At 47.1% G+C, this 48,401-nt stretch carries 36 protein-coding genes and 6 pseudogenes; 17 read left to right on the top strand and 25 right to left on the bottom strand.

The window, feature by feature from the left end:
- The 3 genes from CMR00_08955 to CMR00_08945 form a co-directional block, all read left to right on the top strand.
- The coding region (locus CMR00_08955) for a hypothetical protein (GenBank protein ID PIO47723.1) at positions 1-244 on the top strand (244 nt) is incomplete at its 5' end.
- Positions 245-414: 170 nt separating this feature from the next.
- Positions 415-957, top strand: coding sequence for a peptide deformylase (locus CMR00_08950; GenBank protein PIO47722.1), 543 nt, complete (start codon positions 415-417; stop codon positions 955-957).
- A gap of 29 nt (positions 958-986) precedes the next feature.
- Complete coding sequence (locus CMR00_08945) at positions 987-1,919, top strand: methionyl-tRNA formyltransferase (GenBank protein PIO47721.1); 933 nt, start codon at positions 987-989, stop codon at positions 1,917-1,919.
- Positions 1,920-1,929: 10 nt separating this feature from the next.
- Here CMR00_08945 and CMR00_08940 read toward each other — a convergent pair whose 3' ends face one another.
- From CMR00_08940 to CMR00_08900, 9 genes are all read right to left on the bottom strand, one after another.
- A complete protein-coding gene (locus CMR00_08940; protein PIO47720.1) occupies positions 1,930-3,453 on the bottom strand; it encodes a hypothetical protein in 1,524 nt (507 codons plus the stop codon).
- Between the two features lie 11 nt (positions 3,454-3,464).
- Positions 3,465-4,709 (bottom strand): hypothetical protein, encoded by a 1,245-nt coding sequence (locus tag CMR00_08935; protein PIO47719.1) that lies wholly within the window; start codon positions 4,707-4,709, stop codon positions 3,465-3,467.
- 120 nt (positions 4,710-4,829) lie between these two features.
- Positions 4,830-5,840, bottom strand: a complete 1,011-nt coding sequence (locus tag CMR00_08930; protein ID PIO47718.1) for a hypothetical protein — start codon at positions 5,838-5,840, stop codon at positions 4,830-4,832.
- Positions 5,840-6,805, bottom strand: a complete 966-nt coding sequence (locus CMR00_08925; GenBank protein PIO47717.1) for a hypothetical protein — start codon at positions 6,803-6,805, stop codon at positions 5,840-5,842. Before CMR00_08925 ends, CMR00_08930 begins: the two co-directional genes overlap by 1 nt.
- 200 nt (positions 6,806-7,005) lie before the next feature.
- Positions 7,006-8,511: a hypothetical protein gene (locus CMR00_08920; GenBank protein ID PIO47716.1), complete on the bottom strand. Its 1,506-nt coding sequence runs from the start codon at positions 8,509-8,511 to the stop codon at positions 7,006-7,008.
- Positions 8,415-12,107, bottom strand: coding sequence for a hypothetical protein (locus tag CMR00_08915; GenBank protein ID PIO47715.1), 3,693 nt, complete (start codon positions 12,105-12,107; stop codon positions 8,415-8,417). Before CMR00_08915 ends, CMR00_08920 begins: the two co-directional genes overlap by 97 nt.
- The gene (locus CMR00_08910; GenBank protein PIO47714.1) at positions 12,077-12,679 is read right to left on the bottom strand and encodes a hypothetical protein; all 603 of its coding nucleotides are present in this window, start codon (positions 12,677-12,679) and stop codon (positions 12,077-12,079) included. The genes CMR00_08915 and CMR00_08910 overlap by 31 nt, the downstream gene beginning before the upstream one ends.
- A gap of 43 nt (positions 12,680-12,722) precedes the next feature.
- Entirely contained in the window at positions 12,723-15,158 is a 2,436-nt protein-coding gene (pbpC, locus tag CMR00_08905; protein PIO47713.1) for a penicillin-binding protein 1C, read from the bottom strand.
- A gap of 52 nt (positions 15,159-15,210) precedes the next feature.
- Positions 15,211-15,996 (bottom strand): hypothetical protein, encoded by a 786-nt coding sequence (locus CMR00_08900; protein PIO47712.1) that lies wholly within the window; start codon positions 15,994-15,996, stop codon positions 15,211-15,213.
- 241 nt (positions 15,997-16,237) lie between these two features.
- Between CMR00_08900 and CMR00_08895 the strand changes: the two genes are divergently transcribed.
- From CMR00_08895 to CMR00_08870, 6 genes are all read left to right on the top strand, one after another.
- Positions 16,238-16,783, top strand: a complete 546-nt coding sequence (locus CMR00_08895; GenBank protein PIO47711.1) for an HslU--HslV peptidase proteolytic subunit — start codon at positions 16,238-16,240, stop codon at positions 16,781-16,783.
- Between the two features lie 168 nt (positions 16,784-16,951).
- The gene (hslU, locus tag CMR00_08890; protein ID PIO47728.1) at positions 16,952-18,352 is read left to right on the top strand and encodes an HslU--HslV peptidase ATPase subunit; all 1,401 of its coding nucleotides are present in this window, start codon (positions 16,952-16,954) and stop codon (positions 18,350-18,352) included.
- Between the two features lie 215 nt (positions 18,353-18,567).
- Complete coding sequence (locus CMR00_08885; GenBank protein PIO47727.1) at positions 18,568-19,212, top strand: hypothetical protein; 645 nt, start codon at positions 18,568-18,570, stop codon at positions 19,210-19,212.
- 99 nt (positions 19,213-19,311) lie between these two features.
- Positions 19,312-19,788: a type II 3-dehydroquinate dehydratase gene (gene aroQ, locus CMR00_08880; GenBank protein ID PIO47726.1), complete on the top strand. Its 477-nt coding sequence runs from the start codon at positions 19,312-19,314 to the stop codon at positions 19,786-19,788.
- A complete protein-coding gene (locus CMR00_08875; protein ID PIO47710.1) occupies positions 19,785-20,219 on the top strand; it encodes a hypothetical protein in 435 nt (144 codons plus the stop codon). Before aroQ ends, CMR00_08875 begins: the two co-directional genes overlap by 4 nt.
- 8 nt (positions 20,220-20,227) lie before the next feature.
- A complete protein-coding gene (locus tag CMR00_08870) occupies positions 20,228-20,671 on the top strand; it encodes a hypothetical protein (protein PIO47709.1) in 444 nt (147 codons plus the stop codon).
- A gap of 5 nt (positions 20,672-20,676) precedes the next feature.
- Here CMR00_08870 and CMR00_08865 read toward each other — a convergent pair whose 3' ends face one another.
- The 7 genes and pseudogenes from CMR00_08865 to ppk1 form a co-directional block, all read right to left on the bottom strand.
- Positions 20,677-21,321 (bottom strand): hypothetical protein, encoded by a 645-nt coding sequence (locus CMR00_08865; protein PIO47708.1) that lies wholly within the window; start codon positions 21,319-21,321, stop codon positions 20,677-20,679.
- A 34-nt stretch (positions 21,322-21,355) separates the two neighbouring features.
- On the bottom strand, positions 21,356-22,324 hold the full coding sequence (locus tag CMR00_08860) for a quinolinate synthase (GenBank protein ID PIO47725.1): 969 nt from the start codon (positions 22,322-22,324) through the stop codon (positions 21,356-21,358).
- Positions 22,325-22,487: 163 nt separating this feature from the next.
- The gene (locus CMR00_08855; GenBank protein PIO47707.1) at positions 22,488-23,171 is read right to left on the bottom strand and encodes a hypothetical protein; all 684 of its coding nucleotides are present in this window, start codon (positions 23,169-23,171) and stop codon (positions 22,488-22,490) included.
- Between the two features lie 40 nt (positions 23,172-23,211).
- Positions 23,212-23,577 carry a chaperonin gene (locus CMR00_08850; GenBank protein PIO47706.1) on the bottom strand — a complete coding sequence of 122 codons (366 nt, stop codon included), beginning with the start codon at positions 23,575-23,577 and terminating at the stop codon, positions 23,212-23,214.
- Positions 23,578-23,681: 104 nt separating this feature from the next.
- On the bottom strand, positions 23,682-24,353 hold the full coding sequence (locus CMR00_08845; GenBank protein ID PIO47705.1) for a hypothetical protein: 672 nt from the start codon (positions 24,351-24,353) through the stop codon (positions 23,682-23,684).
- A gap of 90 nt (positions 24,354-24,443) precedes the next feature.
- Positions 24,444-24,904 (bottom strand): annotated as a pseudogene (rpiB, locus tag CMR00_08840) (ribose 5-phosphate isomerase B).
- Positions 24,905-24,907: 3 nt separating this feature from the next.
- A pseudogene (gene ppk1, locus CMR00_08835) lies at positions 24,908-27,013 on the bottom strand (polyphosphate kinase 1).
- A 196-nt stretch (positions 27,014-27,209) separates the two neighbouring features.
- Here ppk1 and CMR00_08830 point away from each other — a divergent pair.
- The 3 genes from CMR00_08830 to CMR00_08820 all read left to right on the top strand — a co-directional run bounded on the left by CMR00_08830 (position 27,210) and on the right by CMR00_08820 (position 30,003).
- Positions 27,210-28,301: a hypothetical protein gene (locus CMR00_08830; GenBank protein ID PIO47704.1), complete on the top strand. Its 1,092-nt coding sequence runs from the start codon at positions 27,210-27,212 to the stop codon at positions 28,299-28,301.
- Positions 28,298-29,191, top strand: coding sequence for a hypothetical protein (locus CMR00_08825; GenBank protein ID PIO47703.1), 894 nt, complete (start codon positions 28,298-28,300; stop codon positions 29,189-29,191). Before CMR00_08830 ends, CMR00_08825 begins: the two co-directional genes overlap by 4 nt.
- Before the next feature lie 68 nt (positions 29,192-29,259).
- Positions 29,260-30,003: a hypothetical protein gene (locus CMR00_08820; GenBank protein ID PIO47702.1), complete on the top strand. Its 744-nt coding sequence runs from the start codon at positions 29,260-29,262 to the stop codon at positions 30,001-30,003.
- Positions 30,004-30,108: 105 nt separating this feature from the next.
- On the opposite strand, the gene CMR00_08815 is transcribed toward CMR00_08820, so the two are convergent.
- The gene (locus CMR00_08815) at positions 30,109-30,498 is read right to left on the bottom strand and encodes a hypothetical protein (GenBank protein PIO47701.1); all 390 of its coding nucleotides are present in this window, start codon (positions 30,496-30,498) and stop codon (positions 30,109-30,111) included.
- 282 nt (positions 30,499-30,780) lie between these two features.
- On the opposite strand from CMR00_08815, the gene CMR00_08810 reads away from it, so the two are divergent.
- The 3 genes and pseudogenes from CMR00_08810 to CMR00_08800 all read left to right on the top strand — a co-directional run bounded on the left by CMR00_08810 (position 30,781) and on the right by CMR00_08800 (position 36,604).
- Positions 30,781-31,284, top strand: a complete 504-nt coding sequence (locus CMR00_08810) for an AsnC family transcriptional regulator (protein PIO47700.1) — start codon at positions 30,781-30,783, stop codon at positions 31,282-31,284.
- Between the two features lie 65 nt (positions 31,285-31,349).
- Positions 31,350-33,511, top strand: a pseudogene (locus tag CMR00_08805) (glutamine synthetase type III).
- A gap of 554 nt (positions 33,512-34,065) precedes the next feature.
- Positions 34,066-36,604 (top strand): annotated as a pseudogene (locus tag CMR00_08800) (Clp protease ClpC).
- Between the two features lie 90 nt (positions 36,605-36,694).
- On the opposite strand, the pseudogene CMR00_08795 reads toward CMR00_08800, so the two are convergent.
- The 8 genes and pseudogenes from CMR00_08795 to CMR00_08760 form a co-directional block, all read right to left on the bottom strand.
- A pseudogene (locus tag CMR00_08795) lies at positions 36,695-38,927 on the bottom strand (cell division protein FtsK).
- 69 nt (positions 38,928-38,996) lie between these two features.
- Positions 38,997-39,632, bottom strand: a pseudogene (locus CMR00_08790) (hypothetical protein).
- A gap of 93 nt (positions 39,633-39,725) precedes the next feature.
- Positions 39,726-40,445 (bottom strand): 2-phosphosulfolactate phosphatase, encoded by a 720-nt coding sequence (locus CMR00_08785; GenBank protein PIO47699.1) that lies wholly within the window; start codon positions 40,443-40,445, stop codon positions 39,726-39,728.
- A 57-nt stretch (positions 40,446-40,502) separates the two neighbouring features.
- Positions 40,503-41,651, bottom strand: a complete 1,149-nt coding sequence (gcvT, locus tag CMR00_08780; protein PIO47698.1) for a glycine cleavage system protein T — start codon at positions 41,649-41,651, stop codon at positions 40,503-40,505.
- Between the two features lie 169 nt (positions 41,652-41,820).
- Complete coding sequence (locus CMR00_08775) at positions 41,821-44,481, bottom strand: alanine--tRNA ligase (protein ID PIO47697.1); 2,661 nt, start codon at positions 44,479-44,481, stop codon at positions 41,821-41,823.
- Between the two features lie 54 nt (positions 44,482-44,535).
- The gene (locus CMR00_08770) at positions 44,536-45,414 is read right to left on the bottom strand and encodes a hypothetical protein (GenBank protein PIO47696.1); all 879 of its coding nucleotides are present in this window, start codon (positions 45,412-45,414) and stop codon (positions 44,536-44,538) included.
- 21 nt (positions 45,415-45,435) lie between these two features.
- Entirely contained in the window at positions 45,436-46,707 is a 1,272-nt protein-coding gene (gene hflX, locus CMR00_08765) for a GTPase HflX (GenBank protein ID PIO47695.1), read from the bottom strand.
- Between the two features lie 98 nt (positions 46,708-46,805).
- Positions 46,806-47,285 (bottom strand): 2-C-methyl-D-erythritol 2,4-cyclodiphosphate synthase, encoded by a 480-nt coding sequence (locus CMR00_08760; protein PIO47724.1) that lies wholly within the window; start codon positions 47,283-47,285, stop codon positions 46,806-46,808.
- Positions 47,286-47,357: 72 nt separating this feature from the next.
- On the opposite strand from CMR00_08760, the gene CMR00_08755 reads away from it, so the two are divergent.
- Positions 47,358-47,750 carry a hypothetical protein gene (locus CMR00_08755; protein ID PIO47694.1) on the top strand — a complete coding sequence of 131 codons (393 nt, stop codon included), beginning with the start codon at positions 47,358-47,360 and terminating at the stop codon, positions 47,748-47,750.
- A gap of 3 nt (positions 47,751-47,753) precedes the next feature.
- Positions 47,754-48,401 (top strand): cobalamin biosynthesis protein P47K (locus tag CMR00_08750; GenBank protein PIO47693.1); only part of this gene is annotated, 648 nt, incomplete at its 3' end.

The raw sequence follows: 48,401 nt of genomic DNA, 5'->3' as shown, positions 1-48,401 counted from the left end.
GAAAAATACGCCTGAAGACCTTGAAGATGATGTACGTGCACTGACAACCGTCGGCACATCGGTCATTGTCGGCATGCGCTACGAAGGCGTTTGGCGTTCTACCGATGGCACTAATTTCACCGATTTTAATCAAGGTATTCAAGATACAAGAAGCAATATAGGCGCGCTCGCCACAGTAGGCAATGTGGTGATTATGGCGACCTCAGGACCAAGCCCGCAAATCTGGATTCGTCGGGTGCAATAAGCGGATAGCAACAATTTAAGCAAGGCACATAAGCTGCAACAACATTCACTTGCGCTGCAAAGGGCGAGTGCTCTCACTTGCCCTTATTTGTTACTTCTCAAAACGAATTTGCCGTGCGTTTTTGTTATCTTTAATCTATATTATACAACACTTATCTGTGCATTACGAATATGGCAATTTTACCGATTTACACTTACGGGCATGAAGTCTTAAAGAAAGTCGCTAAACCGCTCAAAGGCGTAACTGAAGAGATTAGGACACTGATTGCAGATATGTTTGAGACCATGTACCAAGCTGAGGGCATTGGGCTTGCTGCGCCGCAGGTTGGCAAATCCATTCGTTTGCTTGTGGCAGATATTTCCATGATTGAAAAGTATAAGCATACCAAGCCCATGGTCATCATCAATCCACAAATTTTGCAGACAGAAGGTGAAATTGAGATGGAGGAAGGCTGTCTTTCTATGCCTGGTGTGCGTGAAGTGGTTGTGCGTCCTGAATTTATTACGATCAAATATCGAGATGAAAATTTTGCAGAACACATTGAGCGCATTGGCGGTCTGATGTCGCGTGTTATTCAGCATGAATTTGATCATCTCAATGGTGAGCTTTTTGTTGAGAAACTTGAGCCCAGTGTGCGCCGCGAGCACAGAGCTGAACTTGAAGCCATTCGGCGCGGTGAAGTGGAAGCAGAGTATTTGCTTGCGGCAAAGTAGCTTTTTGATGCCTTCTTCAATCAGCGTTTATGAGTCTGCGCACTGTGTTTATGGGCACGCCTGAATTTGCCGTGCCATCGCTTCGCAAAGTTAGAGCCTCTGGCTACAACATTACTCTTGTTGTTACAAGTCCTGACAAACCGCGGCGCAGTGCACACAGTGAGCTTGAGCCTACGCCAGTCAAGCATACAGCCACAGAACTTGGTCTACCTACGCTTGAAGTTGAAGACCTCAATAGCGCAGAGTTTGCCACTGCGCTGCGACGTGCTGAACCTGATGTGATTGTTGTCGTTGCTTTTCGCATTTTACCGCCGCACATTTTTTCCATTCCATGCAAAGGCGCCTTCAATCTGCATGCCTCACTGCTGCCAAAATATCGTGGTGCTGCGCCCATCAACTGGGCGATTATCAATGGCGAAAAAGAGACTGGCGTAACCACATTTTTCTTACAAGAAAAGGTCGATACGGGCGCAATGATTGTACAGAAGCGCTTGGAGATTTTTCCTGACGAAGTTGCCACAGAACTTGCGGCGCGTTTGTCTGTGCTTGGTGCAGAAGCCGTTGTAGAAACGCTGGATTTAATTGCCCACAACGCGGTGCAGCCAATTCCACAAGATGATAGGCTTGCTACCAAAGCGCCTAAACTCACGAAAGACAACACAAAAATCAATTGGCATTTGCCTGCGCGTGCCGTGCATCAATTCGTGTGCGGGCTCTCAGAGCGACCGGCTGCATGGACAACATTTGACGATAAACTTGTGCGCATCTATCGCTCACGCTTGGTTGACTCTCGCGCTCAAGGTGATGCTGGTCAATGGCATATCAGCAACGACTCGCTCTATGTCAGTTGCGCCGAAGGCTTGCTTGAAATTCTTTCTTTGCAATTTGAAGGCAAAAAACGCATGAGTGCCTCCGACTTTTTGCATGGCTATCACCTCAAAGGCAACGAGCGCTTCGTTTAAGGCGACTTACCTACCACTCTACGCTGCGCCGTGTGCCAAATCCAACTCCGTAGTAAATCGCATTTAGTAAAAGCCGCTCGGTAGCGTGGTAATAGGCGCGGAAATTTGGCTCACCTGCAAATAAAATGACTTGCCCGCGCCCTTTGGCTTCTCGCATCAAGTATGCTGATTTTGCCCAACCTGAGCGGGCTTCTTGCCAGAGCAGTCCTGATACACGCAGATTTTCTGCATCCGCAAACCGTCCTGCGGTTTCCACTGGCGATTTGGAGAGATAGATATGCGGTGTGAAGATTGTGGCAGCGACTTTTTCTCCTGCGCCAAACGCTAACCAATGTTCTTCATCGAGCTTGACCGCTAAAAGTGCCCCGCGCGGCATAAAGAGCTTGATACGCTCATCTTCGATTTTGAGCATCTCATCATCTTTTTTTGCTGCTGATTTTTCGTCCTTTGTGTCTGGCTTTTCTACTTCTTTCTTCCGAGGTTCCCATATTTCCAAACTATCTAACTTCTTGGTGATATTTTCTTCAAGTTTTAATGCTGTCTCATACGTGCTAAGCTCTTTGAGCGCCTGACTGCGAAGCCTGACAGTTGTGAAAGCACGCGCGGTATCGGCTAAAAATGCTGCAGCTTCCTCGATTGCAATGAGTGTGCCTCCTTGTTCGACCCAAGTTCGCAGCACACTTATGCCACGCGTGCCAAGCGTGCTTTGATAATTGCCACTTGGCAAGATGATGATATTGTAGCGCTGCAAGTCATACGCGCCGATGTTGCTTGCGTTGAGCAGTGAGACACGCTGCCTAAAGCGCGCATCCAAAAGATGCCAAATCGGTGCAAAGCTTGTGGGATCGACGCCATCGCCAAACACCAGCGCAATTCTTGGCATCGCTAGCAACACAAACTCGCCGCCGCCCAAATCGGGTCCTTTGCTTGCAAGCGCAGTGCTCACGCCGTACAGCGTCACGCCAGTTTCTTTTGCAATTTCTGAAAGTGTGGCGACAAGATTTTGGTCATTTTCATTTTTGCGCAGTAGCAAACTTCCTCTTGTATAAGCACGTCCTTCGATTTCAAATGGCTTCTTTGCTGCTACTACTTTGCAATTTCTCGACAGCATCAGTGAGAGTGCGTGCATTGCGCGTTCGTCCGTTGCATCAAGCAGGAATCCATATTTTGCATTAGGATTTTCGAGCTTGCCTTGTGGCCTCGTCGGCATCGTGGCAGGCGCCGTATTTACGCTGGGTAAGGTGCGACTCCAATACGCCTCTAAACCGTAGGCAATCGGCATTGACCAGCCTGTTACATCATAGATTTTGGATTCGCCATTTTTTTCTAACTCACGCCGCTCCTGTTGTAGAAATGAGAGTGGCATTCTCGGATCGAATTCCATCATTACCTTTGCTAATCGTCCGTTAGGCTGCGCAAGTTTTACAATCAGTGTGCCTTGTGGCAATTTGCGCAGCACTTCTTTGCCCGTCCAGTAATCGACCGCACTTATGGAAAACTCTTTTTGAGCAACTTCCACTTCAATCTTGTGCATCAGGAGCTTTTCTAAAAATCGCTCGAAGCGTGTGGTTTGTGCGTTTGGAGCAATAAAGAAAAAACTTTGGGGTCGCCGGCTTTGCCTAAGTCGCCTCCTTCTTTGCGCAGCGTATAGAAATCTTTGAGTAGGGCTTTACGATTGTTTGCGGCGGTTGTGAGATTTGCAATTGAACTTACAAAGTGATGATGCACTGCCTCACGATAGGTCAGAATTGAGCCATCAGGGCGTTTGATGATTGAGCCTTGCGTTGAGGCTTGTTCATAGAGAATGCCGACTGCACCAATGTAGAGCGGGTACGATGAGCCATAGCCAGCATACCATTCGTCAAAAGTTTCTCGTGTAAAGTAGCTCCAGCCATATTGATCAAAGGCCTTGGCTTGATCACTACCAAAGATTTTCCACCACTTTTTTGTAATCTCAGAAATGTTGCGGTTGATAGGTTCATCTGGCGGATTGAAGTAGTAAGTTTGATATGAACCCATTTCATGCGCATCGACAATGAGTTGCGGATGCCAGGCTTGAATGGCTTTGATGCGGGCTTGACTTTCAGGCGAGACAAGCGCCAGCCAATCACGATTCATATCAAAAAGATAATGATTGAAGCGCCCGCTTGGAGATGTCCCTGTATGATTCAGACTTTGCACATCAGGATTCGGCACGGCGCCCGACCACTGCACAAACTGCTGAATTGCCCGTTCCCTACCATCAGGATTTTCAACTGGCTCAATGATGACAATAAGTTCTCGGCGCAATTTTTCTGTGGCTTCATCTTTGCCTGCCGCAAGATGATACGCCACCTGCATGGCAGCCTCAGAGCCTGAGAGTTCATTGCCGTGCACCGTGTAAGCTAGCCATACAATTGCTGGCAAACGTTCAGCCAGTGCGTCTGCCTCGGCAGCAGAGAGTTTGCCAGAGGCAAGTTTTTCCATGTTAGTGCGAATTTCACTGAGTCGTGAGAGATTCTCGCGCGAAGAAATGACGGCGTAAATCATTTTTCGCTTCTCGAACGTCTCACCGAAGGGTTCTACTCTTAGCAGCGGCGATTTTTCAGCAAGCGACTGAAAATAACGCAGCACATCAGCATGTCTTGTGGCTTGCGAGCCTAGCGCGTAGCCCAGGACGCTGTCGGGCGCTGGAATCGTTGCATCATAATTCGCATTGGGATAAAATGGCAGTGGTGCAGTGCCTTGTGCATAAAGTCTTGAGACAAAGAACAGTAAGAGGGAAAGCAAGTAGAGTTGTTTTTTTTGCATAGCAATGAACAGGTTACTGTTAGCAAGAAGCGTCTGCAAAGATAGCTTGTCTATGAATTAGTGTTAGCACTTTTTTACTTTTTTCGTGCTGCAAGTGCCCGCGCCGTTAGTATTGTTTAGCTACTTTGCAAGAATCATTTTGCGTGTTTGTGAAAATCCATTTGCTTGGAGTGTATAGAAGTAAAGCCCGCTGCCTAGATTTGCGGCATTGAAGTAATAGCGATTTTCACCTGCTTGTGCTCTGAGTTGTATGGCATGCACTTTGCGTCCCAAGACATCGGTGATGGTTAGTGTCGCCACTCCCGGCTCTTTCATCGTAAAGCGAATGACGGTGCTTGGATTGAAAGGATTGGGATAGTTTTGCATCAGCGCATAATCATAAACTTTAGTCGGTTCTATTTCGCGCGCTTCTACCGTTACGATTTGCGCGTAGTCATGCTGCGAAGCGTTGTAATCGACTGAGCGCAATGCATATTGATAGACTTTGCCTGTCTCGATATTCGCATCAAGAAATGTGTAGGTGGTTGGATTTGCGGTTGTGCCTTGTCCGCGCAAGTTTGCAGAAAACTGATACGACGCAATGGTTTGCCAGTCTCCATGTTCTGCATGGTTTCTGCGCCGCACTTCAAAGCCAGCATTGTTTTTCTCTGATGCCGTTTGCCACATCAGTTCAATTCCACGTGCGGTTGCTTGTGCTGTAAATGCGCTGAGCTCAACGGGCAGTGGATTATCACCTGAGCCGAGCGCAAATTCACTGAAGGCGTTGATGGTTGCACGCAGATCGCCACCGACTGGCGAGAGCATTGACAGCCCAGCAAAGCTACCGTTGTCGGGCGTCGGACGGCGATATACCAGTACTGTCGCTTCATTGAAAATACCGCTATTTGGAATTTCACTGACTCGGAAACGCAGTGTCGCCGAGGAAAAACTAAATGACCCAAGGCTTGTAATAATCCATCGATATTGGCTAACGTTGCCAGCAATCCCTGTTGGACTGCGTGGCGAATTTGTAAAGCGCTGAACTTGCACTGTGCCCGACCCGCTTGCTCCCGTAAAATCAATTCGTACGCCAGTGGTATTGCCAACATCGTTGAAGTCAGCGGTAGTGGTGGTGTTATTGACGCTGCGCACTACGGTAGCCGCTGCGCCATTTGCACCAAAAGGCGATTCGCTTGTCCAAACTGGACCTGACGGAGTGCCGCCGACGTAATGACACCGTTGCTCAGCGAAGATATACTGTTCGTCAGTGTTGTGCCTGCCCCTTCATCAAAGTGATAGAGTCCAACCGTATTGGCATCGGGGGCGAAAGGCGCTGTAGGTGGTGTAAAGGCTGCAGTGTAGCGAACAATGTCCGAAATACGCAGTTCATCTAAAAAGCCACTGTATGAAAGATATTGCGGTGGGAAGTTATTGACATACTGGTCGTAGTCATGCTTTTCTGCTCCCAAGACGATATAAGGCTCATTATCCCATGTATTTGTTGGGAAAACAGGTGGGTTAGGCGTGCGTGTCGAGAGTGAGCGCGCCGGATTGTACGCAATGCTGCCTGCGGGCGCATCGGTAGCCGTTGCATCGATATTGCCATCTACAAAAATGCGAATTGTGCTGCCGCTCTTCGTTACAGCGATATGATGCCAGTTACCATCTGCGACGTTTGTTGTTCCAATAATTGTTCTGCCGACACTGCCAGTAGCACAACCAAATGCTACCACGCGCTCTGTGGAAGTTAGTGTAGGTCGCCCGATTGCCACACCAAAGTCGCCGTTGTTGGGGTTATCAATAATGTCGCGATCAAAAATGACATTGCCAGTAATCCAGCCATCGCCATCATTTGTGCTCTGGACAATGCCCGTGTTTTCAGACGCAAAGGCACGCATCCAAAATTCAATCGTGAAATTATTGCCTACATTGATTGGCAGCGATGAGCCATTGGGTGGCGGATTCAGCAGTGGAATTTTGACGCGGTCGATATCATTTGTGCCGTTACCAAAGAAGCGCAGTGCCGCCTGTCCTGAACCAATCGGCTGGGCAAACGCTGGTAACGCAAATGCGCTCAGTACTACAAGCAGCAGCAGAACGGTTTGACTTTGTTTCATCAGCGTATGGCTTTAAGCTTTAGGCAAAGTATGTGTGTAGCACTTGCAAATCTAACTTCTTTTGCTGCATCACAGCAAGGCGTCTCGTTCTTCGTTGCAACACTTTATTATCTGAAGTTATACTTCATCTCTTTTACTTTGCTACCACGCGCAGTCTGGATGTGCCCGTTCTGCCGTAGACTTCAGGCGCATACATTTCTTCACCGTAGCTGGGCGGCATCACAAAAATTGCCGTAAGTTGTAGCGCGTGCATAGTAAGTGTAAGTATGCACGCCTGCGCCCAAACGCTGTGCGAAAAGTGTAACGCGGTCGTCTCGTAGCTCAATGAAATCAAAGGTGTAAAGCGCTTCGGGGTCTATTTCTTCTTCATAACCGCTCTCTTCTCCTTCGTATCTGCCTGCTTCAGGTAAGCGTGGTGCAGTGTTCAGCGTCGGATTGATGGCTTCAAGTCCCGCTGCCAAGGGATCGTTGATAGCCACGAAATGGCGTTCTTCTGGCACAGCAATTTGCAACGTCACTTTTACAATATCGCCCGCAGCGACTTCACCTTTATTACGCTTTGCGCTTGAGAGCGGCTCAATTTTTTTGAAAATCGAAATACCGTTATCTCTTGATTTCAGCGCGTAGGTTGGATAATACGAGAGGCGCACACCATAGTAGAGTTTGCCTTGTCCTTCTTTGCTTATTGTCAGCGAAAGCGCATCACCTTTTGCGAATTTATCGAGGCTCTCTGTCGTTACTTTTGCTTTGAGGGAGCGACCTTTGAAGGTCTCATCAATCAGCGTCTGTGCAGCTAAGGTCACCTTTGCGCGGAAATCAGGCACATCGCTCTCATACTTGCGGAAATAGGTGTTTAGCGCTTGCAGCACAAAGATATTTTCTTGAGTTGTCTCCCAACGCCCGTTGCGCTGCGATTGCAAGAGCCAAGCCACCACTTTCTCTGCAAGGTCTTTACCTTGGTCAGATTCTAAGAGTGCTTGTAAGACCGTTGCTGTGGTTTTCACCGGAGAGTTGAAGGTCCATATCCAATCGCTTTTTGTGCCATCCTCAAAGTGTGCGGTGGCGTTTTGAATCTTTGCAAGGTTCATCATCTCACGCGCAAGTTCAGCGATGCGTGTCTGGAATCGGTTTGTACTTGAGCCGACATTGCCCACGCCTGCAAGTTGAGGTGAGCCTTGTAATGCCATTGCACGCAGCAGATATGCTTTGGATTGCAAGGGCAGTTTGCTGCGCTCTTGATAGAGTTTTTCGATTGCGGAGTTATCAAACTCACCATTTAGCGCCAGTGTGTAGAGTGCAAATGCTTTGAGTGTTTGCGTTGAGTAGTAGCCGAAGTAAGCCTCATCACTCTTACGCAAGACGCGACGCAGATACTCCACACCGTGTCGTTGCAAACTATTCTCGACACTGAAGCCATTGAGTTTGGCTAATGTCATAGCGTAAGTAGCATAGACAGAGACATAGTCGCTTGCCTGTCGTGGCTGTGGCCAGAAGTCAAATCCGCCAGAGGGCACGCGGTATTTTTCGAGGTCTGCAAGCGTTTTTTCTACAACGGTTTTGTAGCCCCCCTTTGCGGTATCAGCTTTGGTTTTGAGCTCAAAGGTCTCAATCAAATCAGTTGCCACGATGTAGGGCAAGATGCTCGACACGCGCTGCTCCAAGCAGCCATAGGGATAGTTAAAAAGATATGCTGTGGCTTCACGCAAGCCGACCAGTGCTGTAGAGGCAGTTTGCACAGAGACTTCACCAACGTTGGGATATACGCTTTCGGGATTTTGACAATTTCAGTTTGCGCCCCTTCTGTTGCACCAACCAGCGCCAGTGTTTCTTTGATGTAGGGAGTTTGCACGGGAATTGAGACTTTCAGCGCATCGCGCTGACCCGCATCGCTCTCTGCAGTAAAGCCAAAGGTCGCTGTGCCTTCTGCTTCGGCTTCGTAGCGGAAACGTGCTTCTTTGGAGGTGCGCGGTTCTAAAGAGAGTTTTTCTTTGCCTTCACCGACAAACTTCACGCCTTGTGCTGCTGCAGAAACCGTAACCGTGATTTTCTGGTCAGTGTTGTTCGTTACTACAACGCCTGCCTCAAACTTATCGCCAACGCGCACAAAGCGTGGCAAGGCTGCGGTCATCACCAGAGGTTGTGTTGTGAGAATCTGAGTTTGCGCATTGCCGAATTGATCAATTGTTTGTGCCGCTGCCATCAAGCTGAATGTGGTGAGGTTATCTGGCAGTTTGAAGCTAATTTTAGCTCTGCCGCTTTCATCGGTGAGAATAGTCGGATTCCAGTAGGGCGTTACTCGAAAATCCTTTCGGAATGAAAAGCCTCCTGTGCCATCGCCGCCTTTATCGCCACCGCGTGTTTCACCTTTCTCGCCGTAATTGCGCTGATCAATTAGGTGAATGACATTGATAGACGTCTCTACTTCCAGGAGCCGCTGCGCATAGAATCGCTCAAACATATTCGGGAATTTGTAACCGATGAGATTGAGCACCCCAGCATCGACAGCCGCCAGTGCAATTTCAGTTTGCAAGCCTTGTCCCTCCGCATCTTTAGCCTGCAACTCCACTTCGACCGTCTCACCTACACGATATTCTTTTTTGTTTGGCTTAATCTCTACACTAAGCCGCCTTGAGGACGCATCCACCGACATTCTCGTATAGCCAATTTTGAAAGATGGCTTACCCAAATCCCCTTCTTTGAACTTACCCGGCGGTGCGGTTCTACCTTTGAGCAGCATTACTGAGACAAACGCATTCGGCAAGTATTCAGGCTTAATTGGAATTTGTATGGAGGGCGCTGTGTTTTTGAGCTCAAATTGACGGTAATCCAAAACGCCTTCGCACTCAATCGTGAGCAATGCTGTTGCACTCTCGTAAGGCGATTGAATGAAGAGCGTAGCGGTTTCGCCCGGCTTGTATGTTTTTTTGTCTAGCAAAATCTCAATGCGATCATCGTCACGTCGTTCCCAAGCGGCATAGTCCATACCAGAAGCATAGATGGCTGTCTCGCTGCGTGCCACATTACCTTTTGCATCCTTGCCCATCGCTCGAACCACATAGAACCCTGACCCTTTGATAGGCAGTGAGAGCGTGACAGCTTCTTTTTCTTTCGTCGCCATCTCTTGCTTGAAGACCACAGAATCTACAGGCTCAGACGACCATTCCAAACGACCACTTACGCCCACACGCTTTACTGAAACCCACTGACGATGCACTAACTCTACGGTTACTTTCTCGCTGCGCGCTTTGCCATCGTGCAAGAGCGTAACGACTTCAATAGGCAACGCTTCATTTTCTTTGGCAAAGAGTGATTTTGGCTTCAAGCCAATGTAAAACTCTGCAGGGTGGAATCGTACGCTAACCCGCTCTGAAATGGCTTGACGTGAAGGCGAAGTTACTGTGCCTTCAATGGTGAGCACGGCGGGCTGTGAGGATTTTAGCGCAATTCTTTGCACAAGTTTGTATTGACCTAAGTTATCGACCGTACCTGATCCTGACGCAATGAAAAATTCTGTCTCATCCTCGTTGCGCTCATCATATCGCTTCATCTTGGTGAAGGCATAACCCTCGTAGCCTTCAAATGTGATGAACTCCAGTGGGCTACGCTGAATCGACCATGAGACCGCATCACCGGTCATCGGCGCTCCGAAAAGATAACGTCCTTCAATTGTCGCTTTAAGTTCATCACCGTTAAAGATGTGATTCTGCTCTGGCATAATTTTAACGCTGAAGGTTGCTGGACGATAGGCTTCCACACGAAATCTGGTACTTGCCACCGAGGGATACAAACTCTCGTCGTCATTTTCTTTGAGCACAATCGAGTAATAGCCCAGCGGCGCTGTTGCAGCTGTTTTCACCGAGTCAGCAAACGAGCCGAAGTTGTTCAGTGAAACTTTACGTTTGAGCAAGGTTTCATCGCGGCTATTTTTGACAAGCAGGTAGTAATTGCGCCGTGCTGGCAATTGCCATTTGCTATTCTTGTATTCGCGCATCGTGCCTTTGAAGTAAATGCTCTCACCTGCACGATACAGCCCGCGCTCCGTGAAAATTACGCCGCGTAGTGCATCGGCGGTGTTGTACTCATTTTCTTCATACTCTCTTGTTTCATATAGCCTGAAGCGATACGGCTCAATGCCTTCTCTAAACGCAGCAGTTGTGTAGGCGACATTTTCTCCTTGCTCAACAAAGAAGTAAAAAGGTGAGGTGTTAAAACTAGGAAGTTTCGCCACACCCTGTGCATTTGTAGTGCCGCTCCACAGCAGGGTGCGATTGTTATCATAGACTTTTACCGTCGCTCCTGCCACAGGGCTAGCATCTTTGAGCTGCGTAACCATTACAAGTGCGCCCTCTTTGGCGTGCTTAGCTGCAACTGCAAAAGGTGTAACTTGAATCAAAGCGCGCTGATAGGTATAGCGTGTTTTTTTTGCATAGCTATCGTAGTATGGCGACTTAACTTGCGCAAAAACGAAGCCCGAGGATTTGCCATCCAGTACAGTTCGCAAATCCACAGCCTCTATGCTTAATTGATTCTTTCGATTTTTGAATGAAATAGGAAAAGTGCGAAGTCCAGAGACGGCAGCAGCCTGCTCTGCCCCGTCATAATAATACCTTGTCGAATTACTCATCACATCGTTTGGTGAGAGTGATGCAAGTTCAAGTTCTACGCTGGTTTTGTTCATTGCACGCACTTCAAGAAACGGTGTATCATGCTCCATAACCACATCACCCGTTGGAATCGCTACGCTTTCCGGATAATCACTGACTTTGACCGTGATGACCACATCGTTTGCTAGCTTATTGCCATATTTATCCGTCAGATTCTTCGAGATGGTAATTTTCTCCGTCGTCGCTGGCTTGAAGCCAAGGGGCAAATAGTGTGAACTTGATGCGTAGTCCTCATCAGAGGCGTCCAGACGCAAGTAAGCTGAATCGACCTTAAAACTCAACGACAGATGCTTCATTAAATCGGCGCGATAGACAAGATTTGAAAACTCGAAGTTAATCCCTTCGTTTGGCGAAATCGTATTTTCGAGCTTGCCTGTAAACTTGAACTCGTTGTAGGTCGAAAAGTTAAAGGTTTGCAGTTCTGCTGGTGACTTCCTGAACTCCACCGTGTAAGTTTTGCCAACTTGCAAGCCTGTAGGCTTAAGCAACACTAGCTTATTGAGGCTGCTTGGGGAGAGCAAATACGCTTCACTATACTGGCGATTCTTGCGAAACTCTTCTTGCTTTTTTAACGCATCATTTGGCGACACCTGATAGGCAGTGAATTTTATCTCTGCTCCTTTTTCGTCTCGCAGCACAATTTTTTTGCAATCTCCATCGTTACAGGTTGATTAAACCTGACGATGATTTCCCCTTGCGGCGCCACCTGAAATACTGGCGCGATTTGTTCAATCCCTACACGCAAAGTGGTAAATTCGAAAGTATAGTCTTCTGCAAGTGCCTTGCCTGAGAGTGCTTTTATACCTTTCGGCACACTTACCTTGAAAGTGGTCGCAAGCGGCAGTGAATCGCTTGGCGTGAAAATGATGGTGCGTGCCCCAAGCCAGCGATAAGTGCCTTTGAGCGCCGGCTCAATTTTGAAGGGACCACTGGGCACTTCGTTCTGCGTCTCATCGCTGACTTCTACCATTGACTCATTGAAGACAACTGCTATGGTCTGTGCTTGCAAATAAGATTGCAGTTCTCCGATTGGGGTGGCTGAAAGCACAGTTAGCGCGTCGCTAGAGGGCGGGAGCGGTTTTTCTTCCGTTGTGAGCGCACCAAGTTGCCCTGCTTCAAATGGCGCAAAGCCTTCATCTTCTTTTTTGCATGAAAGTACAAGCAGCGAAAGCAAAAGAAGTCCCACTACAGAACGCATACCCTTCAGCATAACTTTGTTTTTTTGGATTAGTTGGATTAGACCGTGTCAGACCCTATTCGATTACAGTAAAGGCAACGGGCTTACTGCGCTGTCCGTCGACAACGGTTTGCAGTCGAAACGTCCCTGAGCGAATTTGCCAGAGCCACTGCGGTTGCATAGCACTGCTTTCGCCCAACTTTTCATCATTGAGAATCCACTCTACTTTTTTTGCATTTCTTGGCACAAGTGCCTTGAAGACAATTGCCTGAAAGTCTGTGCGCAAATCTTTATCGCACGCAAATATCATCTCTGAAATCGGGTAGGTGATTTTGGGTTCGTGCGGCGATTGCTCTTCTGCCAGACGTAGTGAATCGTCAAGCGTGGAAAATGCTTGCGGTGGCAGGGGCTTATGCTGTGCCAGTGCCCATTCTCGATATTCGGGCGGATAGTCTTCAAACAAAGTCTCTTGAACAAACTCTCGTGGCGTGTTTGCTGTCGCTAGTGTCCCTGTTCGCTGATCAATCTTAAAGCGTCGATGCACAGTGCATCGCTTTTTAGGTAAATGATTCAAGACAAACTTTTCTTCAATGGCGCTTGGACAGTGTTCGCACACAAGGTCGCCAGAGAGCGGGCACACCTTGCGCACTTTCATCGTAGCTGGCATATCAAACTCGCTTTTCTGAAAGCCTTGTTTGTCAGGGTAGGTCTTGAAGAGGTGCATGAAGACATCGCGTAGGATTGGACCTGCACCATCGACTCCAGAAATGTTCTGCATCGGTGTGCCATCAAAATTACCGACCCAAACGCCAACGGTGAAATCTTCTGTTGCGCCAAATGTCCAATTATCTCGGAAGTCTTTCGTGGTACCTGTTTTACAGAGTGTGGCAAAGGGAAATCGCAGGACAGAGTTTGCTCCGAACGCTGGTCGGCGTGCCGCATTATCGTTTAGAATATCTGCGATGAGATACGCAACCTCCGGCGAAAGATATCGCTTTTGGCTCGGCTTTGCAGGCGCTAAGTCTGTCGTATCGCCATTTGCTTCGATGCGACGCACGATCCATCGCTCTGGCAGCCACTGACCGCCACGCATGAAAATCGAATAGGCGCGCACCATTTCTAACAGCCGCACGTCGCTGCTGCCCAGCGTGAGTCCTAAACCGTAATGGCTGGCTTCTTTAGTGAGTGTTGTAAAACCAAGTGAGCGGAGCAAGTTGTAAAGATTTTCTACGCCAACATATTCCATAACTTTTACTGCGGTGATGTTGTAGGAACATGCCAGCGCTTGGCGCAGACGCACAGGTCCATGAAATTTCTTGTCAAAGTTTTGTGGGAAAAAGGTTTCAGATATGCCTTCACTGTTCGGGCGGTCGATGATGCGGAAAGACAGTGGCAAGTCGGGTAAAATTGTAGAGCCGCTCATGCCTTTCTCGAGTGCGAGTGCATAGGTAAAAGGTTTGAGCGCCGAACCGGGCTGACGCGCCGCAAGTGCAGCGTTATATGCCCCATCAATCTCTGCGTTAAAGTAATCAGCCGAGCCCACCATCGCTAAAATATCCCCCGTGCGATTTTCCATCACCACAACCGCAGCGTTCGTTACATGATGTCCTCGCAATTGCCGTAAATGCTCACGCACATACCGCTCACAGGCTTCTTGCAGTGGCAAGTCGAGTGTTGTGTAGAGTGCTTGCGGTTGTGTCTTAGAGCGTTGCACTTCACGCGCAAGCAGCGCATCGACGAAATGTGGCGCACGAAAGGCTTGTTTTGCAGGCAAAAGGTTAATTGGTTGTGCCAGCGCATCGAGCAACTCATGTTCTGTGATGAATCCTAAGGCTAACATCCGACGCAGCACTTCTTCTTGTCGCTTCTTTGCTTTTGCAAGTGAGTGAAATGGATTATAGCGTGAGGGCGATTGCGGCAAGCCTGCTAGTAGTGCAGCTTCTGCCAGCGTCAGGTGCGAGGGCGATTTCTGAAAATAGCGCTCTGATGCCGCTGCAATGCCGAAAGTTTGATTACCGAAGGGCACACGATTGAAATACTCTTCCAAGATTTCATCTTTGGAAAGATAGAGTTCCATGCGCAGTGCAAAGAGTATTGTCCAAACCTTTTGCAGAATGCCACGCTCGGCATGCAAAACCAATCGAGCTGTCTGCTGCGTGATAGTGCTTGCGCCAGAGACAACCTGCATGGCTTTGACGTTCTGCCACGCGGCGCGCAGCACTGCGCCAATATCAATGCCAATGTGTGAGTAAAAATTTTTGTCTTCAATGGCAAGCATGGCTTGGCGAACATAGAGCGGTAAGTCTTTTAATGAAACACGCTGCAAGAGCGCATATTCATCGCTTAGAACTTCGCGCAGTAGCAAGCCATTGCGGTCGTAGATGCGCAAGGAATGCTGACGTGTTTGCTCAATGTCAGATTTTGAGACTGGTAGCAAAATGTAAAGTGTAGGCAGTGCTGCTATCACAAGCATCACAAGTGCTTGTCGAGTTGTCAATGCTGCTGCCTTCATAAAAATTTGGAAGAACTATTATGGCAATGCTCTACAGTCAGCAGGGATGTAATTACGCGCCGCTGTATTGCACAAAATGGAACATGCCTAAGAACTTCATAATCATTTGACTGACATCTTGCTGTGAGAGCACAACATAGTCGCCACGATCAATGACTTCGGAAAATTCATGTTTGCGCTGTTCGTATTCAGAGCGATCGAGACATGTTTTGAAACCTACTGCCTTTTCCATCAGCAGTAGCCATTTGAGGTAGCCATGCGTTTTGAGGAAGTATTCACCTATTCGAATTTTTTGCACTTCAGGCAGTTTATCGCTCTCATGTCCAATGCGCTTGACGGTACTTTCACTCATCCGCCTGCGCGCTTCTTTTGAATTGATTTCAATGATTGCTACAAGCGCATAGATGTTGCGCTGCTCCAAAAACTTCTGGAAGTGTTTAGCTTGCTCGAGCGTGCGCGGGTAGCCTACCATAATAAACGGTCGGCTGTAGTATTCATCGTCGGTATGGCGTTTGTCGTAAAATTCGTGCAGTGCCCAGTCTGCAACTTTGTTGCGTAACGCATCAGGCAAATACACACTGTTGCGCAAGCACTCGGCAATGATCTGACGCTCTTCTTCATTTTCAGGTGGGTACTTTGTAACCCATTCGGAGAAGGCAAACTTTGGCAAGCCTAACTCTTCACTCATCACTTGGGCTTGTGTGTGTCGACCAGCATAGGTCATGCCTTCAATGATGATGCAGGTATTAGCGTTTGGTGGTAAATTTTTGAATTCTTCAGCGGAAAGAAAGTTAGGTAAATCAAGCCAGTCTTTTGGCGGAAAGCGGTAGGTATTCATGTTACAACTCCTCTGTTTTAAGGGTCAGCTAAACCTTAGCGATGGCTTTATGAATTTACAACTTCCTTTTGAGACTTCCGACACCAGTTGTTAAAAAAGTCCGTGGGTGTCTGTGGCGAGTTTGTTTACAATTTTTACAACAAATTAGCACTTCTCTATGCAGAGATTTGTGTAAATTTGCCGCCTTAATTGCAACAAAAATTTAACTTCACAGTTAAGCATAAAGGAGTAATTTCCACACGTGAGACAGTATTTTCAACTTCACGCCACGACCGTGATTGGCGTGCTGCGAGATGGCAAAGCCGCTCTGGGCAGCGATGGACAGATGACGCTGGGCAATACAATCCTCAAGCAGTCGACGTCCAAAGTTCGGCGCATGCTCGGCGGTAAAATTTTGGCAGGCTTTGCTGGGGCAACTGCCGATGCGCTCACACTCTTAGAGCGGTTCGATGAAAAACTTCAAGCTCATAGCGGTAAAGTTGAGCGCGCGGCTGTCGAACTTGCCAAAGATTGGCGCACCGACAAATACTTGCGCCGTCTGGAAGCCATGCTTGCCGTGCTCAGCAGCGATCGTGCGCTTATCATCTCTGGCACAGGTGATGTGATTGAGCCAGAAGATAGCATCGTTGCCATTGGCAGCGGCGGCATGTATGCACTTGCAGCGGCGCGCGCTATGCTTCGTTCAACCGATAAAGATGCTCGCAGCATTGTCGAAGAGTCGCTTAAAATTGCATCGGAAATTTGCATTTATACTAACGCAAACATCAAAGTCGAGGAAATTTGCTGAACCTATAAAGAAATCACTCAACTCACGAAATACACTTTAACTAACATCTAAGGAAAAGTTGCACAAAACATGGCAAGAAAGTCCGTAACCACCGACACTTCTTCTGAAGAAAGCAAGGAGAAATCCTTGCAAAATGGCAAGCACAATGAGCCTTCTAAGCCTTCTAGTATGGCACAGCATTTAGAGCAACTGACACCACACCAAATTGTCCGAGAACTCGACAAGTATATTGTCGGACAACACGAAGCCAAACGCTCGGTGGCAATTGCACTGCGCAATCGCTACCGGCGCCAGAAGGTAACTGGACCGCTGCGCGATGAAATCATGCCCAACAACATTATCATGATTGGTCCTACAGGCGTTGGCAAAACTGAAATCTCACGTCGCTTAGCCAAACTTGCAGGCGCACCGTTCATCAAAGTCGAAGCCTCGAAATTTACTGAGGTCGGCTACGTCGGGCGCGACGTCGAATCCATGATTCGTGATTTGACTGACCTTGCCGTCAATATGGTACGACAAGAAAAGTCGATTGAGGTCAAAGAAAAAGCAGTTCAGCTTGTCGAAGAGCGTTTGCTCGACATTCTTTTGCCTCCTGCATCCAATCAGCCAATCGGATTTACGAAAGATGGTGAGCCTGAACATGAGATAGATGCGGAAAGTGAGTCAGAAGCTCGTCTGAATAATCGCAGTCGTGAGAAAATGCGTGAGCGCTTACGCGCCGGCAAGCTCGAAGATCGCACCGTCGAAATCGAACTTTCTTCTGACAATATGCCCACTATGCAGATTTTCGGTCCCTTCGGTCCGATGGAAGACCTTGGCGGCATGGTACAAGATCTGATTGGCGGGCTTCCAAAAAAGCGCAAGAAACGCCGCGTTACGATTGCCGAAGCGCGCACACTCTTGGAACAAGAAGAAATCCAAAAGCTCATTGATATGGACGCCGTCGTCAAAGAAGCAATTCAGCGCGTTGAGGAAACCGGCATCGTCTTCATTGATGAAATCGATAAAATTGCCTCGGCAGGCGGCGCCAGCGGCAGAGGTCCTGATGTTAGCCGTGAGGGCGTTCAACGTGACTTGCTCCCCATTGTTGAAGGCTCTAACGTGATGACCAAATACGGCATGGTACGCACTGACCATATTCTTTTTATCGCCTCTGGTGCGTTTCATGTCTCTAAGCCTTCAGACTTAATTCCTGAACTTCAAGGTCGTTTTCCGATTCGCGTCGAACTGAAAAGTTTGACAGAGAGCGATTTTGTCAAAATTCTCACGCAGCCTGAAAATGCGCTGATTAAGCAATACAGCGCCCTACTCAAAACCGAAGGTGTCGAGCTTGAGTTTTCTGAAGATGGTATTCACGCTATTGCCTGCACCGCCGCCGAAGTCAATGAGTCCGTTGAAAACATTGGTGCCCGTCGTCTGCACACGATTATGACGACGCTCTTAGAAGATTTGATGTTCGACGTGCCAGAACACTTGCCAAACAAGAAAATCGTCGTCAATAAAGAAATGGTGGAAAGCCGACTGAGCAAAATCGCTAAAGACCGTGACTTGAGCCGCTATATTCTTTAATGGCTTTTAAGTGCATGTTCATCTCTCGTTCCAGTAGCATAGCGTCATAAACGCTCTGCAAACAATTTGCGTTAGTTAGCGTATAAATAGCCGAAAGTTTTTGTTGAGTTTCATTAACCACAAACATTAAAGGGGTGCATCGCTATATGGCAAACGCATTTGTTTCAACTCGCGCAAATTTTGCGCAAGCACTTGCTGCGGTCGAAAAACGGGTCTTGCAGCAAGTCTATACTTGGATGACACTTGGGCTTGCGCTTACTGCTGCCCTTGCGTGGTACTGCGCCGACACAGCTGAAATTCGTACCTTCCTGGCACAGCATCGCTGGGTCATGTGGGTACTTATCTTCGCCGAATTAGGTCTCGTCTTTGGCATTAGTGCCATGATTAACCGCCTCTCTGCTGCCACAGCCGCCTCGCTTTTTTTCCTTTATTCGGCACTTAATGGCATCACGCTCTCGAGTGTCTTTTTAATCTACAATCTCGGCTCAATTGCAGGTGTTTTTCTTATCACTGCAGGCACCTTCGGCATCATGAGCCTCTACGGTCTGACCACGCAGCGCGATCTCAGCAGCTTTGGTAACTTGCTCTTCATGGCGCTTATCGGTATTGTGATTGCCGCCCTCGTTAATCTTTTCATCGCAAGTTCCGTGATGAGCATGATTATTAGTGCTGTCGGCGTGCTGGTCTTTACGGGTCTGACTGCCTACGATGCACAGCGCATTAAAGCCATGGCTTCTTCTGCTCTGGATGGTGAAAGCGAAGGCAAGATCGCTGTGATTGGCGCACTCTCGCTCTATCTTAACTTCATCAACCTTTTCCTGAGTCTGCTCAATCTTTTTGGCGGACGCAATGAAGAATAAGCCAAAGCAAGTTTCTTGGACGCGGCCCAAAATTAGCCGCCCTTTTTTATTTTTGCTTTAACTCAAGTTGATTATTTGCTGCTCAATAAACAAGATTCAATGCCGCCACTTTCTCTTCTCATCCTCAACGGAGCAAATCTGTCGCGCTTAGGCAAGCGTGAGCCTCAGCACTACGGCACGCACACGCTTCAAGAGATTAATGCGCAGCTTTGCGCTCGCTTTCCAGATGTGCACTTTGAATTTTTTCAGTCCGATTGCGAAGGCGAATTAATTACAAAACTTTACGATGCTGAAGATAGTGGTAAGATCGATGGTGTTGTACTCAATGCTGGTGCATACACGCACTACTCGCTGGCGTTGCGCGATGCCATTGCCGCCACTCGTCTGCCAGTTGTGGAAGTGCATCTCTCCAACATCTATGCTCGAGAACGTTTTCGGCACGTATCGGTCTTATCGGAAGTTTGTATCGGCGTCATCAGTGGCTTCGGAGAAGAAAGTTATGCTTTAGGTATTCTTGCTTTGCAAAGTTACCTTAAAACCCCCGTACGTCAAGGTAGAGAAATTTCAAATCAATGAAACCGGAACTTAAGGTTGGTCTTACGGTCTCGTTTGCACTCGCTTTGCTTGGCTTTGTGCTTTGGTGGGCAAAAGATGTGCAGGTTGGCAGCAAACAATTCAATGTTCGCTTTGAAAATGTCAGTGGCTTGCAAGCTGGCGACCCCGTCATGATTAGCGGCTTGCGTGTCGGTAAAGTCGACAATATCACATTGCGTGATGGGCATGTGAATGTGCTGATTTCCATTGCGCCAGATATTACCCTTTATCGCAATGCAACGGCATACATTGCCATGCTCGAATTGATGACGGGCAAAAAGTTGAACTCTCACAAGGCAGTAAAGATGCAGGCGAACTTGCCCAAGGTGAAACCATTCGTGGGGTTTTTCTGTCTGATATTCCCGAACTTATTGGCGGCGCGGGTGGCACTATTGATACACTCAAGATTTTAATTGCAGATGTGCGCCGCGTCTTACGTAATGCTGATGCATTCATCGGTGATGAAGAAGTGCAAGAAAATCTCAAAATTTCCGTGCGCAACCTTCGCCATGCCACCACAGACCTTGCTGTGCTTAGTCGTGATTTACGCAGCGCTAACATCAAAACCCTACTCAACAACATTGACCGCACTATCGGCACCGTCGAAAAACTCATCAATGAGATTCAGCCCGAACTCAAAGGTGCACTGGGTGATGCGCGTGGCACACTTCGCGATGCTGATTCGCTGGTTATTTCTCTTAAAGAGCTTACAAACCGCTTAAAAACAGACCGCTCTACACTGGTGGGTAAAGTGCTCAACGATGAAAAATTTGTTATGAAACTCGATAGCGTGGTCAGTAACCTTGATTCTATCTTGAAGTTAGGACAAAAAGAAGGCATCAAAGTTCAGTTGCGCATTTTCTAACTGGCTCAATCTGGGTTAGGAAGTTTAGCCGACTTTGCGCGCTGTAGTTCGATTTTGGCACGAATGAGTTTGAAAATAATGCTCAGAATAATTGCGCCAACGGTTATACTGATGATCAGATTGATATAGGTATCCAGTTCAGGGAATTGAGAGCCAAGAAAGTAGCCCAGTGAGGTGAGCGAGACTATCCAAGTTATTGCACCTGAGACACTAAAAGTAATGAAACGCAGGTAAGCCATACCTGCAATGCCTGCCACGGTCGTTGCAAAACTGCGGATGATGGGGACAAAGCGCGCAAAGAAAATCGTTTTTCCGCCGTGTCTGTCATAAAAAGTTTGTGTGCGCTGCAGATACTCTCTACGGAAAATCAGTGAATCTTCCCGCTCAAAGAGCTTTCTACCCAGCGCCTTACCGATGAAATATCCTGTGCTATCGCCTAAAATTGCAGCGGTGATCATGGTAAGATTGACTTCCCCAAAACCCAGTTTGCCACTTGCTGCAACAAGTCCTGCTGTGATCAACAGCGAATCACCGGGCAGTAGAAAGCCAAAGAACAATCCTGTTTCTGCAAATACAATGGCAAAGAGTATGAGATAGCCACCCCAGCGAATGAGTTCATCTAATGATGTAACCTGTTGCAACCCTTCCATTTGCCTTGATGACGAAAAGTGTTTATCGCCAACATCAAGCAGAGATTTCCAGCATTCGTTCCAATGGCTTCAAGGCGCGCAGACGCAAGTCTTCAGGCATGGTCAGTTCAGGTGCGCGATTTTTCATGCAGAGGTAGAGTTTCTCGAGCGTGTTGAGTTTCATGTAGGGACACTCGTTGCATGCGCAGCCTTTTTTTTCTTCGAAGAGCACTGGAATAAATTGTTTGTTTGGCGCGCGTTTTTTCATTTCGTGCAGAATACCAGTTTCGGTGGCCACCAGAAATATCTCGTCCTCACTTTTGACTGCGTAGTCAAGCAGTGCGCGCGTTGAGCCAATAAAATCTGCGTGCGACAGCACTGAGTCTTCACATTCAGGGTGGGCGATGACTTTGGCTTTCGGGTAGGCTGTTTTCAGACCAATTAATTTTCGCTCCGAAAATGATTCATGCACAAAGCATGTGCCTTGCCAAAGAATCATTGGGCGATTGAGCTTTTTCATTATGTAAGCGCCCAGATTTTTATCGGGAGCAAAAATAATTGGCTTATCATCAGGAATGCTCTGCACAATTTTTTCTGCATTTGACGAGGTGCAGATGATATCTGACATGGCTTTAATTTCTGCCGTGCAGTTAATGTAGCTTACAACTACAGCATCGGGGTGCATTGCTTTGAACTTGGCAAAAAGTGCAGGCGGGCAACTCTCTGCAAGTGAGCAGCTGGCATTCAGGTCAGGTAACAGTACCGTTTTCTCTGGATTGAGAATTTTAGCTGTCTCTGCCATGAAATGCACACCTGCAAAGACAATAACTTCGGCGTTTGTTTTCTTAGCAGCTTGAGCCAGTTGCAGACTATCGCCTAAGAAGTCTGCCACGTCTTGAATGTCTGGCTCTTGGTAATAATGCGCTAAGATGACAGCATTCATTTCTTTTTTGAGCCGCTCAATTTCTGCAAACAAATCTTGCTTTGCTGAAACCTTGAGCTCATCACTTAACGCAACATCCATTGATACTGCATTCATAGTAAGAAGCGCCTGTGCGCATGGAGTAAATTTTGACAAAGATCTTTCAGCGGACACATGAAGTTTTTGGCAAGAATCATCTGACAGATAGTTGCGCAAAACCTTCGTGTAAAAATAACACTATGCTGTATCCTACGCAATTTTCTGTCTATTGTTGCTTGCCTGTGTCAGGGAAAGCTGGTGAGGGCGATGTAGGCTGTTGTGCTTGTCTGATGCCTTCTTCCACACCTTCTTGACGTGCACGCTCTAATTCACGCCGACGAATCATTCGGCTTAATTTGTATGGGCTTATTTTTGCTTCACCTTGTGTTACGAAGGTACCAAATACTCCGTCGTTATAGTATAGCCAGACATTGTAGCCGACTTCCATTGCATCAATGAGTGCGACTCTATCAACTAACTCTTTTGCTTTTTTCTCATCGAGCTTGTGCACGTTCATTAGGTATTCCATCGCAATCTGTCGATGAGTCTCACCTTTTTTGACGACATGCGGTGCAGGCAATTTGTCTGTAATCTCCTTAATTTTTTTCTGCAAATCTTCAATTTGCTTTTCGGTATCAATCACTTTCTGCAGCAGTCCTTTCGTCGAGACATCCTTTTCCTGCTGAATCATGGTCAGCAAGAGTTCCTCTTGCTCTTTTGTAAAGCCAAGTGCCGTATCCAGTGTGATTTTCTTATCAGGGAATTTTTTATTGACCTCTCGGATAAGTTTGTTGAGTTCATCAGACTGTCTAAGAATATCCTGCTGACGCTCGTTAATTTGTTGTTCAGCGCGCACAAAGTCTTCAAAGTTGCTTTTTTCTTGACATCCTACTAGCAGCAAAAACAGCATCAGAAGGTAGAGAGGTTGGTTTTTCATTCGGTGATGAGATTTAGTCGTTGTTAAAATCTTCACGAATCAGCAGAAGAATAGCCGAATGCGGCAGAATGACATATTTTTCACCTTCAAACTCAATTTCATGCGAGAGGTTTTGCAGATAAATCGCAAGGTCGCCTTCCATGGCTTGCAGCGGGATGTACTGTGGCTTTCTGGCCACCTCTTTCCACGGTTCATCAGCATCTTGTGGCGGTGCTACCGCATAGCCTGGTCCCGTCTTCAGCACATACCCACTTTGAATTTTTTCTTTTTCGTGTACACCTGGAGGCAAATACAATCCTCCGCGTGTGCGCTCATCCGTTTTGGGCTTAATTAGCACACGATCGCCGATGATGATAAATTTATCCGTAATTGTCTGCATAGTACTTCAGTTTAGAGTCTAAATCTAAGAAAATAAAGTGCTCATAATGAGCACATGTATCACAGGTGTTTAATCTTTGTCTCAAGCTGCAAAATCGACATAGACTATAACTCTAAGTAGCGCAGAAACTCTTGCGCTTTCAGTGCCGAATCGTTGAGCAAGCTCTCTCCTGCTTGCGAGTTATAGGTTACCGCATACCCATAGCGCTCGAGCGTGCGCTGCAAGCGATAAGCATCGGGCACCCGTAGATGTAAGACGACAAATTGTGTATCCACACTATCTGGTGCAGGTCGAAGCGCTAGCGTTAATGTCTGCGCCTCATTTTGCTCCAAAAGACGAATCACTTCCGAGAGACGCAGCGACACCGGCGTTTCCAGTTCCATCAACACGCCGTCAGCGTTTAGTGAGAAAATTTCCATGGCTTGATGTTCTGCATCGCTGCGCAGCAGGACGCCAAGATAGACCGACTCGTTTCCGACGACGGGCAACAGTGCCGCTGGTGTTCGGCGAAATGCCTTTATCACTTCAAGTGGGTGCGCATCATGCTTCAGAGCAAGCGGTTCAGCAAACTCTACAGAGGCTAGCGTTTGTGAAGGGTTTTGTTCAGATGCCCTGATTAGTGCTTCATCGTTTTCATGAAGCAGCCCTACCAGTTTGCGCTGCTTTACGACGGGCAAGGCGCCATAGCCACTTGATTTGACCACTTTCAAAGCCTCTGAAATTTTATCGCTCGCTTTAAGCGCAGTGACATCTTTGCGATATTTAATTTGGCTCATTTTTCGCAAGCAGTTTAGTTATTCAATACTTTCAACAGGCAAAGTGATGAGGCACATTGATTGTTTGGACGCTTTTTTGCATCCATAGTTTCAACGTGGCATTGATACTGTGACCGCAGCAACGTCGGGTTCGATTTTCTCAACGCGCCGTGCATGCCGTCCGCCCTCGAACACTGCCGAAAACCACTTTTCCAAGCAAAGCATCATCTCCTCATCGCTCATCCATCGCGCAGGCAAGCACATTATGTTGGCATCGTTGTGCTGACGTGCCAGCGCAGCAATCTCAGGTCTGAACACCAGCGCTGCACGAATTCCCTTTACTTTATTGGCTACGATAGAAACCCCTACTCCTGTGCCACACAGCAAAATTCCTTGTGCACACTCACCTTGTGCTACCGCTGTTGCAACACGGCGTGCGTAATCAGGATAATCTACCGAGTCAGAGGAGTATGTGCCAAAGTCTGTTACCTCATTGCCCTGTCGCTCAAGCCATGAGATAACTACCGCTTTTTTTCAAAGCCTGCATGGTCGCTACCAACGGCAATTTTCATGCTTTAATACTCAATATGCTGCTGTTGTAAAAATGTCATCTGGCTGTTTACTGGCTCACCTTCGCGCGTTGTTTTCTTATACGTTCCGTCGGGGTAAAGCATCCACGACTGCACATTATCTTGAAGCATCGTCTCTAAACACTGCTTGATACTCTTTTTGAAGGAATTATCCAAAACAGGAAAAATAGTCTCCACACGTCTATCAAGGTTACGCTGCATCATATCGGCGCTGCAAGGTAGACTTCTTCATTGCCATTGTTGTAAAAGTAAAACACGCGACTGTGTTCTAAAAATCGTCCAATGATGCTAATGACGCGAATGTTTTCGCTTACGCCCTTGAGCATTGGGCGCAGGGAGCAAATGCCGCGCACGATTAAATCAATCGAGACCCCAGCCTGCGAAGCACGGTAAAGTGCCGAAATCACCTGTGGATCAACGAGTGCGTTGAGTTTGAGTATGATATGTCCATTGCCGTGTTGCTTGTGACAGGCAATTTCGCGCTCAATCATCTCAAGTATCCAACGGCGAATGTTCAGCGGCGCAATAATCAGTTTTCTGTATGTCTCCTGACGTGAGTAGCCTGTCAGATAATTAAACAGCTCGGACATATCGGCTGCAATGTCAGGATCAGAGGTAAAGAGGCTATAGTCTGTGTAGATGCGCGCTGTTGCCGCGTTGTAGTTGCCTGTGCTCAGATGCACGTATCGGCGCAAGCCATCTTCTTCACGGCGTACGACCAGCAGCATTTTTGCGTGCGTCTTCAAGCCTACAAGTCCATAGATTACGTGCGCGCCCGATTTTTCCAGTGCTCTTGCCCAGCCGATGTTGTTTTCTTCATCGAAGCGTGCTTTGAGCTCAACCAACACCGCAACCTGCTTTCCACGCTCAGCGGCTTCAATCAGAGCTTGCACAATGGGCGACTTACTGCCGACACGGTATAGGGTTTGCTTTATTGCCAGCACATTTGGATCGTGCGCCGCACAGTTTACAAAATCAATGACAGGCTGAAAGGAATCGTAAGGATGATGCAACAGCATATCGCGCCTGCGCAATAACGCAAACATATCCTCTTCCTCTGCAAACGGATTGCGTGGCACAAAGGGTATGTCTTTGAGATCAGGACGATCTATCGACATCACTTCCATCAAGCTGCTTAGCCCCAACGCACCGGGAATCTGATAGACTTTTCGCTCTTCAATTTCGAGATTTTCTATCAAGACTTGTTTGATGTAGTCTGGGATGCCTGGGTTGACATCCATTTTGACCACACTGCCGTATCGGCGTTGACGTAGCCCTTGCGAAATGGACTCGAGCAAATCGCCAGCCTCATCTTCTTCAATTTCAATGTCAGCATCACGTGTAACACGAAACGGATGCACTGACACGACAGGCACATTGGGAAAGAGTTTCTGAATGTTGCTTGCGATGATATCTTCAAGCCACACGAAGATCGTTTTGCCTTTAGGCAATTTGATGCCTTTGATTTTATCGAGTCGCACTAACCTTGAAAGTCCATCGGGTACTTTGACACGTGCAAATCGCAGCATCCCATCGACATCACTTCGCAGTTGCACCGCCAGTGATAGCGAGAGATTCGAAACAAACGGGAAGGGATGTCCTGGGTCAAAAGCCAGTGGGGTAAGCACTGGAAAAACTTGCTCATCGAAGAACGTGTTTAGCGCATGCTTGTAGGAGTCTTGCAAGTCCGCATATTTCATAAAAAAAAATGCCTGCGTCAGCAAGTTGAGGCATAAGTTCATCGTAAAACAAGTGAGATCGTTCAGCTAGCATTTCTGCTGTGCGCTGCCGAATTTCCAAAAGTTGCTGCATTGGGGACATGCCATCAAACGATAGCGTGTTGATGCCTGACTTGACCTGCTCTTCTAAACCTGAAACACGAATCATGAAAAATTCGTCGAGGTTGGAGCTAAAAATTGCGACAAATTTCACACGCTCCAGCAGCGGATGCGAGGAATTGCGCGCTTCGTTGAGTACACGCTTATTGAACTCAATCCAACTCAGTTCTCGATTAATGTACAGTTCCGGTGAAATGTTATCGCGCAAAGGCTCTGTCGGTATTTTGGGAAGTGTCTTTTTCGGTCTTGCCATTTGCAGTTGTTTGTATAAGCATCCGTAAAGAAATAACGAACATACTCATTCAGACAAAAAAACAAAAGGCGTTCATAGTTTAGTAATTTGCTACGTCTGGCTTTCATGAGTTTTTTGTGACACATTTCATTTCACATTTCGTGCTTAAAGCCTAACTTTTTATGATGACTTATTTCAGACTCATTATTTTGCACAAATGAAACGCATAATTTTTGTTGCCAAAACTTTAATTCAGAAAATCGATCGTGATGACTGTCTGGGCTTAGCTGCCGAAATGGCATATAACCTTGCTTTAGCCATTTTTCCTGCGCTGCTGCTTTTTGTGAGTTTTCTTAGCCTTATTCAAACACCAAAGACAGCCTTACTCATCTCGAGTTTCATTGGCACAGTGTTACCGCAAGAAGTCTACCAGCCTATTGGGCAAACTATTGAAAAGATCTTGGTGGAGCGACGGGGTGGTATTTTCACATTCAGCTTGATTTTCTCGTTTTTTTCGACGGCTGCAGTCTTCACCACTGTCATGAAAGCCATGGAGCGCATCTACAATATGCAGCTCAATTACAGTTTTTTTCGTCGCCAAATGGTCGCTGTAGAGCTGATGCTTTTGGTTAGCGTGGCTTTAGGGATTGTCTTTAGCCTCATCATTTTCGGCACAGAGCTTGAAAAAATCTTGGAAAAGCAACTCAAGATGTATCGGCTGGGTCAATTCTTGCAGTGGACACGCTTTCCGATAGCTTTTTTTGTGATGACACTTTCTGCCCTTATCGTCTACAAGTTTTCATTGCGTGTCGGACAAAAACTTCCACATGTCTTGCCCGGTGCAGTGCTCATGGCTCTGCTTTGGATTGTAGTTTGCATCTTGTATGGTGACTACGTCAAATACCAGTACTACGGACAAGGCTATACCGTGCTTGCAAAAGGTCTTGCAACGCTCGTATGGCTTTACATCAATGCATTGATTTTTCTGATTGGGGCGGAAGTTAATTGGTTGTTTTATAGCGGCATCATTGGCGGCACACCCTCAAAGCCCAAACAGGCGCCCCTGCCTGCCCCTACAGCAACTCCGATGAAAGCACAAGAGCGCAACTTGTCCCAGACTGAGGCTATACCTGAGAGCGTCATTGCACTTGATGAAATGCTCCCGCTCAGCCGCATTGATTTGCCACTTCCTCCCACGAAACCAAGTTCAGCAGAGGCGCCACCCAAACCCTCAGTACGCATACAAAACGTGCCGCCCCAGCCACCAGCCTCTTCACCATTGTCTTCTCAAAGACCTGACACGCCATGAATTGCTTGGTTAGGCTTCTGAACTTTTCTCTCATGCTTATGCTCTTTGCCTTCCCTTTTCGGGGCAAGGCACAGCCTGCCTCTGAAATCGCTTTGCGCCTTGATGGCAAGTGGCGTATTGCTTTTGGAATTTATGCGTCTAACAAAGATGCTCTTTTGCCTGATTACAGCGACTCTAATTGGATAGAAGCTAGCGTTCCTGCTTTTTGGAATGATTATGAATTTGCGCGTGGCTTTTCAGGACTTGCACTCTACCGCAAAACATTTTTTGTTCCCGAAGTAGCACGCGCCAAAGCGCTCTATCTTTTGCTTGGACGCATCAACAGCGTCGATGAAACCTATCTTAACGGCAGACTTATTGGTAAAACAGGTACGGTGCAGGCTCCTGCCGATGGCGAACTTCGTGCTTACCTTCTTCCAGATTCACTGCTCGAATACGGGAAACTGAACACTTTAGCGGTGCGTGTCTTTTGCAACAACCTTGACGGCGGCATTTATGCTGGTGTGGGCAAAGAGAAAAATCTCATCGGTGTTTTTACGAAAACTGCCATGCGCGCCGCACTGGGTCAGCCAGCAAAACCAGCTCCTGACAGCATCGCTAAAATTATCCGCCGCACCGTTGAGGTCATGGATACCATGCTGATTTCACGTCAGCCTGAAGCGTATATGAGCCTTGTGTCTGAGAGGTATTTCAACAACGGCACACGCTACGCTGAACAAAAACTTTTTGCGCAAACCATCACCCACGCCTGGCTGGTGCCTCTATCACTTACCACGACTTTCAAGTCTATGAAGTCTCACCAACTCTCGTCATTGCCGATTATGATTCAGAACTTAAATGGGAAAACAAATCAAGTTATCTCGGACATGATGAGCGATATTTTCAGTTAGAGCACGGGAAATGGCTTGAGATTGGTAATCAATCGCGCTTCTTTGATTTGGAAATCAACTCGGCATATATGCGGCAGAAAGTTCCAGTCAGTGTTTATTTGCCTCCTTCATTCTTGAACAGTCCGCGCCGAGCCTATCCTGTGCTTTATCTGTTGCATCCACAGGGCGGCAGCCACATGCTTTGGCGAGAGCTTGAACTTGATCGCTTTTTAGACTCACTCATCTATCAGAAAAAAATTGTAGAGATGATTGTTATCATGCCCAGTGAATGTAGCTCTTACTATGTCAATTCAGCCGATGGCAAACGTGCTTACGCCAATTTTTTCTTGGAAGAACTGCCTGATTTGGTAGAAGAAGACTACCGAGTGATTCGCAAGCGCGCAGCGCGCGGCATTGCTGGCGTTTCTTGGGGCGGCACTGCAGCCATGTTCTTAGCCCTAAAAGAGGAAAGGGGACAAAAACTTTTTTCTGCTGTCGGCAGTCTGATGGGCATGCTGAATTACACACCAAGCGCCCGTCTTGCTCTCGATGGCGGCGATAGCACTTTTTGGCGCCCCTACATGACCACTACACTCTTGGGGCAGGTGCCAGATTCAGCGCTTAACAACACAGACTTTTTCATGCTAATCGGTGCACAAGATATGTTTCGAGCCGGCAATGAACTTGCTGCTCAAACCTTGAGGCGCCGAAACATCAAACATACTTTTCTCATCCGCAGAGGCACGCATAGCTTTTCATTCTGGACAGCGCATCTTGCTGAACTTTTTCGTTTTCACTCTGAGGTCTTTCAGCGCCGCCTGAAAAAGCCTTAAAGCAAGTGCACCGTGCTGAGCGCTTATGTGCACTTGCCGCCTGTAGCTGAGATTGTAAGATTGATTTACGCTTGCGCCTTGCAGCTTAACTTTGCGATTTTGCAATTAGCTCGTTACCTTCTTAAAGAAATTCATTACCCCCTCCACAATAGCTGCCGGAATGGATGACACAGTTTTGAGCACAAAATAGGCTTCATCAATAGCAGGTGGCGTGCCAAACACGGATGGCATACCATCACTGTAGCCGTAGCGTGTACCATCTGGATTTTTCGGCGCACTGTCGGCTTTGGGCGCTGGAGTTACCGATTTTGCAATTGGCACAGTGGCTGGCTTCTGAGCAGGTTTCGCTTCAGGCGCAGTTGCTTCGGCTTTGGGCATTTCTGTAGGTGCTGTGGCAGGGTTGGCTTCACTTGCAGGTGCTGCGTCTTTAGCAGCTTGCTGTTGCGCCAATTTTTTCGCCATCATCGGCGAAAGTTTTTTCGGTTCATCAGCCATAGATGTTCTCCTTTCAAAGGTTGGTGTTACAGCCATGACAAATCCAAACTCCTGTTACAAAGTTAGTGCGCTGCGATAGCTTTTCAAAAGATATTTTTTCCATCGTCCAGCGCAGTGTATTTCAAACTTAGCATGTATTCTAGCTAAAAAGCTTGTAATTACGCTTGAAAGTTTTAATTTTGCAGAAAAAGCGACTGATTTACCTAAGTTTTTTAGGCAATTTACTCTAACTCTATCGTCAGCATATTCTGGTCTGGCATCAATTTTTTCCCAAGTGTAGTTATGTCTTGGCATCTAGATAAGATTGATCTAAAACTCATTGAAATGCTCTCAGAGGATGGTCGGATGCGGCGCAGCGAACTTGCAGAAGCTGTCGGGCTTTCAATTCCTTCGGTGAGTGAGCGTTTGGAAAAGCTCGAGGCACGTGGCGTGATTAGAGGGTTTACAACGATTGTCGACCTCAAAAAATTAGGCTACGATATCATTGCGTTCATTCGCATTACAATGGATTCCTCAAAGCACTACGCTTCACTGATTCAACACGTTCAAAAAGAAGATGAAATTACAGAATGCTACTCCATCACAGGTGAAGGTTCGCATCTGATTAAAGCCGTAGTGTCTGACACAGGTGCCCTCGAACAACTTCTTGCTCGCATCCAATCTTGGACAGGTGTTACAGGTACGCAGACCAGCATTGTATTGAGTGAAATCAAGAAGTCGAACCGCATCAACTCACAGAAAGCCATGAAAAGTTTGGAGCACAGCAAAAGTGCCAGCGGGCTATGAGGGCTTTGCAGCGCAATCTACGAATTACAAAATCAACTTATTCACTGCTAAACAAAAAAAGAAAAATGTCGACTCAAAACGGGACATTTACGCTATCTGAAAATGCAGCGCTCTTTGGTAGCCTTACATTCAACCATCATGTGATGCGCGAGCGTTTTGCCTGCTGATGTGTATAGCTCGCTGGTGCGCACACTTACGATGGGCGAAGAGCTTGATGAAAGCATTGCCGAAAGTGTCGCTCAAGCTATGAAGGAATGGGCAATTGAAAACGGGGCAACACACTACTGCCACTGGTTTCAACCCATGACAGGCGCAACAGCTGAAAAACATGACGCTTTCATTGCTTTCGACAAAGAAGGTAACTTAATTGAAAAATTCTCTGGTAGCCAGCTCATTCAAGGCGAGCCAGACGCCTCGAGTTTTCCCTCTGGCGGTATGCGCACGACTTTCGAAGCACGTGGCTACACTGCTTGGGACCCCAGTACTCCCGCGTTTTTGATGAAAGGCGCCGAAGGCACCACGCTGTGCATTCCCTCTGTTTTTATTTCGTATCATGGTGAAGCGCTGGACGAAAAAAACGCCCCTCTTACGCTCTGCACGCGCCCTAAGCGAAGCTGCCGTCAAACTTCTACACCTGTTGGGCAATACCAAAGTCACTAAAGTCAAAACATATCTGGGCGCAGAGCAGGAGTATTTCCTCATTGATAGATCGCTCTATGAACAGCGTCCCGACCTAATTATGACAGGGCGCACGCTCATTGGGGCACTGCCGCCGAAGAATCAGCAGCTTGAAGACCATTATTTCGGCTCCATTCCTGACCGTGTTTTGGAATTCATGCAAGAACTTGAGCGCGAGCTCTATCAACTGGGTGTACCTGCCAAAACACGCCACAACGAAGTTGCGCCGCATCAGTATGAAATCGCCCCTATTCACGAAGAGACTCCACTTGCCGCCGACCATAATCTCCTGATTATGGAAATGCTTCGACGTGTCGCCGAGCGCAAAGATCTGGCACTGCTCATTCACGAAAAGCCATTTGCAGGCATCAACGGTTCAGGCAAACACAATAATTGGTCGATAGGCGCTGATGTCGGTGGCAATTTGCTCGATCCAGGTGAGACACCAGAATCTAACTTGCAATTTTTTGGTTTTTTGGTTGCAGTTCTCAAGGCTGTGCACAAACGCGCCGCTGTCTTGCGCGCCTCCATTGCTAATGCCGGGAACGACCACCGCTTGGGCGCAAACGAAGCTCCGCCTGCCATTATGTCTGTGTTCCTCGGTGATCAACTTAGCGCAATTCTTGACGCTATTGAAACCGGGGATATGAAAAAGACAACTGAAAAGCAGTTCATTGATTTGGATATCTCGCACATTCCCACGCTGAACAAAGATAACACCGACCGCAACCGCACATCGCCATTTGCTTTCACAGGCAATAAGTTTGAGTTTCGTGCTGTACCATCGTCTATGCCAGTTGCCATTCCGAATATGGTACTGAACACCATCATGGCAGAAGCTATTGACGAGATACGAGAAGCAATTGAAGCAGAGATGCAATCAGGCAAAGACTTGGAAGCAGCTGTCTTCGAGGTCTTACGCCATGAAATCAAAGCTACTAAACCGATTCGTTTTGAAGGCGATGGCTACAGCGAAGCCTGGCAAAAAGAAGCTAAGAAACGTGGCTTGCCGAACCATCGCACCTTAGCTGAGGCAATGAAAGTGTGGCAGGACAAAAGCGTGCGCGAACTCTTTGTCAAATACGGCGTTTTGACTGAAGCTGAAATTGATGCACGATATACAGTGCGCTTGGAGCGATACATCAAAGCACTTGATATCGAAGCCAAGACACTTGCCATGATGATTCGCACGCAAATTCTGCCCGCATGCCTGCGCTTCCAAAGTCAGGTTGCTGAATCAGTCGGCAAACTTATGCAGTTAGATAAATCGCTCAAGCTCAACGCATCTACTAAGAAAAAACAAGCCGCCTTACTTTCCATGCTTGCCGAGGATATTGGAGAACTGATGTCGCGCACGGAGAAGTTGGAAAAACTTACAGCCGTGATTCACCACCAGAAAGGCGGCATTGAGGCCCAGGCAAAATACTGCGCAGAGGTCATTATGCCTGCCATGAACCATGTGCGTGAGATTGCCGATAAGTTAGAGGGAGAGATTGATAGCACGCTGTATCCTATGCCGACTTACATGGAACTGCTTTTTATGCACTAATGCTCAGCATAGATGCACTCGTGCTGACAATAATTGAGGATTGTGTGCTTATTGAGCAGAGTCACTCATACTGACGAAGCCCGTTCAGAGTCTTAGTTATTTTGCGGCTTTCACTTCCCTTCTCCTTTTGAGTGGCTGTGAAAGCCGCTTTGTCTTTTGCTCTAACTTTCACGGATTGTTTATTATCATTTGACTTATGCTTTGGCGCCAAGTAAAGCGGTTTTGAAGTGCGTCTGTCGGCTCTGATTTCAGGCTTTCCTAAAAAATACCTTTTGCAAATCGCCTTGATTGTGTTTATTATCTTAGAATGTAAAAATGACCAAGTCTTGCTGTATTGCGTGCGAGCACAGCACAGTCAAGTTCAATAGATGAAATTAAGCAAGGTAAAGCGCGGTTTAGTTAGAGAAAGAATGTGCGCTGTGTTCTTGCGGCGCTATTTTATTATCAATCAAACATGTTCAATCAATTTCATGATTGAGATAAATACACTTTGAAACTTTGAAAATTTTAACTCTCTAAAGCGACACAGAGGATAAAACGAAACGAAAAAATTTATGGAAGGGAATTTTTCTAATCGGGTTCAAGATGTTATCCGGTACAGCCGTGAAGAAGCGCTGCGACTTGGACATGACTACATCGGAACGGAGCATCTGCTTTTAGGTATCATTCGTGAGGGTGAAGGTATTGCTGTACGGATTCTCAAAAACTTAGGGTGTGACCTCTACAAACTTAAGCGTGCTATTGAGGAAACCGTGCGTTCTACTGGCGGGACACTCACTTTAGGTAATGTCCCCCTTACCAAGCAAGCCGAAAAAGTTTTGAAAATCACTTATCTCGAAGCCAAAATCTGCAAGTCGGATATTATTGGAACTGAACATTTGCTGCTTTCTCTGCTCAAAGATGAAGAAAATCTTGCAGCGCAAATCCTTTCGCAGTTTGGCGTCAGTTACACGACCGTGCGCGAGGAATTGGAAAACATCATGAGCGGTAAGACTGGTGGGGCTGTTACTGCTGCAGCCACTAGTGGAACCTCCGGTGGAAGTGGTCAATATCAACAACAATACGAATCACGAAAGATGGAAAAGTCAAAGACACCTGTTCTGGACAACTTCGGGCGCGACCTTACCAAGCTTGCCCTTGAAGATAAACTCGACCCAATCATTGGTCGTGAAAAAGAAATTGAGCGCGTTGCCCAAGTTCTCTCGCGCCGCAAAAAGAATAATCCTGTGCTCATTGGTGAGCCCGGTGTTGGTAAAACCGCCATTGCTGAAGGTCTTGCTCTGCGTATTGTGCAGCGGAAAGTTAGCCGCGTGCTCTATGACAAGCGTGTCGTTGCGCTCGATCTTGCTGCGCTTGTGGCAGGTACAAAGTATCGTGGTCAGTTCGAAGAGCGCATGAAAGCAGTGATGAATGAACTTGAAAAATCTAAGGACGTGATTCTCTTCATTGATGAGCTGCACACCATTGTTGGTGCTGGTGGTGCCTCTGGCTCACTTGATGCCTCAAATATCTTTAAGCCTGCTTTGGCGCGTGGCGACCTGCAATGCATTGGCGCCACCACACTCGATGAATATCGACAGTATATTGAGAAAGATGGTGCGCTCGACCGCCGCTTCCAAAAAATTATGGTTGAACCAACCACTGTGGAAGATACCATCGCTATTTTGATGAATATCAAAGAAAAGTATGAAGCGCATCACAATGTGCGATATAGCAAAGAAGCTATTGAAGCTGCAGTAAAACTTTCTGACCGTTATATCACTGACCGTCACCTTCCAGATAAAGCCATTGATGTGATGGATGAAGCTGGTGCGCGCGTACATCTTTCCAATATCCATGTACCAAAGGAAATTCTCGAACTCGAGCAGAAAATCGAAGACATCAAGGCGCTCAAAAATCAAGTTGTGAAGTCACAAAACTTTGAAGAAGCCGCTCGCCTACGCGATCAAGAAAAGCGCCTCATCGAGTCACTCGAACGCGCCAAGAGCGAATGGGAAAGGTCGACTGCCGAGAAAATTTTTGATGTTACCGAAGAAAAATGTTGCCGCTGTCGTAGCCATGATGACTGGTATTCCTGTCATGAAAGTGGCTCAATCTGAAACAGAAAAGCTGCTTAAAATGGCTGAGACCCTCAAAGCTGAAGTTATCGGTCAAGACGAAGCAATTGAGAAAATCTCGAAAGCCATTCAACGCACGCGAGCTGGCTTGAAAGACCCAAATCGTCCTATTGGCTCCTTTATCTTCTTAGGTCCAACAGGCGTCGGTAAAACGGAACTGGCTAAAGCGCTCACACGCTACCTCTTTGACAGCGAAGAATCCCTGGTGCGCATTGATATGAGCGAGTATATGGAGAAATTCTCGGTCTCACGCTTGGTTGGTGCGCCTCCCGGCTATGTTGGCTACGAAGAAGGCGGTCAGCTCACTGAGAAGGTGCGCCGCAAACCCTACTCTGTTGTCCTGCTCGACGAAATTGAAAAAGCACATCCCGATGTCTTCAACATTCTTTTGCAAGTCCTAGATGATGGTATTCTTACTGATGGACTCGGTCGACGCGTCGACTTCCGCAACACCATTATCATCATGACTAGCAACATCGGTGCGCGCGACATCAAGAATATGGGTATGGGCATGGGCTTCACGCAACCAAGCGAGAAGAGTAAATACGACAACATGAAATCCACAATTGAAGATGCGCTCAAAAAAGTCTTCAACCCAGAATTTCTCAACCGTATTGATGATGTGATTGTCTTCCATCAACTCGAAAAAGAGCACATCTATCGCATCATCGATATTTCAGTCGAGAAACTCTTCAAGCGTGTGCGCGATATGGGCATCTCCATTGAGTTTACTAAAGCCGCAAAAGATTTCCTTGTTACAAAAGGCTATGACCAACAATTCGGCGCGCGTCCGCTTCGTCGCGCACTTCAAAAATATGTCGAAGACCCGATGGCTGAAGAAATCCTTAAAGGCAAATTTACAGAAGGCAGCTCAATTAAAATCAAATACAGCAAGAAAAACGACTGTCTTGTGTTCGTAGACACAAGCAAGGAAACGGCTGACAAGGAAACCGATGAGACGGTAGAGGAGAAATAAGCCCTCTGGTTTGCTTCTCAATAGCGACAAGAGCCTGCACAACTGCAGGCTCTTTGTTTTCACAGCGTTACAGCATTGACTTAAATCGCATCAGCTTAAATCAGCAAGGCGCATCTCTAATTCCTCTTCGGACTGCACCAAGACTTGACGTGGCTTGCTACCATCTGGCGGTCCCACAATTCCATGTTCTTCTAACTGGTCCATGATGCGTGCAGCGCGTCCAAAACCTAACTTTAATCGCCGCTGCAAGAGCGAGACACTTCCCTGCTGATGTCTTACCACCAAACGCGCTGCTTCATTAAACATTTTATCGCGCTCCCCGCTGCTTTCCTCCTCATCATCGCCAAACTCGCTGGCAGATTTAGTTGCAGATTTCACATCCGGTGCGGGCAAGGGATACGACAGATCGACGCCTTTCTGCGCATAAATAAAATCCGTAACCGCTTCAACTTCTTCTGTTGAGACAAACGCATTTTGCAAGCGAATTGGCTTAGGTTGTGTTGCAGGTAAGTAGAGCATATCGCCATTGCCCAAGAGTTGCTCTGCGCCCATTGTATCTAAAATCGTGCGTGAGTCTACTTTGCTAGCGACTTGATAGGCAATGCGCGCAGGGAAATTGGCTTTAATGACTCCCGTGATTACATCCACAGATGGACGCTGTGTAGCAACCACTAAATGAATTCCAACCGCACGTGCCAGTTGCGCTAACCGTGCAATTGGCTCCTCCACTTCACGCCCAGCGGTAATCATCATATCGGCAAGTTCATCAATGACAACCACAATAAACGGCAGAGCATCATCAGGAAATTTTTTCGTTGAAGGCTTGCAGATTTCGTACCCCCGCTTTTGCCAAGCGCTCGTAACGATTATCCATTTCTTTCTCGACGGATTTGAGCGCATATACAGCTTTGCTGGTATCGGTGATAATCTGCTCCTCCAAGTCCTGAAACTTCACAAGAAAATGATGCTTCAGACGTTGATACGGAAAGAGCTCCACACGCTTAGGATCAATTAACAAAAATTTGACTTGCTCTGGTGAGCAGAAATAGAGTAGACTGGTCAGTATGGTATTGATGCCAACCGATTTGCCTGACCCTGTTGCACCAGCTACAAGCAGGTGCGGCATCTTAGCAAGGTCGTCGATAAAAATTTCATTTGCTATCGTTTTGCCAAAGGCAATTGGCAGTTTGAATTTGGAGCTTTTGAACTTCTCGCTATTGAGTAACGACTTAATGCGTACGATATGCGACTTGGCATTAGGAATCTCAACGCCAACTGCATTTTTGCCTGGAATTGGCGCAATGATGCGAATACCGCGTGCTGCCATCGCCATTGCAAGGTCATCTTGCAGTGCCACAATGCGGCTAACTTTCACATCCGGTGCAAGTTCAAGTTCAAAGAGCGTAACCCTTGGTCCTACCGTCGCTTCAATGCGCGTGATTTCAATTTTATAGATGCGCAATTTCTCTAAAAGTTTGCGCTTGTTTTCTTCAAGTTCCTCCAGCGACACGGTATCCTGTTCAGGTTCAGGCTCAATCAATAAATCTACCGAAGGGAATTGATAAATAAATTTCTCTTTTGTTTTAACCTCCAGTGTTCTATCGTCTAAATCTGCCGCCACATCTTTTACAGGTTCAATGATAGTGATTTGAGGCTCTTGTTCATCCAACACGGCTTTTTGCTCCGCTGCCCCTGCAATTTCCTCTTGTTGAGTGCTTATGATGCTTGATTTTTTACTCAAAAATTCTTTTAGAACATCGTCAATTTCGTTGTCAAATTCTTTTGTGAATGCTTTTGCCCAGTTAGTTGTGGTTCTTACTGCCAGCATGTTAAACGCTTGGGCTTCGGCTTCACTGAGTTTCTTTTCAAGATCGATATCGCTGAAGGGGTTGTCTTCCTCATCGCTTTTCTGCCCTATGCGGATTGTTTTGCCTTGTGCATCTGTGCTGTGTGTAGCCTCTTTTGCTTGTGGCTTGCACTCAAATTGCGATTCTGCACACTGACTTTCTGTCTTTATTGGTAATTCCACCACCATGCTGCTTTGTTGCTCTTCTCTGCTTAGTGCTCTGCCCGTCTTTGCTTCACTCTCTGCTACAAGCGGGCTTGACATCACGACTGTTGGCACTTTCTCACGTGGCGGCATGATGCTTTGTTCTGTTTTTGGCAAAATTGGCTCATGCTTTTCAGCGGCTATACTTGCCTCAGACTTCAGCCTGCTTTTTTCCGTTTCAGGTGTGTTGCTCTGTGGTGGTGTAAGTTCATGCTCTTCGATTTCTTCACGGTCATTTTCTTGCTTGGCATCTTGCTCGGCTTTACGGCGCATCTGACGGGCTTGATACCACTCTTTGAATCGCACTTGAGCTTCTGTTGCTTTGTTGCGGAAGAGATAGAGAACGCGGTCAGCAGTTTTCTGCACGTCGAGATCAATGAAGAGTACTATAGTTGCAGCAAGCAGCGCCAGCAGAATTGCCCATGCTCCAAATTTGCCGATAGCAGCGGTAAGAAAAGCTGCAACGAAACGCCCTATCGTGCCCGACATCACTTGACTAAATGAGAAGTGCGTGAGCCCAAAGAGCGACGCCACCAAGATTGAGAAGAGCACGGCATACACTGTAGCAAATGCCGCTTTCTCGTAGCCATTTTGACGAAAGAGTGTCCAGCCCCAGTAGCCCGATACCAACACTAAAATTGCAGTAGGATAGCCTAAAACGGATTGCACGAGGAAACCAGAGAGTTTTGCGCCAAAAAAACCGAGCGGGTTGCGCAGGCGTGCTGCAGCAAGTTTGCCTACTTCGGAGAAGAACTCAAAGAGTGAGACGTTTTCAATGACGGAATCATCATCAGGTGAGTAAGCCACAATTGCAATCAGCAGCAGCAGGGAGAGCATCAAAATACTTGTACCCAGAATTTCATGCTGACGCTGTGAGAGTGCAGCCAGTAGTGCACCCTTTGCTTTCTTTGTGGGTTTACGCCTTGGCTTTGTTGCTGACGAAGTTGGTGTGTCTGTATTTTTTTCAGTTTGTGGCATTACAATTTGAAATTTGGTTAAAAGCTATGCAGCAAGCACACACGACATGTGCGCCTGCTGCAGATAAGCCCTCAAATTGTAATGCGGCTCAATTTAATCAACGCGCTTGAATTTTTTGGTCTCAAGTTTATAGAGACGCAGCGCATTTTCTTCCAGAATCGGCAAGGCTTGTGTGATGTCCAACTTTGCGGCAAGTTCGATATCCTTTGCAAATCCAATCGACGTCAAGTATCTGCCATGATCGCTTTCTTTGAGCGCCGCCAGTTCATTGCCGCGAAATTTTTCGTAGAGAATGCGCGCTGCTAGTGCTGAATCCGAGATGGACATCACCTGCGCTTTTTTGTCGGCAAGCAGTTTATCGACCAGCAATCCAGCGCAGAGCGCATCTTCCAGCGAGAAACGATTTTCTTTGCCAGAGCAGATGATTGCTAAATTGTACTCGATATTTTCTGGCTTGACAAGAAATTCCTTTACGATTGAAAGATTGATGAAGGCAGCAAGTAGTATAGTTTTTGCAGCTTTTGCTTTAAGCAATGCGCGCGTACCATTCGTGGTGCAAAAGAAAAGTGTCTTGCCAGAAACGACTTCTTCTGAAAATTCTTCAGGAGAATTACCTAGGTCAAAGCCTTCAATGATTTTTCCATATCGCTCTCCGCAGAGCAAGGGTTTTTCGGCATTGTGCTCCTCCATCGCCGCGCGTGCTTGAGCAATGTCTGAGAAGGCAATGACTTCCTTTGCGCCGTTCTGCAGCGCTGTGATAATGGTCGTACTTGCGCGCAGCACATCTATTACAACGGCATGCCGTTCGCGCAGGTAGTCATCATCAAAACCTTCTGGTGTAAAAAAACATCAATTTTCATTAGCCGTTTTTCATGAAAAAGTCTTTGAGATTTTTTCTGCGTTGTATGCAGCCTGTCGCCGCTCTTTTGAAAGAAAAGGCAACGCCGCCACGCGTGCCTCCTCGCGCTTCTCTCTTACCGTGATATAAATCAGCGAGTTTGGCTCGCTGTACTCGAGTGCAACATATCCTGTGCCAATCGGCTTGTTCAGTGTCGGTGAAAGCGTTCCACTGCAGACTTTGCCGATTCTCTCTCCGCTTTGTGTGGTGATTTCAAACCCTTGTCGTGCTATGGCTCTGCCACTCATCTCGAAGCCAACTAGCTTGCGTTTTGGGTTTGCTTTTGCTTTAAGGCACGCTTCTTTTCCTTTGAACGATGGCTTGTTTAGTTTGGTTATCCAGCCTAATCCTGCTTCAATCGGGTTTGTTGTTTCGTCAATTTCGTGCCCGTAGAGCGCATAGCCCATTTCAAGACGAAGTGTATCGCGTGCCCCAAGCCCAATGGGTTTTATCCCAAACTCCTTGCCAGCTTCAAGCAAGCCATTCCAGAGCTCTTCAGCAAATTCGTTGGGACAGCATATCTCAAAACCATCTTCGCCGGTATAGCCAGTTCGTGCCACATACATCTCTACACCTGCGACCTTACCATATACAAACCCGTAATAGCGCACTTGTGAGAGGTTCAGACGCGTAAGTTTTTGCAGTGTCTGTTCAGCGTGTTTGCCTTGAAGTGCCAGCAGCGTCAGCTCGTCTGAACAATCTGTGAGCGTAAGATTATTTGGGAGATGTGCGTTCAGCCACGCAAAATCTTTTTGAGTATTGCTCGCATTGACAATTAAAAGGTAATGCACAGGCGAGACACAATACACGATGAGATCATCGATGATGCCACCATCAGGAATCTCTGAATGATTTTCATAGAGCATCACATTATATTGTGCACGCTCGGGTATGAGTGCCGCAACATCATTGCTGAGCATCTCTTGCAGAAAGTCTTGTGCACCACTGCCTTTTAGCTCAAACTTACCCATATGAGAGACATCGAAGAGTCCTACGGCGCACCGCACCGTGTGATGCTCTTCAATGATACTGCTGTACTGCACAGGCATCTCATACCCACCGAACTCAATAAGTTTTGCACCTAACTTGCAGTGTATGTGATAAAGAGGCGTATGCTTCACGCAGCGGAGATTTATTTCAAAGTTTCTGAGGCTAAAAATACAAAAAAGTTACTGGATTGCGCTGCTCTGCTTTATACTTTCCATGCTTTCAGAGCAGAAGCACACGCTAGCCCACACGACTGTGCTAAACTATATCTTGTGATGTCCAAATTCGCTTCCTTGCGATAGTTTAGTTTAGTTGCATGGCGATAAGCTCCTTGAATCTTGTCATCGCATCGGGGAGTTTAGCTGGATTTTTTCCGCCTGCCGTTGCTAGTTGTGCTCTACCGCCGCCACCGCCTTCGACTACCTTAGCCACATCGCCGATGAGTTTACCTGCATGCAATTTCTTTTTTTCTACAAGGTCATCTGTAATGATCGCCACAAGCGAGACTTTTCCATCAATGACACTGCCTAAGAGCGCTGCACCGCTTTTGAGTTGCTGACGCGCCAATTCTGCTACGCCTTGCAGTTCATCGGCACTTTGTACCCAATCAATCTCGCGTGCAACGACTTCAATGTCAGAGATGTGTTCAGGTGCATCAAGAATATCGTTGAGTTTGTAGCGAGCAGTCTCTAAGCGAAGTTTCTCTACTTGCTTTTCCATCGCGCGTTTTTCTTCTAAAAGTTTTCTTACTCGCTCTACGGTGTCGCTATCTGATGAGGCATTGAGCAATTGCCGCAGCGATTGCAATTGCATAAACTCTGCACGGAAGAGCTCTTCAGCGGCTTTGCCAGTAATCGCTTCCACGCGCCGCACTCCCGAGGCAATTGAGGATTCACTTACGATTTTAAAGAGCCCAATTTGCCCGATGTTATCTAAGTGTGTGCCGCCGCAAAACTCAATAGAGAAGGCAGGTATTTCCACAACGCGCACACGCTCGCCGTATTTATCGCCAAAGAATGCCAGCGCCCCCATTCGCTTTGCCTCTTCAAATGGCACATCTTCATGCTTGATGGTCTCTTTTGCGCTGCGTATCTGCTCATTGACCATGCGCTCAATTTGTGCCAACTGTTCATCACTGACTTTCTCAAAATGACTGAAGTCAAAGCGTAGGCGCTCTGGCGTCACCAGCGACCCTTTTTGCTGGACATGCTCTCCCAGTACTTTGCGCAGCGCTGCATGCAATAGATGCGTTGCGGTGTGATTTACCATCGTAGCATATCGGCGCTCTGCATCAACCTGCGCTTCAAGCTCATCTGGCAGTTCCGACACGTCAAAATCGTTAGGCTTCAGGGTCTGTTGCGAGGCGTTGTTCAGAATACGATCAATGATGTGCACGATTTTCTCGCCTTCTTTTTGTGTATCACACACAAAGAACGTGTATTGTGAAGATAGCAGCATGCCCGTGTCACCCACTTGCCCACCTGACTCTGCATAGAACGGCGTTTGGTCTAAGACGATAAAAAGTCTGTCAGCAGTTTTTCGCACCAGTCTTACCGTTGAGCGTGTTGTTAATGTAGTGTAGCCTTTGAATTGTGAGTCGCTGCCTTCCGAGAGTTGAATCCATGCTGCGCTACCTGCTTCAACGGATTGCACTTTCTTTTTGCGATCCTCGCGTGCGCGTGCTTTTTGTGCTTGCATCTGCGCTTCAAAACCGTTTTCATCGACACTTAGCCCAATTTCTTGTGCCATTAGACGCGTGAGGTCAAGCGGGAAGCCGTAGGTGTCATAGAGTTTGAAAGCATCTTCGCCTGCAATCACTTTTGTGGATTTGGCGCGCTCAGCAATCTCGCTGAAAATTTCCATGCCTCTATCGAGTGTGGCAAGGAAACTTTCTTCTTCAGCGCGAATGATTTGCTCAATAGCCTTTTGGCGCTCTTTGAGTTCTGGAAACACATCGCCCATCGTTTGCACCAGCGTCTCAACCAGCTTGTAAAGCGTTGCTTCATCTTGCCCCAGTTTCTTGGCATAGCGTACAGCGCGACGCAAAATTCGGCGCAGCACATAGCCACGTCCTTCGTTAGATGGTGTTGCGCCGTCAGCAATGGCAAACGACAGCGTGCGCACATGATCTGCCAGCACGCGCATAGCGATGTCAGTTTCGCTTTCCAACTTCGCGGTATAAGCTATACCAGTCAAGTCCATGATCTTTTGAAGCAGCGGCGCAAAAATGTCTGAATCATAGTTTGAGGTCTTGCCTTGCAGCACTGCAGTAATGCGCTCAAAGCCCATTCCAGTATCCACATGCTTTGCGGGCAGTGGCTCTAACTCGCCTTTGCTAGTGCGGTTGAATTGGATAAACACCAAGTTCCAAATCTCGATAACTTGCGCTGAGCCTGCATTGACAAGTTGCGCACCGCTTTTGTCGGGCGTCAGGTCAATGTGAATTTCAGAGCAAGGTCCGCATGGACCTGTCTCGCCCATTTCCCAGAAGTTATCTTTTTTGCCGTGCCGCTGAATATGCGAAGGGTGAATGTCCGTCACCGTTCTCCACAGTTCAAAGGCTTCGTCATCGTCTTGAAAAACGGTAGCGTAAAGTCGATCTTTTGGCAGTCTCCAGACCTCTGTGAGCAATTCCCACGCCCAAGCAATTGCTTCTTTTTTGTAGTAATCGCCAAACGACCAATTGCCGAGCATTTCAAAAAAGGTGTGGTGGTAGGTGTCTTTGCCGACATCTTCAAGGTCGTTGTGTTTGCCAGAGGCGCGGATGCATTTTTGTGTGTTTGCGGCGCGGGTGTAAGGGCGCGTTCCTGTTCCAAGAAAAACATCTTTGAACTGGTTCATCCCCGCATTGGTGAAAAGCAGTGTTGGATCATCTGCGGGCACAACGGGCGCCGAACGCACAATTTCATGACCTTTTGACCTGAAGAAATCCAGAAACGATTGACGAATCTCGCGCGATGTCATAGAGATCAGTTTGTTGATTAGAACTTGAAATATACGAAGGACGGCGCGGTCTTGCTAAATGCGATGCACGAGCGTGACTAATGATTTGCAGGGACAAAAAGAGTTACTTTGGGGCACACACTTTCGCGTGATGCCGTCGTTGCTATGCTTCGCCAGCGTTTGCAAAAAATAGACATCCTGCTCATTTACTGCTACTCTTGGCTGTGACTTGAACCCCAATTTTTTCAAGGCTTGTAAGACCGCATCCTTTCTTTGCTCATCATTGCCGTGAATTTCAATGATAAGGTATCGCACATGCTTCAAACTATGGTGATACGGCATTGAGAAGATTTCATGCTCTGCGCCTTCAATATCGATTTTGCACATATCTATTTTTTCGCCATCAAAATATCGGCTGTATAGCTCATCCATCGTTACGCCCTCAATCGTTACCGTTTTTGCATTCCCAGAAGTCAGCGGCTGGTAAATGTTGTCTGATGTCCCCCCTTGTCCGACCTGAAGTTGGAGCGATTTGGTCTCTCCTACTGCTGCAGCATTGAGTGCAATTACCTGGCAGTCTAAGTTTTGCGTCAAGTTAAAATGTAAGCGTGCATACGTATTTGGATTGAACTCTACTGCCACAACTTTCCTGAGTGCAATGCCATTATTTTTGAGCATTAAAGCAAATCCACCGCCATTTGCACCCAAATCCAACACGTTAATCGGCGCTTTAAAGCTCATCTGCGGCAGAAATTGCTGATACATGGGGGAAACCAGGACATGACGTGTACCGCTTTCATCACCAGCTTGGTGGTCTACCAAAATTTGCATTCCGTTGAGGTAATACACGTTCAGTCCGTGCTCTCTAAAACAGAGCCGCGACAGCAGCAGTTGCAAGCGATTGTCAAATTTCCAAAGTGCCTTTAGCCCATCAATTCTGTCGGCAAGAGCCATAACATCATCAAATCTGAAAACTTAGTTATGTAGTTTTTGCAGCATAGCATCAATACGAGCCAGCATGTTCTTTGGTGCGCGGAAACGCACTTCAATGTACTCCCCGTCGTAGTTCTTTTCGAGCACTTCGGTGGTGTCGTGCAGGAAACTGATGAACTTGTACTCGGAAATATGCACGCGTGCTGTGCGCTCTTGAAATTCAGAGTCCATCACACGTGCAATTGTCTCCTTAAGCTGTTCAATCCCAATCCCACGCTCTGCCGAGACAAAGACACAATGCCCGTAGCGCTTCTTTGCCGCCACAAAGTCAAAATCGGCAGGGAGTAGGTCAATTTTATTGAACACTGTAATCATTACCTTGCTTCTGGTATTCATCTCTGCCAGCGTCTGTTCCACCACCTGAATCTGCTCCTCGTAGTGTGGATGACCACTATCGACCACATGCAAGAGAATATCAGCATCGCGCACTTCTTGCAGCGTGGATTTGAAACTCTCGACGAGTTTATGCGGCAGCTTACGAATAAATCCAACCGTATCAGAGATGAGCGCACGTTTGTTGTGTTGTAGTATCACTTTGCGTGTGGTGGTGTCGAGCGTCGCAAAGAGTTGATTTTCACCCTTTGTGCGCATGTTAGGACAGAGTGCATTCATCAAAGTGGTCTTGCCTGCATTCGTATAGCCCACAAGCGCAATGCGTACCACGTTCCCACGCCACTTGGTTTGCGTGTGATGCTGCTTATCGTATTCGCTCAGTTTACGTTTAAGTGTAGCAATACGTCGCCAAACAAGACGACGGTCGGTTTCAATTTGTGTCTCTCCGGGTCCCTTCGTGCCAATTCCCCCTTTTTGTTTAGAGAGGTGTGTCCATTGGCGCGTAAGCCTTGGCAGAAGGTATTCTAATTGTGCAAGCTCTACTTGCATTTTCGCTTGTGCCGACTTTGCATGCACTGCAAAAATTTGCAAGATGAGCGCTGTTCGGTCAATGATTTTGCATTCTAAACCTTTCTCCAAGTTTCGCACTTGCACAGGTGAGAGGTCTTCATCGAAAATCACTACATCCACACCCTGCGCTTTGACAAAATTTGCAAGCTCATTGACTTTGCCTTTACCCACATAAAAGGCAGGCTCGAGCTGTGTGCGTTCTTGGATGAATTTGTGTAGCACAATGGCACCTGCAGTATCTGCAAGTCTTTCTAATTCACTGAGGTAATCTTGTACTTGGGATTTGAGGACTTCGGGCGGACGGCTCACGCCGACCAACACGGCTTTTTCGCGCGCAACTTTTGTATCCAATACTCAATATGTTTAGTTACGAAAATGCATTACTATTTGGCAAGTGAATTTAAGAAAAAACTTTTTTACGCAACAGTCTCGAGCACATTCTTGTATCTCTAGACCTTGATTTTCTCAATCATGCAGACGGCGTGCGCTGTGGCACCTTCGCCTTTGCCCACAAATCCTAAGCCTTCACTGGTTGTCGCTTTGATTGATACAGAATCAAGCTCTATCTGCAGGCAGCGTGCAATGTTTTTTCGCATCTGCGGAATAAACGGCGCAATTTTCGGCTTTTCCAACAGCAGCATCGCATCCACATTGACGGGTTTGTAATTTTGCCGCTCCAAAAGTTGACGCACCTTTTTCAGCAAGTATTGACTATCGACATCTTTGAAAGCAGGGTCAGTGTTTGGAAAATGTCTACCAATATCTCCCAGCGCCGCAGCGCCCAACAGTGCATCTGAAATCGCATGCAAAAGCACATCCGCATCGCTATGTCCATCAAGACCTTTGTCGTATGGAATCTCAACGCCGCCGATGATTAGCTTGCGCCCTTCAACAAGCGGGTGAATGTCAATGCCAATACCAATTCGCATCATAACCAAAGTGTTTGATTGAAGGCGTTTGATAATTTATCTTTAAGTCTTAAAGCAAATTAATGAAAAGCAATGACTCCAACATTCGCCTACTCTAAACTGCTCACGATGGTGCTTGCTGCTGCATTCTTCGTCTATACAACTGTAGGCTGCCAGCACACGGTTATCCTGAACGATGCACTCGAGCACAGAATGGCTCTCTCTGCACCTTCAACGCTTCCAGCACGCCCTGTTTCAAATTTCTCTGCTTTGAGCGATAGTGCGCAAACTTCAGCACCAGCACAATCAGATGAGATGCACGCACCAAACCGCACGGGACTGACAATTTTGGCAATCGGTGCTGTCGTGCTGATTGTTGCAACACCAATTATCCTATCCAGCATTTTGAGCAGCGGCAGCCGACCACAAGGTGGAAATGATGACAGGACTGGAATTTCCGCTGCTTCTACTGTAAAGGGAAACTAACCCATGTCGTACCTTACTCAAAGCAAAATCCCCATCAATATCCTGACGGGATTTTTAGGCAGCGGCAAAACCACACTGCTCAAGCAACTGTTAGCAAAAAACCAAGGGCGACACAAGATCGCTATCTTGATGAATGAAATCGGTGAAATCTCTATTGATGCCAAGTTACTTGAAGGCTTCTCTGTTGAGATGTTTGAGCTCAACGATGGATGCATTTGCTGCAGTATCAATGAAAATTTTGTTCAAGCACTTGATGAAATCGTTTCCAAACTCTCTCCTGACCTGCTTGTTATCGAAACGACAGGTGTTGCCAATCCTATCTCTATCATCTACTCCTTGCTCAATCCACAAATCGTGCTCGATGCGGTTATTACAACGGTTGATGCCAAAAACTTTCTGCGCATCAAAGATGAGGTGGAGGTGTGGCAAGAGCAAATTGAAGCAGCAGATGTTGTTCTCCTGACCAAAACAGACCTTGCAAATGAAAGTGAAATTGAGCAAGTCAGACACGAAATTCGTGCCTGCAATACGCATTGCCAAATCTTTAAATCGTCAGAAATCGCCCTTGACCTGGTCTTCGGCGTTGCCTACCCACGCCAACCCCTCGACATAAAGGAACCTCATCTTCACGATGCGCATCTGCACTTAGAA

This window comes from [Chlorobium] sp. 445 (genome assembly GCA_002763895.1).
Lineage (GTDB): Bacteria > Bacteroidota > Chlorobiia > Chlorobiales > Thermochlorobacteraceae > Thermochlorobacter.
The sequence above is the reverse complement of the archived record's forward strand: the minus strand, read 5'-3'. Positions and strand labels throughout refer to the sequence as shown.

Coding starts and splice junctions, on each gene's coding strand:
- CMR00_08950 (PIO47722.1), top strand. CDS start 415: ATGGCAATTTTACCGATTTACACTTACGGGCATGAAGTCTTAAAGAAA.
- CMR00_08945 (PIO47721.1), top strand. CDS start 987: ATGAGTCTGCGCACTGTGTTTATGGGCACGCCTGAATTTGCCGTGCCA.
- CMR00_08940 (PIO47720.1), bottom strand. CDS start 3,453: ATGCACAAGATTGAAGTGGAAGTTGCTCAAAAAGAGTTTTCCATAAGT.
- CMR00_08935 (PIO47719.1), bottom strand. CDS start 4,709: ATGCAAAAAAAACAACTCTACTTGCTTTCCCTCTTACTGTTCTTTGTC.
- CMR00_08925 (PIO47717.1), bottom strand. CDS start 6,805: ATGAAACAAAGTCAAACCGTTCTGCTGCTGCTTGTAGTACTGAGCGCA.
- CMR00_08910 (PIO47714.1), bottom strand. CDS start 12,679: ATGCTGAAGGGTATGCGTTCTGTAGTGGGACTTCTTTTGCTTTCGCTG.
- pbpC (PIO47713.1), bottom strand. CDS start 15,158: ATGAAGGCAGCAGCATTGACAACTCGACAAGCACTTGTGATGCTTGTG.
- CMR00_08900 (PIO47712.1), bottom strand. CDS start 15,996: ATGAATACCTACCGCTTTCCGCCAAAAGACTGGCTTGATTTACCTAAC.
- hslU (PIO47728.1), top strand. CDS start 16,952: ATGGCACAGCATTTAGAGCAACTGACACCACACCAAATTGTCCGAGAA.
- aroQ (PIO47726.1), top strand. CDS start 19,312: ATGCCGCCACTTTCTCTTCTCATCCTCAACGGAGCAAATCTGTCGCGC.
- CMR00_08875 (PIO47710.1), top strand. CDS start 19,785: ATGAAACCGGAACTTAAGGTTGGTCTTACGGTCTCGTTTGCACTCGCT.
- CMR00_08865 (PIO47708.1), bottom strand. CDS start 21,321: ATGGAAGGGTTGCAACAGGTTACATCATTAGATGAACTCATTCGCTGG.
- CMR00_08860 (PIO47725.1), bottom strand. CDS start 22,324: ATGGATGTTGCGTTAAGTGATGAGCTCAAGGTTTCAGCAAAGCAAGAT.
- CMR00_08855 (PIO47707.1), bottom strand. CDS start 23,171: ATGCTGTTTTTGCTGCTAGTAGGATGTCAAGAAAAAAGCAACTTTGAA.
- CMR00_08850 (PIO47706.1), bottom strand. CDS start 23,577: ATGCAGACAATTACGGATAAATTTATCATCATCGGCGATCGTGTGCTA.
- CMR00_08845 (PIO47705.1), bottom strand. CDS start 24,353: ATGAGCCAAATTAAATATCGCAAAGATGTCACTGCGCTTAAAGCGAGC.
- CMR00_08830 (PIO47704.1), top strand. CDS start 27,210: ATGAAACGCATAATTTTTGTTGCCAAAACTTTAATTCAGAAAATCGAT.
- CMR00_08825 (PIO47703.1), top strand. CDS start 28,298: ATGAATTGCTTGGTTAGGCTTCTGAACTTTTCTCTCATGCTTATGCTC.
- CMR00_08820 (PIO47702.1), top strand. CDS start 29,260: ATGCGGCAGAAAGTTCCAGTCAGTGTTTATTTGCCTCCTTCATTCTTG.
- CMR00_08815 (PIO47701.1), bottom strand. CDS start 30,498: ATGGCTGATGAACCGAAAAAACTTTCGCCGATGATGGCGAAAAAATTG.
- CMR00_08810 (PIO47700.1), top strand. CDS start 30,781: ATGTCTTGGCATCTAGATAAGATTGATCTAAAACTCATTGAAATGCTC.
- CMR00_08775 (PIO47697.1), bottom strand. CDS start 44,481: ATGACATCGCGCGAGATTCGTCAATCGTTTCTGGATTTCTTCAGGTCA.
- CMR00_08770 (PIO47696.1), bottom strand. CDS start 45,414: ATGGCTCTTGCCGACAGAATTGATGGGCTAAAGGCACTTTGGAAATTT.
- CMR00_08760 (PIO47724.1), bottom strand. CDS start 47,285: ATGCGAATTGGTATTGGCATTGACATTCACCCGCTTGTTGAAGGGCGC.
- CMR00_08755 (PIO47694.1), top strand. CDS start 47,358: ATGACTCCAACATTCGCCTACTCTAAACTGCTCACGATGGTGCTTGCT.